The sequence below is a fragment of the uncultured Imperialibacter sp. genome, from assembly GCF_963974565.1.
Classification (GTDB): domain Bacteria; phylum Bacteroidota; class Bacteroidia; order Cytophagales; family Cyclobacteriaceae; genus Imperialibacter; species Imperialibacter roseus.
The window spans coordinates 1-57,671 of sequence record NZ_CAXBCJ010000024.1; the positions used below are offsets into that span (position 1 = coordinate 1).

General features: G+C 47.5%; 35 protein-coding genes and 1 riboswitch (1 of these 36 running past the window's edge). Of the genes, 15 read left to right on the forward strand and 20 right to left on the reverse strand.

The window, feature by feature from the left end; translation table 11 throughout:
* Positions 1-588: 588 nt before the first annotated feature.
* The 6 genes from AAC052_RS24205 to AAC052_RS24230 form a co-directional block, all read right to left on the reverse strand.
* Entirely contained in the window at positions 589-2,946 is a 2,358-nt protein-coding gene (locus AAC052_RS24205) for a polysaccharide biosynthesis tyrosine autokinase (RefSeq protein WP_339815811.1), read from the reverse strand.
* 6 nt (positions 2,947-2,952) lie between these two features.
* Entirely contained in the window at positions 2,953-3,681 is a 729-nt protein-coding gene (locus AAC052_RS24210; protein WP_317488148.1) for a polysaccharide biosynthesis/export family protein, read from the reverse strand.
* Positions 3,682-5,361: 1,680 nt separating this feature from the next.
* The gene (locus AAC052_RS24215; protein ID WP_339815812.1) at positions 5,362-6,291 is read right to left on the reverse strand and encodes an aspartate carbamoyltransferase catalytic subunit; all 930 of its coding nucleotides are present in this window, start codon (positions 6,289-6,291) and stop codon (positions 5,362-5,364) included.
* Positions 6,288-6,839 (reverse strand): bifunctional pyr operon transcriptional regulator/uracil phosphoribosyltransferase PyrR, encoded by a 552-nt coding sequence (pyrR, locus tag AAC052_RS24220; protein WP_317489707.1) that lies wholly within the window; start codon positions 6,837-6,839, stop codon positions 6,288-6,290. Before pyrR ends, AAC052_RS24215 begins: the two co-directional genes overlap by 4 nt.
* A 491-nt stretch (positions 6,840-7,330) precedes the next feature.
* Complete coding sequence (locus AAC052_RS24225) at positions 7,331-8,923, reverse strand: hypothetical protein (protein WP_317489706.1); 1,593 nt, start codon at positions 8,921-8,923, stop codon at positions 7,331-7,333.
* 39 nt (positions 8,924-8,962) lie between these two features.
* Complete coding sequence (locus tag AAC052_RS24230; protein WP_317489705.1) at positions 8,963-9,379, reverse strand: EVE domain-containing protein; 417 nt, start codon at positions 9,377-9,379, stop codon at positions 8,963-8,965.
* Positions 9,380-9,587: 208 nt separating this feature from the next.
* On the opposite strand from AAC052_RS24230, the gene AAC052_RS24235 reads away from it, so the two are divergent.
* The 3 genes from AAC052_RS24235 to AAC052_RS24245 all read left to right on the forward strand — a co-directional run bounded on the left by AAC052_RS24235 (position 9,588) and on the right by AAC052_RS24245 (position 13,171).
* On the forward strand, positions 9,588-11,324 hold the full coding sequence (locus AAC052_RS24235; RefSeq protein ID WP_339815814.1) for a helix-hairpin-helix domain-containing protein: 1,737 nt from the start codon (positions 9,588-9,590) through the stop codon (positions 11,322-11,324).
* A gap of 321 nt (positions 11,325-11,645) precedes the next feature.
* Complete coding sequence (locus tag AAC052_RS24240) at positions 11,646-12,653, forward strand: glycosyltransferase family 9 protein (RefSeq protein WP_339815815.1); 1,008 nt, start codon at positions 11,646-11,648, stop codon at positions 12,651-12,653.
* Between the two features lie 14 nt (positions 12,654-12,667).
* Entirely contained in the window at positions 12,668-13,171 is a 504-nt protein-coding gene (locus AAC052_RS24245) for a histidine phosphatase family protein (RefSeq protein ID WP_317489702.1), read from the forward strand.
* A gap of 35 nt (positions 13,172-13,206) precedes the next feature.
* On the opposite strand, the gene AAC052_RS24250 is transcribed toward AAC052_RS24245, so the two are convergent.
* From AAC052_RS24250 to lon, 4 genes are all read right to left on the reverse strand, one after another.
* A complete protein-coding gene (locus AAC052_RS24250; protein ID WP_339815816.1) occupies positions 13,207-18,396 on the reverse strand; it encodes an MBG domain-containing protein in 5,190 nt (1,729 codons plus the stop codon).
* 339 nt (positions 18,397-18,735) lie between these two features.
* Entirely contained in the window at positions 18,736-20,142 is a 1,407-nt protein-coding gene (gene hslU, locus AAC052_RS24255; protein ID WP_317489700.1) for an ATP-dependent protease ATPase subunit HslU, read from the reverse strand.
* The gene (porQ, locus tag AAC052_RS24260) at positions 20,139-21,182 is read right to left on the reverse strand and encodes a type IX secretion system protein PorQ (protein WP_339815817.1); all 1,044 of its coding nucleotides are present in this window, start codon (positions 21,180-21,182) and stop codon (positions 20,139-20,141) included. Before porQ ends, hslU begins: the two co-directional genes overlap by 4 nt.
* Positions 21,179-23,683 (reverse strand): endopeptidase La, encoded by a 2,505-nt coding sequence (lon, locus tag AAC052_RS24265; protein WP_317489698.1) that lies wholly within the window; start codon positions 23,681-23,683, stop codon positions 21,179-21,181. Before lon ends, porQ begins: the two co-directional genes overlap by 4 nt.
* Before the next feature lie 89 nt (positions 23,684-23,772).
* Between lon and AAC052_RS24270 the strand changes: the two genes are divergently transcribed.
* Complete coding sequence (locus tag AAC052_RS24270; RefSeq protein ID WP_317489697.1) at positions 23,773-25,896, forward strand: OmpA family protein; 2,124 nt, start codon at positions 23,773-23,775, stop codon at positions 25,894-25,896.
* A 41-nt stretch (positions 25,897-25,937) separates the two neighbouring features.
* On the opposite strand, the gene rseP is transcribed toward AAC052_RS24270, so the two are convergent.
* From rseP to AAC052_RS24285, 3 genes are read right to left on the reverse strand one after another with little or no spacing between them, the layout of a single operon-like run.
* On the reverse strand, positions 25,938-27,281 hold the full coding sequence (rseP, locus tag AAC052_RS24275; protein ID WP_339815818.1) for an RIP metalloprotease RseP: 1,344 nt from the start codon (positions 27,279-27,281) through the stop codon (positions 25,938-25,940).
* Complete coding sequence (locus AAC052_RS24280) at positions 27,281-28,447, reverse strand: 1-deoxy-D-xylulose-5-phosphate reductoisomerase (RefSeq protein ID WP_339815819.1); 1,167 nt, start codon at positions 28,445-28,447, stop codon at positions 27,281-27,283. The genes rseP and AAC052_RS24280 overlap by 1 nt, the downstream gene beginning before the upstream one ends.
* 10 nt (positions 28,448-28,457) lie before the next feature.
* Positions 28,458-29,954: a GH3 auxin-responsive promoter family protein gene (locus AAC052_RS24285; RefSeq protein WP_339815820.1), complete on the reverse strand. Its 1,497-nt coding sequence runs from the start codon at positions 29,952-29,954 to the stop codon at positions 28,458-28,460.
* A gap of 158 nt (positions 29,955-30,112) precedes the next feature.
* Here AAC052_RS24285 and AAC052_RS24290 point away from each other — a divergent pair, with 158 nt between their 5' ends.
* The gene (locus tag AAC052_RS24290; RefSeq protein WP_317489693.1) at positions 30,113-31,582 is read left to right on the forward strand and encodes a trypsin-like peptidase domain-containing protein; all 1,470 of its coding nucleotides are present in this window, start codon (positions 30,113-30,115) and stop codon (positions 31,580-31,582) included.
* A gap of 67 nt (positions 31,583-31,649) precedes the next feature.
* Here the strand turns inward: AAC052_RS24290 and dnaA are convergent, their stop codons facing one another.
* On the reverse strand, positions 31,650-33,062 hold the full coding sequence (gene dnaA / locus AAC052_RS24295) for a chromosomal replication initiator protein DnaA (RefSeq protein ID WP_317489692.1): 1,413 nt from the start codon (positions 33,060-33,062) through the stop codon (positions 31,650-31,652).
* Between the two features lie 317 nt (positions 33,063-33,379).
* Here dnaA and AAC052_RS24300 point away from each other — a divergent pair, with 317 nt between their 5' ends.
* The 3 genes from AAC052_RS24300 to AAC052_RS24310 are packed head-to-tail and all read left to right on the forward strand — an operon-like array spanning position 33,380 to position 41,541.
* Positions 33,380-35,161, forward strand: a complete 1,782-nt coding sequence (locus tag AAC052_RS24300; protein ID WP_339815822.1) for a methylmalonyl-CoA mutase family protein — start codon at positions 33,380-33,382, stop codon at positions 35,159-35,161.
* A complete protein-coding gene (gene scpA / locus AAC052_RS24305) occupies positions 35,158-37,290 on the forward strand; it encodes a methylmalonyl-CoA mutase (RefSeq protein WP_339815823.1) in 2,133 nt (710 codons plus the stop codon). Before AAC052_RS24300 ends, scpA begins: the two co-directional genes overlap by 4 nt.
* A gap of 27 nt (positions 37,291-37,317) precedes the next feature.
* On the forward strand, positions 37,318-41,541 hold the full coding sequence (locus tag AAC052_RS24310) for a CHAT domain-containing tetratricopeptide repeat protein (RefSeq protein WP_339815824.1): 4,224 nt from the start codon (positions 37,318-37,320) through the stop codon (positions 41,539-41,541).
* 602 nt (positions 41,542-42,143) lie between these two features.
* On the opposite strand, the gene AAC052_RS24315 is transcribed toward AAC052_RS24310, so the two are convergent.
* On the reverse strand, positions 42,144-43,079 hold the full coding sequence (locus AAC052_RS24315) for a hypothetical protein (protein ID WP_317489688.1): 936 nt from the start codon (positions 43,077-43,079) through the stop codon (positions 42,144-42,146).
* 19 nt (positions 43,080-43,098) lie between these two features.
* Positions 43,099-44,349 carry a CHASE2 domain-containing protein gene (locus AAC052_RS24320; protein WP_151999676.1) on the reverse strand — a complete coding sequence of 417 codons (1,251 nt, stop codon included), beginning with the start codon at positions 44,347-44,349 and terminating at the stop codon, positions 43,099-43,101.
* Between the two features lie 186 nt (positions 44,350-44,535).
* On the opposite strand from AAC052_RS24320, the gene meaB reads away from it, so the two are divergent.
* Entirely contained in the window at positions 44,536-45,534 is a 999-nt protein-coding gene (meaB, locus tag AAC052_RS24325; protein ID WP_339815825.1) for a methylmalonyl Co-A mutase-associated GTPase MeaB, read from the forward strand.
* Positions 45,535-45,550: 16 nt separating this feature from the next.
* On the opposite strand, the gene AAC052_RS24330 is transcribed toward meaB, so the two are convergent.
* The 3 genes from AAC052_RS24330 to AAC052_RS24340 all read right to left on the reverse strand — a co-directional run bounded on the left by AAC052_RS24330 (position 45,551) and on the right by AAC052_RS24340 (position 49,255).
* Positions 45,551-46,231 carry a head GIN domain-containing protein gene (locus tag AAC052_RS24330; protein ID WP_339815826.1) on the reverse strand — a complete coding sequence of 227 codons (681 nt, stop codon included), beginning with the start codon at positions 46,229-46,231 and terminating at the stop codon, positions 45,551-45,553.
* 61 nt (positions 46,232-46,292) lie between these two features.
* Positions 46,293-47,327 carry a DUF5074 domain-containing protein gene (locus tag AAC052_RS24335; RefSeq protein WP_339815827.1) on the reverse strand — a complete coding sequence of 345 codons (1,035 nt, stop codon included), beginning with the start codon at positions 47,325-47,327 and terminating at the stop codon, positions 46,293-46,295.
* On the reverse strand, positions 47,324-49,255 hold the full coding sequence (locus AAC052_RS24340) for a TonB-dependent receptor (protein ID WP_339815828.1): 1,932 nt from the start codon (positions 49,253-49,255) through the stop codon (positions 47,324-47,326). The genes AAC052_RS24335 and AAC052_RS24340 overlap by 4 nt, the downstream gene beginning before the upstream one ends.
* A gap of 132 nt (positions 49,256-49,387) precedes the next feature.
* Positions 49,388-49,595: riboswitch (cobalamin riboswitch) on the reverse strand.
* Positions 49,596-49,790: 195 nt separating this feature from the next.
* Between AAC052_RS24340 and AAC052_RS24345 the strand changes: the two genes are divergently transcribed.
* The 5 genes from AAC052_RS24345 to AAC052_RS24365 all read left to right on the forward strand — a co-directional run bounded on the left by AAC052_RS24345 (position 49,791) and on the right by AAC052_RS24365 (position 55,027).
* Positions 49,791-50,252 carry a hypothetical protein gene (locus AAC052_RS24345; protein ID WP_317489683.1) on the forward strand — a complete coding sequence of 154 codons (462 nt, stop codon included), beginning with the start codon at positions 49,791-49,793 and terminating at the stop codon, positions 50,250-50,252.
* Positions 50,253-50,343: 91 nt separating this feature from the next.
* Positions 50,344-51,483, forward strand: coding sequence for an ABC transporter substrate-binding protein (locus AAC052_RS24350; RefSeq protein ID WP_339815829.1), 1,140 nt, complete (start codon positions 50,344-50,346; stop codon positions 51,481-51,483).
* Positions 51,484-51,491: 8 nt separating this feature from the next.
* Positions 51,492-52,547 (forward strand): iron ABC transporter permease, encoded by a 1,056-nt coding sequence (locus AAC052_RS24355; RefSeq protein ID WP_339815830.1) that lies wholly within the window; start codon positions 51,492-51,494, stop codon positions 52,545-52,547.
* Positions 52,544-53,554 (forward strand): ABC transporter ATP-binding protein, encoded by a 1,011-nt coding sequence (locus AAC052_RS24360; protein ID WP_339815831.1) that lies wholly within the window; start codon positions 52,544-52,546, stop codon positions 53,552-53,554. The genes AAC052_RS24355 and AAC052_RS24360 overlap by 4 nt, the downstream gene beginning before the upstream one ends.
* An 81-nt stretch (positions 53,555-53,635) precedes the next feature.
* Positions 53,636-55,027 (forward strand): hypothetical protein, encoded by a 1,392-nt coding sequence (locus AAC052_RS24365; RefSeq protein WP_339815832.1) that lies wholly within the window; start codon positions 53,636-53,638, stop codon positions 55,025-55,027.
* A 14-nt stretch (positions 55,028-55,041) separates the two neighbouring features.
* On the opposite strand, the gene AAC052_RS24370 is transcribed toward AAC052_RS24365, so the two are convergent.
* Complete coding sequence (locus AAC052_RS24370; protein ID WP_317489678.1) at positions 55,042-56,193, reverse strand: hypothetical protein; 1,152 nt, start codon at positions 56,191-56,193, stop codon at positions 55,042-55,044.
* 199 nt (positions 56,194-56,392) lie between these two features.
* On the opposite strand from AAC052_RS24370, the gene AAC052_RS24375 reads away from it, so the two are divergent.
* A protein-coding gene (locus tag AAC052_RS24375; protein ID WP_339815833.1) for an FAD-dependent oxidoreductase crosses the window boundary here: on the forward strand, positions 56,393-57,671 show its 5' portion. It continues 50 nt past the right edge of the window; only the first 1,279 of its 1,329 coding nucleotides appear in the window; it begins with the start codon at positions 56,393-56,395; its stop codon lies beyond the right edge, outside the window.

A 57,671-nucleotide genomic window follows, 5' to 3' on the forward strand; every position in this document is an offset into this window, starting at 1 on the left:
AGTCGGATATTCGGACAACAGACACGGTACCTTAACGGTCATTTTCGTAGCCACGAAGGCACAAAGACGCAAAGGTTGTGACGATACATAGATGGGAAATCCTTTGGCGCACTTTAGGAGACGGGAGACAGGCCGACATTCGGACGTTCGGATGGTCGGAATCCTTTGGCTCCCTTTAGGGGCGCCTGGCTTGTGGTGCTGGGTGGGGGAAAACAAAGGATTGAAAGCGTTTAGGAGGTGATTGGAGAGAAGGAAAATCAGTAGTAACCCTCCTTTCAGGGTTCTCTGCGAGAGACCCCAAAAGAAAAAGGACACTAGTCGGAAGACAGGAGACCGAAGGTGGGAGACAGTCCGACATTCAGATATTCAGACGTGCGGATGGTCGGACAGTCGGATGATCAGACTGGACACGACAGTTAGCGCTTACTAATATGTAAGCCCTGAGCCGGGCACCCCTGAAGGGGCGACATAAAATTAGGATGGTGGTGAAGCCCCATCCGTAAGGAAGAAGTTGAAAAACAAAACTCCTTTCAGGGTCCTCTGCGAGAGACCCCAAAAGGAGGGGAAGTGTCTGTCTCTCTGACGACTTTATTCCTGGTAATATCCACTGCCAGTGGCCTTTTTTCCACCATAGTAAGTTCCGTAGCCATAGCCGTAGCCATAACCATAGTGGCCATTGGGTTTTTTGAAGTCGACACCATTCAACACGATGCCGATATTCTTCATCAATCCCTTGACATGGATGTCGTTGATATAATCGATGGCATGGCGGGGGGTAACGCCCTGGCGAATAATGAAAAGAGCGATGTCGGAATGTCGGCTGATCTCGATGGGATCAGATACAAGTCCTACGGGTGGTGTATCTACCACCACGTAGTCATATTCTTCTTTGAACCATTTCATTGCATCGTCGAACTCATGCCCCATCAGCAACTCGTTGGGGTTGGGGGGAACGGGGCCGGCTGTGATCATTTCGAGGCCCTTTACCTGGGTCGGTTGTATGACGTCCTTGTAGGTTTTGTCTCCAATAAGCAGCTGACTCATGCCTACGTCGTTGGAGATGCCAAAGGTGTCGAAGATCTTTGGCTTGCGAAGGTCGAGTCCCAGCAAGAGCACCTTGTGGCCCATCTTGGCCAGCATGATAGCTGTATTCATGGTCAGGAAGGACTTTCCCTCGCCCGAAAGGAAGGAAGTTACCATGATCACTTTGTAGTCTTTCTTCTCCAGGAACTTCAGTGCCGCCCTCATCTTTCTAAAGCTTTCCGCTACCTGCGAGCGAGGATATTTCTCCATCACCAGCTCGGTATCATAGCGGCTCAGCGCAATGGAAGCCAGTACTGGCAGTTTGGTACCCTTAGAAATTTCGTGGATCGACTGGATGGTAACTGAGAAGAAATCCTTGATGAGGAGAAAAATAATCGGGATGATCATTCCCATGCTAAAGCCAATTGCATAGTTGCGCATGGGCGTTGGGAAGGTTTGTCCTTTCAGCATTGGTGGGTCGACCACCTTCACATTTGGCACATTGGAAGCTTTGGCGATGCCCGCTTCTGCTTTTTTCTCCTGCAGGTAGATGAACAGGTTTTCACTGAGGGTAAACCTGCGCTGAATATTCACCAGCGTACGCTCTGTCAGCGGAAGTTGGTTCACCAATCTTTCGGCTTCTTTGATCCGCAAACCGAGGTCAGTAATCAAGATTTCGCTGCTCCCTTTCAGGTTCTCCACATTCTCGATGATACTTGAGATGATCTTCTGGATCTGCAAACGCAAGGACATCACCTGTGGGTTGACTTCTGTGGCATTCATTTCCAGTTGAGCGAGTTGAGAGGTAAGGTTCGCCAGGTTTCCGGTCAACGATTCGAGCATGGGCGACTGAATGCCTGCAGTAGAAGGGCTAATAATTCCCTCGGGTGCTCTGTTCTTTTTCAGGTAGTCGACAATGTAGTTGTAATATTCGATACGGAATTTCTCTTCAGCCTTTTTACCTTCCAATTCCTCCAGCTTTTGCAGCGCTGCCAGGCCTTCCTGGCTGATGTCTACCACTTTGTTGTCGGCCCTGAAGGTCTGCAAGCGGCGCTCTATCAGCATCAGCGAATCCTGGATGCTGGCCAGCTGCTGGTCTATGAATTGCACGGTACGGGTGGCTGTTTCGTTCTTTTCTTCCAGCTCCCGCTGGATATAGATGTCGATCAGGTTATTGATAAACTGAATGCCTTTGGTTGGTAATTCTGTTTGCAAGCCGATAGACAGGATACTCGCCTCTTTGTTCACGTCCGATATCTTCACCCTGTTTTTGTAGCTCTTTGCCAGATCCCACGCATTGAACAGTTTGAATTCATACAAGCCTGCTTTGGCCTGATCTGTGGCTTGCTCGTCAACCTGAAACGTCACGCCTCTGGATTCGATAATGGCTGGAAATGTATATGTTTCCTCTGCAAGTCCAAGGCTTTCTGAGGAGAGTACGAAAGACTGGCCTTCCTTCAATTCGAGGGTAAAAGTCATTGTACGCTCGGGTCTCTTCTCACCAACAAATGTGACGTGGAACGGCATGTTCTCCATCTCAATCTCCCGCTCCTTGATCCTGCCAATGCCATAGTATTCGATGTCAAAATTCAAAGATTCGATCGTACGCTTCAGCAATGTGTAGGAGCTCAATATTTCTATCTCATTGGCCTTGGTGGAGCTTCCCTGAAAGAATTGCAACTCCTGCAACAATTCGGGGTTGATTGATTTTTTGTCTTCTTTGATAAGAATCGTCCCACCCACATCAAACCTTGGGGTAGCGTAGCGATGGTAGAGGTATACCAATCCCACACACATCACAATGGAAAGAAGGATATATTGCCAAATCCCAAGTATTTTGAACACCCACTCTTTCACATCCAGGTTTTCCTCTTCCATGTACTGCGGTGCGGAGGCATTGTTGTTCATTCCCTGTGCGTCCATGAATGATTATTTGGTGAAAAAGTTAAGGATCAAAAAAACGGCGGTAATAGTGGCAGCCACAGCACTGATGGTTTGGAAAGTAGTAATGCCTGTGCCCAGCTCCCGAACTTTCAGGGGCGCCACGTACAATTGGTCGCCTGGCTGGATATAATAAAACTCAGAGTTAATCAGGTCACGATTCGTCAAGTCTATTTTGTGAATGCGCTGCCCGTCAGGATATTGGCGGATGAGCAAGGCTTCTTTTCTGTTGGCTTGTATCTGCAGATCACCAGCTGAGGCAATGGCTTCATAAATTGTCAGTCTGTTTTGCAGTACACCATATCGGCCCGGTGCTCTGAACTCACCCAGCGCAGTGAACCGGATGCCACCCAGTTTCACTGAGATATAAGGATCCTTGATGTATACCTGAGCCGATTCTTCCACCACTTTTCTTACCTCCGCCAGTGTTTTACCAGCGACGGCAATCCTTCCGATCACGGGCACCTCAATCATGCCGTTGGCGTCTACATTAAAACCGGTAAGGTAGAAAATATCGGATGCATTGTTGATCAATTGGCCAGCAGCTTGCGTGGCCAATCCACCAACATTGAACATATTGTCGGTAGTACCATCCAGGCTTTTGATTTTGATGTCCAGGTTATCCCCGGGCTGCACCACATAGGTTTTATAAGGGAAGTTCAGCAGACTGTCGTTGGGTACTGTAGGCAATTCTTCATTGGCTTCCTGCAAGTACACTACCTTCTTATTGGAGATACATGCGCTAAGGGCTGCGCCGAGTAAAAAAAATAAGATTATATTGAAAAACTGCCCAGTCGAGGACTTCCTGACACCAAATGTTAGCATTATACCGGAATGAATTACATGTTTTTACCGTCTGCAACCAAAAATGAGCTGTCGTTGATCCTTTTGCACCAGTGGCATATAACAAAGGAAGGCCCGTTTCACTCCCAGGTTCGAAGCTGCAAACTTACAATTAAAATCAAAATTTACCCACTTGACGGCATCATTAGGGGAGTCTACACAAATACTCACAAAGGTATAGTTGGCAATATGCATCAAATTTCGGCTTAGACGCAACAATGAAAGGCAAAAAAGTGCAAGTTGGTTTGAGAAAAATGCAAAAAGAGGGCCTGTCTGTCCGACTTTCGGCGGCCACGAAGGCCCAAAGGTTATGACACCACATCTGTCTAGCATGTAACTATTGTTCGGGGACACCAATTCGAAACTCCGTTTAGGCATGGTAAACCCGGCGTCTGACGGCACTTGTTGGAGTGGCTAGGCCTAGAAGCCCTGAAAGGGCGAAATACAAAGAGGATGGCGGTGAAGCCCCATCCGAAAGGAAAAGTGAAAAACTGCCTACAGTCTTAAGGTGATTAGTTGTTATGAGTAAGCGATCAACGGTCAGCCCTCCTTTCAGGGTCCTCTGCGAGAGACCCCAAAAGGAGTTTTGTTCCATCTGGGAAAGGTGCGTTAAGCCCCGGCACCTGAACCATCATTTCGGCGGCCACGAAGGCACGACGGCGCAAAGGTTGTGACGGTACTTAGATGGGAGATCCTTTGGCTTCCTTTAGGGGCGGAAGACAGTCCGACATTCAGATATTTGGACGTTCGGATGCTCGGACATTCGGATATTCAGACTGGACACGACAGCTAGCGCTTACTAATATGTAAGCCCTGAGCTGGGCACCCCTGAGCCGGGCACCCCTGAGCCGGGCACCCCTGAAGGGGCGATATAAAATTAGGATGGCGGTGAAGTGAAGCCCCATCCGTATGGAAGAAGAAGAAAAACAAAACCCCTTTCAGGGTCCTCTGCGAGAGACCCCAAAAGGGGTTTTGTTCTATCTGGGAAAGGTGCGTTAAGCCCCGACACCTGAACCATCATTTCGGCGGCCACGAAGGCACGAAGGCGCAAAGGTTGTGACGGTACTTAGATGGGAGATTCTTTGGCTCCCTTTAGGGGCGAAAGACAGTCCGACATTCAGATATTTGGACGTTCGGATGCTCGGACATTCGGATATTCAGACTGGACACGACAGCTAGCGCTTACTAATATGTAAGCCCTGAGCTGGGCACCCCTGAGCCGGGCACCCCTGAGCCGGGCACCCCTGAAGGGGCGATATAAAATTAGGATGGCGGTGAAGTGAAGCCCCATCCGTATGGAAGAAGAAGAAAAACAAAACTCCTTTCAGGGTCCTCTGCGAGAGACCCCAAAAGGGGTTTTGTTCTATCCGGAAAAGGTGCGTCAAGATGCGGGACCTTAACAATAAATGGACGGAAGACAAGAAAGGAAACAGCACCTGCTTTCAGGGTCCTCTCCGAGAGACCCCAAAAGGAGTTTGAGGCTAAACCAGTGGCTGACGGCATCCGCCAGCGGTCGGACACGGTTTGCAGGGGTGGGTAAGGCCGTGCTAACACCTACACCTCCTTCACGCCGGCCAGTAGGTACAGCACTGCCATGCGGATGGCTACGCCATTTTCCACCTGCCCGAGTATAATAGAGTGGTCGGAGTCGGCTACGTCGCTGTTGAGTTCCACCCCCCTGTTGATGGGCCCGGGGTGCATGATCACAATCTCTTTGTTCAGAGTGTCGAGCAGCTGCTTGTTGATACCAAAATATATCGAGTACTCCCGCAACGAGGGAAAGTACTTGATTTGCTGCCTCTCCAACTGAATGCGGAGCACGTTGGCGACATCGCACCATTCCAGGGCCTTTTTGACATCATACTCTACCTTCACGCCCAGCTCGCCGATGAATTTGGGTATCAGCGTAATGGGGCCACACACCATCACCTCAGCACCAAGCTTTTTAAGGCAGAAGATATTTGAAAGCGCTACTCTTGAGTGCAGTATGTCGCCCATGATGGCCACCTTTTTCCCAGCCACATCACCCAGCTTTTCTCTGATGGAGAAGGCATCGAGCAGTGCCTGGGTAGGATGCTCGTGGGTGCCATCGCCGGCATTGATGATGTTGGCCTTTACGTGCTTTGATAAGAAGTGAGGAGCACCGGGGCTGCTGTGCCGCATCACTACCATGTCCACTTTCATGGCCAGGATATTGTTGACGGTATCGAGCAGGGTTTCCCCTTTTTTGACGGAGCTGGATGAGGAAGAAAAATTAACAACGTCGGCGGAAAGTCTTTTTTCTGCCAACTCAAAAGAAAGCCTTGTACGGGTGGAGTTTTCAAAGAAAACGTTGGCCACGGTGATGTCACGCAAAGAAGGGACTTTCTTGATGGGCCGGTTAAGTACATCTTTGAAGTTGTCGGCCGTTTGGAAAATGAGCTGAATATCCTCTTCCGTGATATCTTTGATGCCCAACAAATGGCGGGTACTCAGCTTGCTCATGCCTCGTCCTCCTTTTCCATGATCCAGATATTGTCTTCAGGCATGCCCTGTTCTTTTAGTTCTACTAATATTCGCTGGCTTCTTACAGTATTCACCCTTCGGCCTACATAAGTAGCCTCCACCGGAATATCCCGGCTGTACATGCGATCGATCAAAGTCAGCAGCTCCACTTTCTCTGGCCTTCCAAAGCTTACCATAGCATCCAGTGCTGCCCGCACCGACCTGCCAGTGAACAGCACATCGTCGATCAGGATGACATTTTTGCCTTCAATGACAAAGTTGACTTTGGTTTCGTGAGGAGCGATAGGCGCATCCCGGCGACGGAAGTCGTCCCGGTGGAAAGTAGTATCCAGATAACCAAGAAGGATTTTTTTGTTCAGAAGGCTCTCAAGACTGGTGCGGATTCTTTCGGCCAAAAAGATGCCCCTGGGCTGCAAACCCATTAAAACGGAGTTGGCAAAGTCGCCGTGATTTTCAATAAGTTGCTGACAAAGCCTGTTGATGGTGAACTGTAAAAGACGTCCGTCGAAGAGCAACCGTTTTTGCATGGGGCGAAGTTATGAAAAAATGATTTGATTACGGATTACGGATTGCGGATTTATGATTGAGCCTCAACCGAAAAGGAAAAGGTACGTGAAGACACGGCACCTTAACAATCAGACGTTCAGACATTCGGATGTTCAGATGTTCAGACATTCGGACAGGAGACGGAAGACCGGAGTTAGGAGTGCGACAACAACCGGTGACCAGAAGGTTGGAGACGGGTGGCGGGTTTGAGCATTCTACCGGAGAGCCCTGAAAGGGCGATAGATCTATGCGTTGGGTGAAGCCCTGCGCACTTATCCCGCAGTGGACGACACAGCACCTCCTTTCAGGGTCCTCTCCGAGAGACCCCAAAAGGAGGGAAAGGGGTCCTCTGCGAGAGACTCCAAAAGGAGTTTGAGGGTAAACCAGTGGCTGACGGCTCTTGCCAGGGGGCGATTGCCGTACTAAAACCTGAAATGGACGGAAGGTGCGTGAAGACACGGCACCTTAACAATCATTTGTAAACCACCTTATTAATAAAAAACACATTCCGGTTGAGGTTCACCCGGTTGTCCTTCAGGTTTTTGATGTCCTGAATGCCGTAGGTATAGAAGGTTTTTCCGTACCACACCGACAAGCCTCCCACCTCGTTGTCGCTCACTCTGACTTCATCATCTTCAAATGTGAGCTCAATGTCATTGAACGTTTTGCCTTCGATGATCTCATCCGATTTTATGATTTTGGATCGGATCACATTCTCGAACATGTAGAGCAAAGCCACCTCATCGCCGGATGTGCTTACATGCACAAACTGCTGCAGGTCGTAGCTGGTTACGTCGTTGATTTCAAAGGAATTGTCCCAAAGCAGCGTGCCCGACTTATCGAAAGTCATGACCACGGCGTGCGTGTACTTGTATCCCAGGAAGTTGGGGTTGAAATAGGTATTGCTCCGGCCATAGGTGTAGCCGCCAAACCGGTCGTAGCCGCTGTAGTTAGAATACCTGGGGTAATAGGCCTCGCCATACAAAGTGTATTTGTCGCCGTCCTGAATAATGTCGTGCACCAGTAACCGATAGTTGAACTTTACCCGCTTGCCCTGCACCTTCCGCCGGCTGATCTTCTCTTTAATTCTCTGCTCACGCTTAGCTCGCATGTATGAAAAGAAGTTTTCCAGGTCGGCATAGTTGTAATAGTCTATCTTTTGCTGCCCGTCGTTGCCCACGGTGGCGATATAAAGCCCCCTGGAATAGGTGGAGCGCTTGTGCCCGTAGGTGCCTGCAATAAACTGCCGATCCATTTCGAGGTGGGCAGGTGCTCCATTGATCAGGCTCTTCGATTCATCGGGCTGCAGCAAAATATTCCTGATCATGTCCCCACTTTCCGAAAATGACCTTACCGAAATGGTGGTGCGCTTGTCAGTGGTTTTTTCACTCATCGTCACGGTGAAAGTCCTGAGGCGGTCGTCGGTTTCCAGTCGTAGTATCTCAGCATAGTCGGCATAAAACCCAGGAACCACCTGCGGTCGCTGGTCAAAAAGGTTGTATCGGATGATCACTGGCCGGTAGTTGGTGTAGCCACCCATCAAAATGGTGCTTCCCACTACTTCAAATTGTGTCAGGTTAACAGGGAACACCGTATTGATGTTGAACTTGGTAGTGTCACCTTTTTCCAGGTCCATCCTCATCACTAGCAGCTCCTCCTGCTTGTATTGCTTTTCCCGAATGAGGTAATACATAAAGCCCGGTGAATAATCGTAGCCAATGATGCGGGACGCAAAGGGAAGATACAGCTCTCTTCTCCATGTCATATCAAGGGCAGTGTCGAGTTTGATGAACTCCCACAGGTAGCCATCCTTGTTTTTGTGCTCGGTTTGGTGATAAATAGACAATCCCTCCTCCTCGCAGCTATAAACGACGTAGTCCTCGTAATTTGAGTTTTTTATCTCAAATTCCACTCTTTTGGGTTGCTCAATAAGCTCACTGGCCTTCTGGTCTTTTTTCCGCTCCTGACCAAGCACGCCAGTGCCCGTAAGACAGCAAAAAGCAAGCAATACCGTTAATTGTTTGAGTCGCATATTGACAATGGTCACGTCATCAAAACACTTCATAAAAGCTTGTCCCCAAAAAAGATTTATACCCGCCCAACGCTATTCTTCGGATTTTTGAATAATTATATCAAACTCTTCCTTCTTGACAGGCTGCACCGACAGTCTCGAAAGCTTGATAAGTGCCATTTCGGACAATCGCTCATCTTGCTTGATCTCTCCAAGGCTCACTGGCCTTTTGAGTTTTTGCACCGGCACAAAATCCACGACCACCCAGGTGTCTTTTTCTTCTGGCTTGGCTGTCGGATCCGGATAATACTCTTTCGCTACCCTGGCCAGCCCCACACACGACTTTTCTTTGACACTATGATAAAAAAGAGCCAAGTCCCCTACCTTCATGTCTTTCATGAAGTTGCGGGCAGCGTAGTTTCTCACACCATCCCACATGTCGCCACCCATGCTCACGAATTTGTCCCAGGAAAAAGTTTCTGGTTCAGATTTTATCAGCCAATAGTTCATTTCTTTGTTCTTTTTTGGTTTCACTAGTCAAATGTAACAGACAAAAGTCGCTTCGGTAAATAAAGGCGTTTGGTATTGCGTAACAAATTCCCTGCGCACGATGTTTTCCTGCGCACGTAGTTTCTTGTTTTTGTTTAAAGTAATCTAAGGAATTTTGCCTTAGGAAAATTACTTTTACAATGCCAGTTAACCAAAAACACCTCTCATTTTGGACAACAAAGAAATAATCTCACAATTCCGGCTCATGGCTTCGCTTATGGAGCTTCATGAAGAAAACCAGTTTAAAATTCGTGGCTACACCGGTGCGGTTTTCAACCTTGAAAAGGTGGACAAACCCATCGCTACCATGACGGCAGAGGAAATCGGGGCCCTGGAAGGAATCGGGAAATCGATGGCCGCCAACATCCATCAGTTGCTCGAAAAGGGCACCTTTGATGCGCTGGAGGAGCTCAGGGCATCAACGCCTGCCGGGGTGGTAGAAATGCTTTCCATCAAAGGCATTGGCCCGAAGAAGATCAGGTTGATCTGGAAAGAGCTGGAAATTGAAAGTTTGGATGCTTTGCAGAAAGCCTGTGAAGAAGGAAGGGTAGCTGGTGTGAAAGGCTTTGGAGAGAAGACCCAGCAAACTATTCTTGATGGCTTAAAATACAGAAAGGCCAACGTGGGTAAGCTTCATTTTTCGGAAGCAGAGATGGCAGCCAATCAGCTGATTGAAGCCCTAAAAAAAGAGTTGGGAGAAAAAGTGCCCATGAGTTTTGTCGGCCCGCTGAGGCGTTTGCTGGAGGTGATCGACACGCTGGAATTGCTTGTTGGGTCGCTGAATAGTGACGTCATCATAAAGGCAATTGAAAAAAGTGGTTTGGGAGAAGTCAGCCATCAGCAATCGGGGCCCTATTCCATCAGGGGGCATGTGAACGAACCTTATATCACTTTCCATATCAGGCTATGCGAGGAAAAGCAATTCACAGAGAAGCTTTTGTTGTACACAGCCGCACCGCTGCACCTTAACCAAACGCTGGCAGAAGGTGCTGTACTGCGTGATAAGCTAACAGAAAGGGCTTTTGCTACTGAAGAGGAAGCGTATAAGCACGCTGGCCTGGCCTATATAGCGCCGGAGCTAAGAGAAGGGTCGTTCGAAATAGCCCTGGCACAGGAAAATAAGCTCCCCAAGCTGGTAGAAATGAGTGACCTCAAAGGAATTCTTCATAATCACTCTACCTACAGCGACGGAAAAAACACTTTGAAGGAAATGGCAGTCTACTGCAAGGAGCTGGGCTATGAGTACCTGGGCATTAGCGACCACAGCCGTTCCGCCTTTTATGCCAGCGGCCTCGAAGCCAACAGAGTAAAAGACCAGCAGGTGGAGATTGATGCGCTCAACAAAGAGCTGGCGCCGTTCCGTATCTTCAAAGGCATAGAATCTGACATTCTACCCGACGGCTCCCTCGACTATGAAACCGAAGTGCTGGCATCGTTCGACTTTATCGTTGCCTCGGTGCACTCGGTGCTCAACATGGATTTGCAGAGAGCCACCACCCGATTGCTAAAAGCCATCAAAAACCCGTTTACCACTATGCTTGGTCACCCCACTGGCCGGCTGTTGCTGGAACGAAAGGGCTACCCCATCGACCACAAAACAGTGATTGATGCCTGCGCTGAAGAGGGTGTGATCATCGAAATCAACGCCCACCCCTGGCGGCTCGACCTCGACTGGCGCTGGGTGCACTATGCCATCGAGAAAGGCGTGATGCTTAGCATTAACCCCGATGCCCATGAAACCGAAGGCTATCACGACATGCGCTACGGGCTTTTGGTGGGTAGAAAAGGTGGCCTCACCAAAGAGATGACTTTCAATGCGCTGTCGACAGCGGAGGTGGCTGCCCATTTTGAGAAACGAAAGAAGCGGGCGGCTGAGATGGTGAAATACCAACAGGCCGAACGTTAGCATTGAGCCCATCAGGGTCCCTGGCGGAGACCCCAATGGGAAAACGGAGACCCCAATGGGTTAAGCCTAAAGTTTAACATCCCGTACAAATAAAAGAAATAGTGAATGAGCCTTCTGATGTTGAAATTATCGCAAGCCATCTTCGGATCAAGCGGAAAATCTGGGAGATCAACCTTTAACCGCAATGCCCCGAGTGGTCATAAAAAAGCAAAAGGTCCAAGCGGGACGCATTGAACCAGTTTTGCTTTTTTATTTAACCATACACGAAATATCCAACCCTCAGAAATACAGATTGATCCCCATCTTCGCCAAATCAGCTAAATGAAAGTACTCATCCTACGGTTTTCGTCTATCGGAGACATTGTACTCACCAGTCCGGTGCCAAGAGTGTTAAAAACCCAACTCGACGATGTGGAAGTGCACTATGCCACCATGGCCCGGTTCAAATTTCTTCTGGAAGAGAACCCATATATTGATAAAATCCACGTTCTGGAGAAGGGAGACAAGCAGCTGATTGAAACACTTAAGACAGAAAACTTCGACTACGTCATTGACCTCCACCACAACCTAAGGACGCTGAGGATCAAGTGGGCGCTGAAGGCAAAGGCCTATGCTGTGGACAAGCTCAACTGGCAAAAGTACCTGATGGTCAATTTCAAAGTAAATAAATTGCCCAACCGCCATATTGTTGACCGCTACCTCGACACCTTACAGCCATTGGGTGGCAAACCTGACCAGCTGGGCCTCGACTATTTTATTCCGGACAAAGACGAGGTAGATATCACCTGGCTGCCAGAAAGCCACCGCAACGGATTTATTACCTACGCTATTGGTGGCCAGCACGGCACCAAAAAGCTACCGGTAAAGCGCATGATTGAGCTTTGCGACCGAATTAACAAACCTGTCATCCTGTTGGGAGGAAAGGAAGATGCTGAGGCTGGCGAGGAAATAGCACGGTTCTTCGAACGAACAAAAAACTCAAGTGGCTATGAGGAGAGTTTGAAAGAGCTGGGTAAAAAAACAGAAATATTCAATGGCTGTGGTAAATTCAACTTCAACCAGTCGGCGTCGCTTGTGAAGCAGTCGAGCGTTGTTTTTTCGCACGACACTGGTCTTATGCACGTAGCGGCTGCCTTCGGGAAAACAGTCTACAGCATTTGGGGCAACACCATCCCTTCGTTCGGCATGCACCCCTACAGAACAAAATTTATCGTGTTTGAAAATAATAAAATCAAATGCAGGCCCTGCTCCAAGATAGGTTTCGATAAGTGCCCAAAGGGCCATTTTAAGTGTATGAACGACCTCGTTTTTGATTTCTATATTCCTTAGTTTGACTCCAGTTTATGAAGACAATCTATCTTGTACGGCACGCAAAATCGAGCTGGGACTTCCCTGAGCTGGACGACTTCCAAAGGCCACTAAGCAGCCGGGGCAAATCAGATGCTCCGAGGATGGGCAAGTTCCTTAATGATCAACAAATTCACCCTGACCTTGTAGTCAGCAGCCCAGCGGAACGAGCCATCAAGACTGCTAAAAAGGTGGCTGCGGAGCTTGGAATTGACAAAAGAGAAATCGTCACTGACAAATCTGTTTATCATGCCTGGCCAGACAGGTTGCTGAAGGTGGTGGTTGAACTGGACGACCAACACACGTCGGTGATGCTTTTTGGCCACAACCCTGGCCTTACGGAGTTTGCCAACCAACTGGCTGGAGCGTCCATCGAGAATATTCCGACCACCGGAGCCGTTGGCATTTCATTCGAAGTAAACTACTGGCGGGACATTGGCTACGAGGCGGGCAAGCTGCTTTTCTTTCACTACCCGAAGGGCTTACCGGAGGGGTATTGATTATCCTACCCCCCGCAGCCAAAAATCTATTTCGCCTATTCCTTTATAATCTTCAGGATATGGAGGTTTTTTCCTGAAACATCTTTTATCATAACGAGGTAGACTCCAGGTTTATAGTCTCTTACTTCGAGTATTACCAGGTGATTGCTTGTTGAAACTGAGTGTAACAGCCTCCCAAGAAGGTCATAAGTGCTCAACGTGAACGTCCCGGCGTTCGCCACCTCTGGCAACTCAATCTTCAACTCACCTGACACAGGATTTGGGTAAAAACTAACATCGAAAGCCTCTGCTGAGGCTTTTAGTACTTCAGCTATAGTGATGCTTACTCCAGCGCTACCCACGGATGCAGTGACTTCGAGGGTGTGGGTTTCGTCAATTTCAAGTGTATTCTGGTTGGCATCAGCGGCCGCTCCTACTACATCGATGAATAGAAAATAACGCCCCGCCTCTATATTGCGGATTTCAAAATCACCAGAGTCATCAGAAACTGCCTCTGCGTAGACCGTTCCTCCTTCCCCGAATAAATAGACGGATACATCCGGCATCGGTGTTCCATCCAACAGCCTGCCCCTGATAATTTTCGCTCCGTCACCCTCTTCACTCGAGACCACTCTGCCTCTAACATGGCCCTTTCCATGATGACCATCATCGTGGTCCTTGGCAATCAGTTCCCAGTCAATGCCCGACAAACTCTCGCCACTCAATTCTATGGACAATGCATGTTCCCAATGCAACCCATGGAAATAATAAGTAGGATAATAGTCTTTTGAGAGCTCGCCCAAGGATACCATACGAAGGTAGTATTCCCCTGTCGCCAGATGCTCGAAGAGATAGCTTCCATCAGAAGTATCAATCTGTTTTGCCAAGCCGCCTGTTTTATAGAAAAGTTGCACTTTACCAGCAACAGCCTCCCCATCAGGGGTGGTCACTTTACCTGAAATGGTCAGCATGGCTGTCACCTCCATTTCTCTCGTGACGGGAATGGCCGGTTTGTACTCCTCATTCCCAGGTTGGCTTGCAGTAATAATTATTTCTCCTGCCCCGGTAACAGTCAGAAGCCCCTCATTTATCTCTCCTGGTCCTTCAATAGAATATTCTATGGCCAATCCACTACTAGCTGAGGCACTAAGCTCGATCGGCTCATGTCCTACCATCACTGATGAAATAAGCTCGAAAGTGATTTCCTGATCGATCCGAACATCAGCAAGGACTGAAAAAGCATGTGTGACATCAAGTGCAGCCAGGTAGTTGCTATTTCCAGACTGAGAGGCTGTTACTAGCACCTCGCCTGCATCTAACAATGTCAACTTATTGTTGTCATCCAATTCGGCTGACCCGGATACAGTATAGTTTACAGGCAGTCCAGACGTGGCGGTAGCGTTCAAACTCAGCTCCGAAATGCTCAAGCTCACATCGGGAAGGTCGTCGAACTGGATGGTTTGACTTGCCTTTTGAATAAGAAAGACACCGCCGGTGAAGTCAATAGCATAATTGCTTCCCAAGGTAAGGGAACCCTGCTCAATAGCATATTCACCAGCATTCTCGCCCTCAGTCCTTGTCAAAGCACCGGTAAATTCGTCTGATTCAAGGACTTCCCCGGCTGATACCCTATAAGTTAGGTCTGGGTCGGTTTCTCCATAGGTTTTGCTAGCCGAATTGGCTGTAATAGTCATCGGCCTGGGCTCGATTTTGAAGGTAGATGGTTTCAGTGTAACCAAGTAATTGTTGCCAGCAGTCAGTAGTCCAATATCAATAACATACTCACCAGCTGTTTCTCCCTCTTCCCGATGAAGTGATCCGCTAAATTCATCCCCGTCTTTCAAGGCTCCTTCTAATATTTCAAAAGACAGCAAAGGATCAGCACTGCCGTAAATCTTGCTGTTTGCATCAGCGGTTATCAAAATGGGGGCTATTTCAATTGTAAAAGTTGCCCCGATAAATGAGAGTAAGTAATTCTCACCGGCGCTCAATGTACCCTGATTAATTCCATAAGACCCAATGGCCTCGCCAACCTCCCTCTGCAATACCCCGCTCCACAGGTCTTCGCCAACCAGGCTCCCCTCGGTGACCTTAAAAGAAAAATCAGGATCACTTGCTCCGTAAAACTTCTCTTTGTCAATTGCTACTACACTTATTGGTCTTGGAAGAACGGTAAGGTCACCGGCAAAGTAGCTGATCTCATAATTGCTGCTGCTTAAGCCAAAAGGCACAATGGCCCCAGCGTAGTCTCCCACAGAAGTTGGAATTGCTTCATATTGCAGCTCTCCTTCCAGGTCATCTACATCGTCATCATTCACGAAACCTTCTGAGGACACCTCAAGCAAGTCTTGCATATTCTCCTGATAAACGACCTCCTTGTCCAAGGCAGAAATAATCAATGGGGCTTTGTGGACGACCAGTGTCTGTAGTACCGGCGCTGGCGAAAAATAATCATTTGCTGCCCGTTGGCTAGCCGAAATAACAGCCTCACCAGCGCCAACAATTGTGAGCGTAGACCCGTCAACAATTGCTACCTCTTCATTACTACTCTGGAAAACAAAGGGTGTTTCTGGAATTCCTCCTTCAACGATAAGTTCAAATGGAGCGTCTCCGAAGGTTTTGTCCGGCATCGCAGGAAACTCAATAACAGCCTCAAAGCTGCCAATCTCCAACCGCCAAAAGTCATTTCTTTCAGAGCGCACATGGACTGGCTGCCCTAAACCACCAAATATATATAGTGCTCCATCTGGTGCCACACCAGCAGCCATTGATTTCCTCCCTCCTGGGTAGCTGTCAAAAGAGGATTCCCTCATTTTGTCATAACTGCCGAATTTCGCCGATGTAACACCGTTTCCTTTGACCCACCTCCAGACACCTTCTTCCCGCACCCAGAGTTCGTTACTTGCCTGCATGTCATAGCCGGATCCTCCGAAGAACCAAAAACGGCCAGACGAATCGAACCAGGCAAACGCTTCCTGACGATAACCCGGTCTGTTAGAGGGGTCAGGAACATTCAAAAACCCGTAAATTGGATGTTTATATAATTCATCGGAGCCATTAACCCAGGTCCATGCACTTCCATCCCATTTCCATAAATCACTGAAACCTCCTCCCCCAAAAAGCCACAAGTTACCCTCTTGATCTACTGCTGATGATGCCATTGATCTGGCGCCAGGAGAGTTAGCTGGGTCAGCGACATCCTTTGTCCCGTAAATACCTTGGCCATTAGGTGCATCACTTCCGCTCATCCATGTCCATACTTCCCCATCCCACTTCCAAAGGTCGTTCAGAGCAACAGTTTGACCGTTTTCGGTGAAGGAGCTTCCTCCAAACAACCATAAGTTCCCCTGTAAATCAACCCAGGAACTAGCGTTATAGCGGCAAGGAGGCTGGTTTGACGCATCTCCAATGCCTAAAATGCCATACATCCCCTGACTTTTAGACAATTTGCTTCCGGATACCCAAACCCAATTCTCGCCATCCCATTTCCATAAGTCATTAAGCAAGCTATGATAGCCATTACCATCGTTGCCCCAGCCCCCAAAAAGCCAAAGGTTATCTTCTGTGTCTGTCCAAGTAACGGAGCCAAACCTGGCTCCTGGAGTATTACTGGCACTGGCCACTCCTTGCGCTCCATAATTGCCCCTTTGCATCATTGAACTACTACCACTTACCCAAGTCCACACGTCACCGTCCCACTTCCAAAGATCATTTAGACTTCCGGTACTGTAGCTTCCGTCCAGTCCAACACCTCCAAACAGCCAAAAATTATTTTGTGAGTCCAACCAACTAGCGGCATTTCTTCTTGGCCCAGGAATATTTTCACTTGACGGAACTCCTTTTGAACCGAAATTGCCAGGTACAACAATTTGCTGGTATCCCGACTCCCATGTCCAGTCAGTTCCGTCCCACTTCCACCAATCGCACAAGGCATCTCCATATGCCAGATGAGCATCGTGCCCGACTCCCCCATAAATATGGACGTAGCCATCTGGATCATGCCATACGGCAGGATAGAACCTCGATCCAGGAAGATTTGAGCTTGATGGTATGCCTTGCTCTCCAAATAGGCTTATTTGATTTTGCTTTCCACTTCCTTTCACCCAGGTCCAGTTCACTCCGTCCCAACGCCATAAATCACCTGAGTATTGGTCGTCTAACTGACCCCAGCTACCTCCAAAAAGTAAGACATTTCCGTTCTCTTCTCGCCAAATAACTGCTCCGCTCAATGCACGTGGCGTGTTGGATGACTCGGTAACATTTTGTTGTCCGAAATTTCCGTCGCTATAGTTTAAGTTTGATCCCTTGACCCACATCCATTGTTGCCCGTCCCAAACCCACAAATCGTTGAGTGTGCCTAACTGAGAGGTAGCATACCCATATCCTCCAAATAACCAGTAGTTTCCGTTTTGGTCAACCCATGAAGTGGGAGCTATCCTCGCCCCAGGTGTATTGCTACTTGCTGCGACCATTTGGGTTCCATAGTTGCCGTACTCTCCATCGTCTGAAATACCCGCTACCCAGGTCCAATTCTCTCCATCCCATTTCCACAGATCATTGAGAAATCCTTCGCCACTTGCAGAATAGCCCTGCCCGCCGAAAATATAGGCCTCACCATTAACCCCTTTAGAAACTGTCGATAGTTGCCTGGAACCAGGCACATTTGCCGCTGAAGAAACACCCAAAGTGCCGTAAACACCTGTTTGTCTATCTACATCAGATCCACTTACCCATACCCATTTGCTTTCATCCCACTTCCAAAGGTCGTTCAACTGACCGGGTTCAACAGCACTATTATCATAACCAAAGCCTCCAAACAACCACAGGCTGCCATTTTGATCTGTCCATCCAACAGCATTATTTCGTCCCCCTGGGAAGCTGCTTTCTGATGCAACGTTCTTAGCACCGTATGCTCCATTAATATTTACCTCTTTGCTTCCGCTTTTCCACGTCCAAAATTGCCCATCCCACATCCACAAATCATTCAAATACCCAATTTTGCCGTCCTCATTCAGGCCATAACCTCCAAAAATCCAGAGATTTCCCTGACCGTCTTCCCAGCTCACCATATTCTTTCGGGCGCCGGGCTGGGTTTCAGTAGTTGGCACTCCTTTCTCTCCATAATGAGGGATTTGGTGGTTGGTCGTTTTTTCACCAGATAGCCAGGTCGATTTTACCTGGAAATTCTGCGCCCACACCGGTGAATTTAGAGCGACTAGCAGATATGTTGTTACTACTCCTGCCATTCCGAGTCTTCGAAATACCTGTTTGGCGAGGATAAATACTGGTTCTAGCTTGCAGACAGAGGAATTTGGTGTCATTTCAGAAAAAATAGAGACAACTCAACTATGATAAAAGTAAGATAATATATGACTTTCCAATAATAAAAACTCTTACATCATAGGTTATTTTTCAAAAAAATAAGCCGCCAATACAATAACATTGTGAAACTAATAATCAACCAATACCCAAATAGAATTGGAATAGCACGGCAATGGCAGCTGCCTCATTTTCAAAATTGGGCATACGGATAGAAAAAGCCAGACAACGATAATGCCCGGCTTTTGAAAAGTGAGGTTTCTGATTTACAGGATATACCTGCTCAAATCCTTATTCTTCACCAGCCCTGAGAGCTTCTCATTTACCATCTCTTTGGTGATTACGAGCTTGGAATTAGGGCCGATCTTGTCGGGAATATCAAATAGAAATTCATTCAACAGTCGGCTCATCACTGTGTGCAACCTCCTTGCGCCTATGTTCTCCACTTCGGAGTTGATGGTAAAGGCTGTGTCGGCCAACTCCTCCAGTGCCTCATCGCTGAAGGTAAGCTCTACATCTTCCGACTTCAGCAGCGCTTCATATTGCTTGGTGAGGGCATTTTTTGGTTCTCTCAGGATGCGGAGGAAGTCGCCCTTGGTGAGGTTTTCCAGCTCTACTCTAATCGGGAAGCGACCCTGAAGCTCAGGAATAAGGTCTGAGGGCTTTGACACGTGAAAAGCTCCTGCAGCCATGAAAAGGATGTGCTCAGTGTTAATGACACCATACTTTGTATTCACAGCACTTCCTTCCACAATCGGCAGGAGGTCTCGCTGCACGCCTTCCCGGCTTACATCGGCGCCACCGCCTTTGCCCGCACTGCTGGCGATCTTGTCAATCTCGTCGATGAAGATAATACCGGAGTTCTGTGCCTTTTCGATGGCTTCTTCCTTCACCTCGTCCATGTCGATCAGCTTGTGCACCTCTTCCTCCAACAGTAGCTTCTTGGCTTCTGCTATTGTCACTTTCCTCTTCTTATTCTTTTTCGGCAGCATATTACCCAGCATCTCCTGCAGGTTCATCATGCTCACCTCGTCCATCATACCACCGCCAATCATACCCACATTCCCCTGACCAGGCGCCTTCACATTGATTTCTATTTTGCGGTCATCAAGCTCACCATTTCTTATCTTTTCACGGAATCTCTCACGGGTTCTCTCGTTGAGCTCTTCATCGTTCTCCGGTGTAATGTCAATGGCATTGTCTGCGCCGGGAGCGCCAGCCGGCTGCCTCGATGGCGCCGACTTCATCGGAGGTATCAAAGCATCCAGTATAATGCCTTCAACAGCGAGCTCTGCTTTCCCTTTCACCTCTTCCTTTTTGCTTTGCTTCACCATGTTAACGGCTTGCTCTACCAGGTCACGCACCATGCTTTCCACATCACGGCCCACATAACCAACTTCGGTAAACTTGGATGCCTCCACCTTGGTAAAAGGCGCATCAGCAAGCTTGGCCAGGCGGCGGGCAATTTCTGTTTTGCCAACGCCCGTAGCTCCAATCATCAGGATATTGTTGGGCACAATCTCTCCCTTGATGTCTTCATGGCTGTGCATGCGGCGCCATCTGTTTCTGAGCGCAATGGCCACATTTCTCTTGGCGTCGTCCTGACCTATGATGTATTTATCGAGCTCGGCAACAATTTGCCTCGGGGTCAAATATTTGTTCTGATCTATCATGATGCTGATTTTCGTTTATGAAATAACCGGTTCACATTGTGGCTGACAGTAAAATGGGTATTGCCACCCACCACGTGGTAGTGCGAACGGGCTATTGTTAATTCAAATGATTTAATTTTTATCCAAACACCGACTGAAAAGCCTGCACTTCCGCCGGCCTGCTCCAGTCTTAGCTCTCGTCTTATTCGGTGGTTGTATCCAGCCAATACGTGGAAATTAGGCCCAAACAAAAACTCGGTGCCAATGTTCACTCTGCTGAATATTTTGGTAAACGTGCCCGGCACAGCTTCGTTGAAGTTTACCCTGCTGTCGGGTTCAAAGTATACCAGGTTTTGCTTTGGCAGATTGGTGCCCGTGAATGAGAAAATTACCGGCATTTGCTCAGGCTTGAAACTCATGCCAAGCTGAACATCAAATGGAAGCCTGGTTTTCTCCTCAGCATACCTTCCGAGTGCGAAGCCCGCATTTTTTATCACCAACCCAATACTTAACGACTTACGAGGGTGTTGAAATATACCACCAACGTCGGCCATGAGTGCTGAAGAGCGGAAGCCAGCAATGCTCGATACAGCCAGTTGCGGAGCCACTCCCATCAGGAAAGGGCCCATTCTGTGGCTCAGCGATACCCTCACGGCATATTCGCTGGCATTGAAAGTGCCCAGGTAGTTGCCAGCCTCGTCGTAGCTATCGAAGTTTCCATGGCTGAGGTGCGTGAGCCCAACTGCCGCTTTCCCAACCGCCTTCGTGTCAAAAGCGTAGGCTACCTGACTATATTTGCTGCCCCCATAAAAGTTGACGTAGGAAATAGAAATATCACCGGCTGCTACCGAGTCGAGCAGCGCAGGGTTATAAAAAACCCAGTTCAGGTCGCCTCGATTTTGGGATACATTGTAGCCCCCAAGCGCAGCTACTCTCGCATTAGCAGGCGTATTTAGAAATTGAAAGGAGTCTTGACCACCAATTTGCGCATACCCCGCATCCGTCATTACTAGCAAAAGCAACAAAATGATACCCGGGGTATTTTGGTGGTTCCCTCTCATAAATCCTCAACGGTGGCCATTTCTTTGGCCAATCCTTTAATAGGCCAAAGATGCGTAGCCCCTTCCACCTTCGATTTGAGTAGCGCTAGCTTCAACACTTCGTCTACATTGTCGACGTAGTTAATCTTAAGGTTCTCAATATAATTAGGCTCAATTTCTTCAATGTCCTTGCGGTTGCGACTGCTCAGGATGATCTCTTCTATCCCGGCACGCTTGGCTGCAAGTATTTTCTCTTTGATGCCTCCCACGGGAAGCACCTTTCCTCTAAGGGTGATTTCTCCGGTCATAGCCAGCTTGTCTTTCACCCTGCGCTGCGTATAAATCGATGCCAGCGATGTGAGCATGGTAATCCCTGCCGACGGCCCGTCTTTTGGCACTGCACCAGCCGGCACGTGTACATGCAGGTCGTAATGATCAAAGACCTGGTGGTCGATGTCGAGCTTATGGGCGTTCGACTTCAGGTATGATAACGCAGCCACGGCTGACTCCTTCATCACGTCACCTAGTTGGCCAGACAGTGTCAATTTGCCTTTGCCCCTGCTCAGCGACGACTCGATGAACAAGATCTCCCCTCCTACCTGTGTCCAGGCCAGGCCTGTGACTACACCCGGGTGCGTGTTGTCGGAATAGACCTCTTTATCAAAGATTTCAGCACCCAAAATTTTGCGCACTTCCTTGCCTTTGATGGTCTTGGTGTAGGCCTCCTCCATGGCAATGGACTTGGCAGCATTTCTGATTACCGTGGCAATTCTCCGTTCAAGCGTTCTTACGCCAGATTCTCTGGTGTAATCATCTATAATTTTCCCGATAGCCTCGTCGGTAAATTTAATCTGAGATGCCTTTACCCCATGCTCTTTGCGCTGCTTGGGTATCAGGTGCTGCTTGGCAATTTCAATCTTCTCCTCCAGCGTGTAGCCGGTAATCTCTATGATCTCCATCCTGTCACGCAAAGCAGGCTGGATGGTCTCAAGTGTGTTGGCCGTAGCGATAAACAACACCTTCGACAGATCGTAGCCCACTTCCAGGTAGTTGTCAGTGAAGCTATTGTTTTGCTCAGGGTCAAGCACCTCCAAAAGTGCGGAAGATGGATCTCCTCTGAAGTTAGAGCTTACTTTGTCGATTTCATCAAGGATAAAAACGGGGTTTGACGACTTGGCTTTTGATATGTTGCCAACGATCTTGCCCGGCATGGCACCAATATAAGTCTTTCTGTGGCCTCTCACTTCCGCCTCGTCGTGCACACCACCCAGCGACATCCTGACATAATGTCTGTCGAGTGAACGGGCAATCGATCTTCCCAGGGATGTTTTTCCCACACCGGGAGGACCATAAAGACAAAGAATGGGGCTTTTCATGTCGCCCTTGAGCTTTAACACGGCCAGGTATTCAAGAATTCTCTCCTTGACCTTTTTCATGCCATAGTGATCTTCGTCGAGAATCTTCCGGGCTCTTTTCAGGTCAAAATTGTCCTGCGTATACTCATTCCAGGGCAGGTGAACCATAAAATCGACATAGTTCATCGCCACCGGAAACTCAGCGGCGGCAGGGTTCATCCTGGAAATTTTATCGAGCTCTTTGAAGAAGTGCTGCTTCACCTCCTCGTCCCATTTTTTCTCTGCACCCAGCTTTCTCAGCTCCTGAATATCTTTTTCCGGGCCGTCGTACCCCAATTCATTCTGGAGTACTTTGATTTGCTGACGGAGGTAGTAATCCCGCTGCTGCTGATCGATGTCGGAATGCACCTTATTTTGAATCTCCTGCTTGATTTCAAGCATTTGAATGTCTTTCAGCATGTACTCCAGCAGCAACTCAGCCCTCTTTACCCCATCGTGGGTTTCCAGCAGCTTTTGCTTATCAGCCACATCGGCATTCACATTGGATGAAAGAAAATGAGTGAGAAAGCTGCTATTGTCTATGTTACCCAGGGCGGCATGGGCTTCTTTGGGTATCTCCGGATTCAGCTTCATTACCTTGTAAGCTGCGTCCTTTAGCGACTGAATAAGCGCTTTGGTTTCTTTGCTTGACTTGGCAGGAAACTTTTCGGCAAGTAGCTTTACCCTGGCGCTGATAAACGGGTCTTCCTGAATGATGCTTTCTACCTCAAACCGGCTCTTGCCCTGTATAATGATCGTTGTGTTGCCGTCTGGCATCACGAGCATTTTTAATATGCGGGCAATGGTGCCCACAGTATAGAGGTCATCAGATTTCGGCTCCTCAGCTTTTCTGTTCTTCTGAGCCAGCACGCCAATAATTTTACTGCCTTTATAGGCTTTTTTCACCAGCCGGATTGACTTCTGTCGGCTTACCGTAATCGGAATCACTACCCCCGGATACAACACGGTGTTCTTTATCGGCAGAATGGGCACCTCATCAGGCACATCCTCCGGCTTCAAATCCTCCTCCAGGTCAGTTGATACTAGCTGTATAATATCTCCTGATTCGTCTTCTTGTATTTCCGACAAAAAAGCTACTGCTAGTTCTTTCTCTTTATTGTTATTCATAATTATCTAACGCTCTCGATATGCCAATCTGACATTAAATGACCCAGATAGGTGTAAAATTCGCTCGGCCCGTATAAATTGCAAGAGATATGCCAAAAAATAGTAGGCAGCCTCTGGCGACCCTTTCTATTTCTCATCAACCCATGTACTTGACAAAACCATCCAATAGATTCAATAATTTCTACGACTGTTTCCAGCCTTCTGCGAAATGGTGGCTTCCTGCGCTGTTGACCATTTCTCTGCTGGGTTCTGTCGCTTTCCCGGCACTTGCCCAAAGGAACAAGAAGAAGAAAGCCGTCCCTTCAAACGTTGAAACCAGCCTTGATTCACTCGCTGCGCCTTCTGAGATAAATGTTTTTGAGTTTCCGAACATTAACAAGGTGGCTGATTATGTAGACAAAAGCAAGCTGGAACGCATCCAGAAACTTGAAGCCAATAAAGAGTGGGAGGCGCTGTATCCGGCACTGAAATCTTATGTCAGAAACTTTGGTGTACAGAATTTCTACAAAGACACCTACCTGATTTGGCGACTGGCCAAATTGACAGAACTATTTGACGGGCTTGAGGAAGCAAAGCCGCTATACAAAATGGTGTTACGCCACCACCACAAGGATATTAACCTGCGGGAAATTGAGCTTTATTATGACTCACTTAACAAACAGGAGGTCGACTTATATGTTCCGCTCGATTATTACTATGAGTTGGTGGAACACAGAAAGGCCATCGACACGCTCCGGCCTCCAAGGGGGGTTTTGCTCAATATGGGTGGGAACGTCAACAGCCGCAATGCTGATTACGGCCCTACTTTGAACATCAATGGAGACATCCTGCTTTTTACCTCTCAAAGAAATGAAATCAGAAGGAGCCTGAATACGCAAAACAATGAGGATCTCTTTATTGCCAGAAAGGAAGGACAGTACTGGCAGGAGGCCGTTGCCCTTCGGGAAATCAATACAAAATTCAATGAGGGGTCGGCAACCCTGAGTCGAGATGGGAAAACCTTGTATTTTGCCAGGTGTGATGCCCCGGAATGTATCGGAAGTTGCGATATTTTCGTTGCAAAGCTTCAAGCAGACAGCACCTGGGGCAATATTCAAAACCTTGGAGCCAAAGTGAACAGCCTGAGCTGGGACAGTCACCCCGCCCTGTCGCACACCGAAGACACGCTCTTTTTTGCCTCAGACAGGATAGGCGGCTTCGGACTGTCCGATATCTATTTTTCCTACAAGCTTAAGGGCGGTGGCTGGGCTCCTGCGCAAAACCTGGGCCCCATAGTGAATACCCGAAGCAATGAGGTCAGCCCCTTTTTCCATCCCCGGTACAATATTCTCTACTTCAGTTCCAATGGTCAGCTTTACAACTTCGGTGAGTTCGACATCTATAAATCTTATAAGATGGGGCACATCTGGGGCGAGCCGGTCAATATAGGGCCGCTGGTGAATGGCAGGGGAAGCGAGTTCTATTTTACCATCGACGCCGAGTCAAAAGATTTGTTCTACGCACGGTCGGCCAACAGAGACTTGAACATGCAGGATCTCTATTCCTTTCCCCTGCCCATGGAAGCACAGCCCGGCTCAATAACAAAGGTGAAGGGTTCATTGACCGACAGCCTGACAGGAAAACCTTTCAATGGAATTGTTTCTATCATCGACCTCGACGATGGGATTGAGGTGGCACCGAGGTTCCTGAAGCCAGACGGCAGTTTCGAGTTCGACCTCATCAATAACAACAACTACCTGCTGGTGATTCAGGGCGACGACTTTTTCAGGATAGAAGAGATGTTTTACCTCAATGGGCCAATGGAGCTGAACAGAACCACTGAGCCAATTGCAAGCAAGGTCAAATTCGAGTCTATTGAATTCGAAAACGGCAAGTCTGATCTCCGAACGGAAATGTATGGCGACCTTAATAAGATTGTGAACTTTCTGTACGACAATCCAGACTTTAAGCTGCGAATTTCGGGACATACTGATTCGGATGGCTCACCAGCATTTAATCTAGCGCTGTCTAAGTCGAGAGCTCAGAACATCAGAGACTACATGGTGATATTTGGTGGTGTAGACGAGCGAAGAGTGGAGTTTGAAGGTTACGGAAGCAGCCAACCGATTGTGGTGGAGAAAACAGAGCAGGACAAGACCCTGAACAGAAGGGTAGAATTCGAAATATTCAGGCCCGGTGTAAAAAAAGAAGGTGATCAGGGGTCTGGAAACTGAGCCGCCTAATCACCTTCATAACACCTTACTTTCTCTAAGCTTTAGATTTTCAGGATATCGTTGAAGATGGCAAAAACCATTATCGACAGCAACAACACCATACCGACCTTCTGCGCATTTTCCAGAAATTTATCTGATGGCTTGCGGCCAGAAACGATTTCGTAGGTGAGGAACATCACATGCCCACCATCGAGTGCGGGAATAGGCAGAAAGTTCATAAAGGCAAGCACCATTGAAAGGAAGCCCAGCTTTTGCCAGAAATTCGTCCAGTTCCAGGTGCCCCCAAATATCTTGGCAATACCAATAGGTCCGCTCACAGCCTTTGACGCTGACACCTCGCCACTGAATATCTTCCCAAATCCTCTGATGTTTAGCCAAACCCAGCCAAAAGCCTCGTTGGTTCCAGCCACCAAACTCTGACCAAATGTGAAGTCACGGTGAGCAACGTCGACCAAAAGAGTGCGAACAAAGCCAACCGTGCCATCGGTATCGATGGGGATATGAAGCTCAGTTGTCGTAAACATTCCTTCTTTTTCAACGGGCGCTTCTCCTATCGGCCGCTCCACAACAGCCAGCACTGTGTCACCAGCGTTCTCTGTAGCAATCTCCTTGAAGTCAGCAAAGTATCTCGCTGGCCGACCATTGATAGTAACAAACCTGTCACCTTCCTTCAACCCTGCCACATCCCCGCCTGAGCCACTGGCAACTTCACCAACAGCAAACGGAAGTCTGTAGTCAATAAAGCGACTTACGGCATCCTTATCAGATAATTTGTCGAGGAAGCCAGTTGGTATTTTCACAGTTACAATCTGCCCGTCACGGTCAACCGTGTAGGTGCTTCCTGCTTCCATGATCACATCAGGATTCATCACCTCATTGAAGTCTTCAAAATCCTTTCCGTTGATTTTAAGAATTTTGTCTCCAGTTTTAAACCCTATCTCCTGTCCCAACTCGTAGGCCACAATACCATATTTGTTGGCCTCGTCCCTCGAAATGTAGGTATCACCATTGAAAAAGGTCAGCAACACGAAAATGACAATGCCTGTTATCACGTTCACTATGATTCCACCCATCATCACGATCAGCCGCTGCCAGGCTGGCTTTGCTCTGAACTCGTAGGGCTCCGGCTCTTTGTTTAAGTGCTCAGTATCCATCGACTCGTCGATCATTCCTGATATTTTCACAAAACCTCCGAGCGGAATTGCCCCGATGGAGTATTCCGTCCCACGGTAGTCAAACCCAAAAATTTTAGGCGGAAATCCTATGGAATATTTTTCGACCCGCATGCCAAAGAACTTGGCTGTGAGCAAGTGGCCGAATTCATGTAATCCGACTAAAATAGAAAGTCCCAGCAAAAGCTGGGCAGTCATAATAAGTGCCTCCATTAAGCTATTAAATCTAAAGCGATGTTTCTTGTTTCTGTATCTGTATCAACATAGTCCTGATAATCAGGGCTTGAAATATAGGGTATTTTAACCAAACACTTCTCCACTATATCCGACATTTCCATAAAACCAATCTTGTCTTTAAGGAAATACTCCACTGCCACTTCATTGGCGGCATTCAGCACGCATGGCTTATTGCCACCCTCCTTTAAAGCGTCAAAGGACAGCTGAAGGTTCCTGAAGGTTTCTAAATCTGGTTTTTCGAAAGTCAGGGAGGGATATTCTGCAAAGTTAAACCTTGGGAAGTCGGATTTCAACCTTTCCGGGTAAGCCAGCGCAAACTGGATGGGTATACGCATGTCGGGCAACCCGAGTTGTGCTTTTATGGATCCATCTTCAAATTGCACCATCGAATGAACGATAGATTGAGGATGAACCACCACGTCAATTTTGTCGGCGGGAATGCCAAATAACCACCGTGCTTCTATCACCTCAAGCCCCTTGTTCATCAATGAAGCTGAGTCAATGGTGATTTTGGCCCCCATGTCCCAATTGGGGTGCTTCAGCGCCATTTCTTTGGTCACCTTCAGCAGCTCACTTCTTGTTTTTCCACGGAAAGGCCCACCTGAAGCTGTCAGGATGATCTTTTCTATCGGGTTATGGAATTCACCCACAATGCACTGGAAAATTGCTGAATGTTCGGAGTCAATAGGAAAGATATTCACCGCTCTTTCCTGTGCCATTTTAGTGATAAGCTCACCGGCCACCACCATGGTCTCTTTGTTAGCCAGAGCGATTGGCTTTCCTGCCGCAATGGCGTTCATGGTAGGTTTCAACCCAGAATAGCCCACAAGTGCCGTCAACACCATGTCAATGGTGTCCATTTGCACGATCTGAGAAAGCGCATCGAGCCCGGCAAAAACTTTGATATCTTTTGGTAATAATGCATCGGCTACTTGCTGATACAAGGTTTCATTGCCAATTACCACGGCATTGGGAACAAACTCCAAAGCCTGGCGAATCAGCAAGTCAGCATTATTTTGAGCAGTAAGCACTTCTACTTCAAAGGCTTCAGGATGCCTTTTTATCACATCAAGCGACTGAACGCCAATGGAACCGGTGCTACCAAGGATAGCAACCCTTTTTTTCGGTCTTTCTTGTGTCAAGGTGTTGTGTTTATTCTTTGTACTTCAGCAATTCTTCCGCCATCTTTCTGTCGTTCGAAAGCCTTGGTAATTTGTTTTGCCCTCCGAGTTTCCCAATTGAGCGCATATAATCAATAAAGGCATTCTTTTTAACCGGTATGATATGAAGTTGTTCGAGAATATTGCCGGAAATAAGATCGAAGTAATAGCTATTCAGTTTTTGGAGCGAACTGTCGAGTGATGACTTAAAGGCCGTGATGTCGGCAGGCATTTTACTGAACTCGATATACCACTCATGCCTTGGAAGTCCTTTTTCAGGCGTCACGTTTGGCGCTACGGTAAACTCCACGATGTCTGCCTCAGGAAAACTCTCCAAAGTCTTCTTCATCGCATTTTCTACTTCCTCCCCGATGACGTGCTCACCAAACGCTGAGATAAAGTGCTTGATCCTTCCCGTTACCAATAATTTGTAAGGATCTTTCGAAATAAACCTCACTGTGTCGCCTATCGAATAGCCCCATAGGCCTGCGTTACTATTAATGATCAGAGCGTAATTCGTATTGAGTTCTACCTGATCGAGGCTTAACCGGGTGGGCGTTTCGTTGAAATACTCATCAGCCGGAATGAATTCGAAGAAAATACCGCTATTCGCCAACAGTAGCAGCCCGGGATCATCCTGCTTGTCCTGAAAGGCGATGAAGCCCTCAGAGGCGGGATAAGTTTCCACTGAGTCGACCTTTTTCCCAATGGTATCAAAAAGCTTTTGTCTGTAGGGTTCAAAGTTGACCCCACCGTATATAAACAGCGAGAAGTTCTTGAAAACATCCTTCACCGGCATTTGCCTCTTCTCCACAATCCTGTCGAAATACATTTGCACCCACGGCGGAATACCTGAGATCAGCGTCATGTCCTGATCAATGGTCTCTTCTACTATCTTATCTACCTTGGCTTCCCAATCTTCCATGCAATTGGTGGCGTAGGAGGGCAATTGATTGGTGCGCAAATAGCCCGGCACATGGTGGTTTACAATGCCCGACAGGCGACCAGTATTGACACCAGCCTTCTGGTCAAGCACGGGGCTACCAGAAAGAAAAATGAGCTTGCCATCCAGGAACTTAGCATTGCCAGTTTCGTGCACATAATTCAAAATCGCATTGCGGGCACTATTGATATGATTAGGAATCGACTCTTTGGTGATGGGAATATATTTGGTGCCAGAGGTAGTGCCCGAAGTTTTTGCAAAATAGGCAGGCTTTCCCGGCCAAAGTACGTCATTTTGTCCGGTTAGCATTTTCTCCACGTAAGGCTTCAATGCTTCATAATCCCGAACAGGCACCTGCTTTTTGAAGTCATCGTAAGTGCGGATATCCTTGAAACCGTGGTCATTTCCAAAAACCGTGTTGCTGGCTTTGCTGACAAGGTTTTTAAGTGTTTTATGCTGATAATCAGGGGCTTTTTGCTCCCATTCTCTTTGCTCCCGCACAACGAAGGCGGCGAATGGCTTGCTAAGAACTGATCTGATTCCCATAATTAATGATAAAGGCGCAAAATAAGTAAATGAGCTTTCTAAAACCTAAGCAAGCCTCTTTCGTTTTTATTTTGCACAGTTTTTGACGATACCCAATGCACTGACGTTTAGGTAACAACACAACGATGTTGACTTCTTAATTCTTAAAACCTGATGCTATGAAAAAATTTATTGGAATTGCAGTCTTGAGTTTTCTGGGTGGCATTGGTGGAGCCTTTGTATATGAGACGCAACTGTCGACCAAAATTGCTTCTAATGACTTACAGGATTCAGACTTCTATTTCTCAAAAAATGTTAGCCACGGCGAAACCAACAATTTTTCACCGGCGGCCTCTGAGCCCTTCCGAAACGACGCAGCTGCAATAAACGATTTACCAGACCTGGTGAATGCGTCGGCACGCAGCACCAAGAGCGTGGTGTTTGTGAAAACCGTGAGCGAAACCGACTACCGCACCGGCAGCTGGATGGATTGGTTTTTCGGAGGGCCGAGCCAGTCGGTCAGCTCAGGGTCGGGAGTGGTCTATTCAAAGGATGGCTATATCGTGACCAATAATCACGTCATCAACGATGCCGACATTATTCAGGTGATTCTTGACAAAAGAACCTACGACGCCACGCTGGTAGGCACTGACCCGTCTACCGATTTGGCTGTGATTAAAATCGAGGGCAATAACCTCCCGGCCATCGAGGTGTCTACTTCAGCCAACGTTAGGGTGGGCGACTGGGTGCTGGCTGTCGGTAACCCGTTCAATCTTACCTCCACTGTCACCGCTGGTATTGTAAGTGCCAAGGGCCGCAGCATCAATATACTGAAAGACCGATTCCCTATTGAATCTTTCATTCAAACCGATGCTGCCATTAACCCCGGAAACAGCGGAGGGGCTTTGGTCAACACATCAGGACAGCTAATTGGTATTAACACAGCCATTTTGTCTCAAACGGGTACTTACTCAGGCTATGGCTTTGCTGTGCCTGTCGACATTGTAAAAAAAGTAGTGAACGACATTATCAACTATGGGCAGGTGCAAAAGGCCTTTATTGGGGCAGAGTTCATTGACATAGACAGCGACATTGCCGGCAAACTCAGCCTGAGCAATCTGGACGGTGTGATCACCTCGTACGTTCAAAGGGGAAGCGCCGCCGACAAGGCTGGGCTGGAAAAAGGTGATGTAATCATTAGGGTGAACGACAAGTCGCTCAACAACAAAACTGAGCTTGAGGAGTTGATGGGCTACCACTACCCTGGTGATAAGTTCGTTTTGGACATCAAGCGAGGCGATAATGTAGTCAGGAAACAAGTAACACTTCTCAATGGCGAGGGAAACACTGAAGTGCTAAGAAGCAGTGTCTACTTCTCAGAGAAGCTGGGCGTGGAGTTTGAGAAGGTGTCGAAAGTCGAGAGAGATCTTTTAAAAATTGACAATGGCGTTCGGGTGAAAAAAATAAGGAATGGTTTTTTCAGGCAGCTGGATATTCCGGAAGGCTTCATTATCACCAACATCAACAACCGGCCGGTTGAAACGCCGGAGGAGCTGGCCAATATTCTGGAGAAAATCAAGGGAAAGGTTGTCATCGACGGCATTACCTCCAAGGGCCGGAGGGTGTACATACCTTACAGGTTCGATTGAGAAGCACAAAAAAAGGACGGGGTCTCCAAAATGGGGGCACCGTCCTTTTTTTAACCGCCAGTTGAAGCTAGACAGTCCTCATTTTCAGTCTTTTCTTTAGCTCATCAACAGAATACCTGAACTTGGCGTCGGTATCAATCATGTCATTGACTGCCTGCACGGCGTGAATCACAGTGGAGTGGTCACGACCACCAAAATGGTAACCGATAGATTTAAGCGAATGGTTGGTATAGTCTTTTGAGAAATACATGGCCACCTGGCGGGCAATAACGATTTCCTTCTTACGGGTTTTGGCTTTCAAGTCTTCCAAAGCCACATTGAAATAGTCGGACACTGCCTTTTGGATATAGTCAATACCCACCTCAGTATCGTAGTCGTTAACAATATTTTTTATGATCTGCTTGGCCAACTCAAGGTCAATCTCTCTTTTTACCAACGAAGAATGGGCAATAAGTGAAATCATCACGCCTTCCAACTCTCTGATATTGCTGTCGATGGTGTAAGCCAGGTACTCAAGCACATCCTCAGGAATAACAATTCCCTCCGCCTGAGTCTTCTTTTGAATAATGGCCACCCTTGTCTCAAAGTCTGGCGTTTGTATGTCTGCGGTAAGACCCCACTTGAATCTTGACACCAGTCTTTCCTGAAGACCTTTCAGCTCTCTCGGCGGGCAATCGGATGTCATAATGATTTGCTTTCCGCTCTGGTGAAGGTGATTGAAGATATGGAAAAATATCTCCTGCGTTCTCTCCTTGTCACGAAGAAACTGTACATCGTCAATAATCAATACATCTACTTTCTGGTAGAAATTGATGAAGTCCTGAACAGCATTGTTTCTCAAAGACTCTATGAACTGATTGGTAAACTTCTCCGACGCCACATAAAGCACCTTTGCGTCCGGGTTGCTTTCCATTATCTGGTTACCAACCGCCTGAACAAGGTGTGTTTTGCCAAGTCCAACACCGCCGTAAATCATCAACGGATTGAAGGAGGTAACACCGGGTCTTTGGGCCACAGCATAACCAGCTGAGCGGGCCAATCTATTGCAGTCACCTTCTATATAGGAATCGAAAACATAGATAGGATTCAATTTGCCTGTCAATGTTAAGAATTCTGGCGTCACTGCCGGGCTTTGTTGCACATTTTGTCCATTTCCAACATGATTTTGTCCAAAACGGCCAGGAGCCTTGTTTACCGGATAATTAACAGTCAATGGCTTTGCCTGCTCATTTCCTCTATCTATTACCACGGAATATTCCAATCTTCCGTTGGGCCCTAATTCCTGAAGTATCGCCTTCCTTAAAATATGAACATAATTATCCTCCAGCCATTCGTAGAAAAACTGACTGGGGACCTGAATGGTCAAAACACTTTTATCTAATTTTATGGGTGTAATGGGCAGAAACCACGTTTTAAAGCTTTGTTCCTGTATCTCATGCTTAACTAAATTCAGACAGTTTTCCCAGATTTGTTGATGCATGGTGGATTAAAAAAATGTTGTTATTGTTGCAGTGATTCTCCTTTCTGAACAGGAGGTAACATCAAAGGTGTCAAAAAAAAAAGTAATAAAAAAACACTGCGACGCTTGACTTTTTGGTTTGTCGAATTGTCAAATAAAAACAGCGTTTATAGCTGAAAATTCTTTAAAAAATACAATTATTACCTAAATGTTATGAAACAAACTTAAATCTCTTTTTTGGTAATTCAAAGGGCCCGTCTGTCTATATAAATTTAATGTTCGTCCCACCCAAAATACTTTATCTTTGTTAACACTTGACTCAAAAATAAGAATAGCTTATGAGTAAATGGGACATGTCCAATTTCCCTCCATCCAATCATTCTCTTTGGAGAGAAAATGCGTTGAAAGAATTGAAGACAAAGCAACTAGATTCTTTGCAATGGCACTACGATCCCGATGTTATTATTCAGCCTTATTATGAAGAAGCTGACGCTCCCTTCTCCCTTGCCGCAGACGCCAATGCCGAGTTACTGCCTCACCAACAGATCGGAAGGCTTTGGTACTACCTCGATTCCGTAACTGTAGACACTCAAATTACTGATAATAAGGATGCTAACGAAATAGCTCTGGAATCTTTGGGTCAGGGAGCTGATGGCATTTTGTGGAAACTAAAAGAAGTTGATCAGCAGGCCCATGTTACTTTATTTAAAGATATAGGCTTCGAGTATTGTCAGAACGCCTTTCAGGTGACTCAGTGGGGTGTGGCTGAGGAGGCATTTTTCCAGCGTCTTTTTTCGGGTTCCTTCCTGAAAAAAGACATCCTTCCTGGCTTTTTGTTTTATGACCCCACGTCTGATTCAGACAAAGCGCTGCGAATTGAGGCTCTTTTTCCTCAAGGGACAATGTTTCGTCCCCATTGTTTTGACGCCACATCGAAACTAGCCAGCTCACTTTCACCGACTGGTCAAATCGCTTACATGCTGTCGGCATTCGTTGAAAGGTGCAAAAAGCTGACCGACGCAGGTGTCTCTATTAACACCATTGTAGACAGAATGATCGTTTGTGTAAGCATCGGCAGAGACTTCTTTCATGAGATGGCCAAAATCAAAGCCATCAAAGTTGTTCTCTCTCAGGCTGCCAATCATTTCGAGGGTGGCAAAGTGTCTCCCGCCGATATCAAAATATATAGCCAGGCCAATGTCAATACACACTCAGTTGTTGATCCCTATGTCAACCTTATTCGTATGACATCTGCTGCAATGGCTGGCGTAAATGGAGGAGCCAGCTACCTTTCAATGCCGGGCTTCGATAGCAGAAACCCCTTCTCGCCGGGTCAGTTTTCTCAGAGAATTTCAAGGAACATCTCGAACCTTCTCCGGGACGAAAGCTATTTTGACAAAAACTGCGACCCCATGGCCGGGTCTTACTTCCTGGAAAAACTTAGCGCCGACTTGGCCAGTGAAGGCTGGAGAAAAATGCAAAAAGTGGAGTCTTCAGGTGGGTTTTCGAGCTCACTTTCTGGCAGCTACTGGCAGGACGAAGCAAATAACTTTGAAGAGAAAGAGAGAGCTCTTATTTCCAGTCGAAAGCTGAACGTTGTAGGCGTAAATAACTTCTGCGACCTCAGCCTTTTTGAGTCGTTTCCCACCCTCAAAAGCTACAACAACGAGGGCTCGTTGCTCTCATCATTTGAACACCTCCGGATTAAAATGGAGGACTACCTGGCAAAGCAGTCCGGGCAGTCCAGACCTGCTGCTATGGCCATCTTCTTCGGTGACAAGCAGGCGTCACTGGCGAGGTATAATTTTGTAAAAGGAGTATTGCCCGCCGCCGGCATCAACGTGGCCGAATGGGTACCATGGTCACCACAGCATGCGGCGCCTTTTTCTGCCGACACCCAACTCATCATCGTGTGCAGCTCCGATCAAGATTATATTGAATCAGGCCCGGCCGTGTTTCAAGCCTTGAAAGTACAGTGCCCAAAGGCACACCTGGTGCTGGCGGGGAACCCTGGCAGTAATGAAGAGCAACTGACCAAAGCAGGCATAGACAGCTTCATCCATCTTAAATCTGATTTTGTTAAAATGCTCTCCTCTTACCAAAAGCTATTTGGCATATGACTACACCTGATTTCACAAAAATTCCATTTAGCCCGAAGGCAGGTCCAGAGAAACAGCCCTCTGCAGGGGTAGCCACATGGAAAAGTGCAGAAGGTATTGATGTGCCTTCCATGTTCAATAAAGAGCATCAGGAAAAAATCACCCAGGGTGCTTTTGCGGCCGGGCTCCCTCCTTTCCTGAGAGGCCCGTACAGCACGATGTACACCAGCAGACCCTGGACGATCAGGCAATATGCCGGTTTCTCAACGGCGGAAGACTCCAATGCCTTTTACAGGAAGAACCTTACCATGGGACAAAAAGGGCTTTCAGTAGCTTTTGACCTGGCCACCCACCGAGGCTACGACTCCGATCACCCCCGGGTAGAGGGCGATGTGGGTAAAGCTGGCGTAGCCATTGACTCTGTAGAAGACATGAAGATCCTCTTCGACCAAATTCCCCTGGATAAGATTTCAGTGTCGATGACGATGAACGGAGCTGTTCTCCCAATTATGGCTTTTTATATAGTAGCGGCAGAAGAACAGGGAGTGAGCCCCAACCTACTAAGTGGCACCATTCAGAATGACATCCTCAAGGAGTTTATGGTGAGAAATACCTACATCTATCCTCCTGTGCCGTCCATGCGAATTGTCGGAGACATTTTTGAATACACTGCCAGACGCATGCCTCGTTTCAACAGCATTTCGATCAGTGGCTACCATATGCACGAGGCGGGCGCTCCTGCTGATCTGGAGCTGGCATACACCCTGGCCGATGGGCTGGAATACATAAGAACGGGGCTGGCCGCCGGTCTCAAAATTGATGAGTTCGCCCCACGGCTCTCTTTTTTTTGGGGCATAGGCATGAACCACTTCATGGAAATCGCCAAACTAAGAGCAGCCAGGGTGCTGTGGGCACAGCTTGTAAGTCAATTCAGTCCTGAGAACAGCAAATCGCTTTCGCTGCGAACGCACTGCCAAACGTCCGGGTGGAGCCTTACCGAACAAGATCCGTTCAATAACGTCGCCCGGACAACCATTGAGGCCATGGCAGCGGTGTTTGGTGGCACACAGTCGCTGCATACCAACGCCCTCGACGAAGCTATTGCTCTGCCGACAGACTTCTCAGCCCGAATAGCGAGAAACACCCAGCTGTATTTGCAGGAAGAAACCAACGTCACCAAAGTAGTTGATCCGTGGGGAGGCTCTCACTATGTAGAATACTTAACCAACGAGTTAATAGAAAAAAGCTGGGCGCTGATAGAAGAGGTGGAGGCACTTGGCGGCATGACCAAAGCTATCGAAAGTGGTCTGCCTAAAATGAGAATAGAAGAAGCTTCTGCAAAAAAACAAGCAAGGATTGACTCGCAGCAAGATATAATTGTAGGAATTAATAGGTATATTACGAAAGAAAAAACTGATATAGAGCTACTTGAGGTTGACAATGCGGCGGTAAGAGCGAAGCAAATCCAAAGACTTGCCAGGCTCAAATCGAGCAGAAATGAGTCCGGGGTTGTTGCAGGTTTAGAAGATTTGACCAAATGTGCTCAGACTGGCAAAGGCAATCTTTTGGAAAAAGCAGTAAACGCTGCCCGGTTGAGAGCTACACTCGGTGAAATCTCCTTTGCTATGGAAGAAGCTTTTGGCAGACATAAGGCGGTCATCAAATCGATAGCTGGCGTTTATGCCAGCGAATCGGGTTCCAGCGATGATATAATCACGGCAAGGAAGCTAACTGATCAGTTTGAAGAACTGGATGGCAGAAGACCTCGGATTCTGGTGGCAAAAATGGGACAAGATGGCCATGACCGGGGTGCCAAGGTGATTGCCACAAGCTTTGCTGATCTAGGGTTCGATGTAGATATTGGCCCACTGTTCCAAACACCCGAGGAAGTAGCCATGCAGGCGGCAGAAAACGACGTCCATGTCATTGGCGTTTCGACCCTGGCAGGTGGACACAAAACGCTCGTTCCGAAGTTGATTCACCAACTAAAGGCAATCGGAAGGAGCGATATCAAAGTAGTAGCCGGGGGTGTAATCCCGGAGAAAGATTTTGATTTTTTATATCGTGAAGGCGTTATCGACATATTTGGCCCCGGGACAGTGGTCCCCAAAGCGGCCATCTCAATTCTCAGAAAATTAATGAGCATTTGACTTTACACATCATCAACTTTTTGAAGCATGAAAAATTCATTCAAGCATTTACTTTCCCTTATTGTCTTTTTGATTTTGGCCGGGCCAAATGGTGACGTTTTTGCCCAGAACTGGCCCAAACTATTTAAGAAAGCCAATGACTCTTACGCCGTTGGCGACTACCCCAAGGCCAAAAAGTCGGCCGGTAAAATTGTCAAGAAAACTACCAAAAAATTGGGAGCAGAGAACAAGTACCTGGCAAGTGCCCTGGTGCTTGAGGCTCAAATAGACTGGGCTGCCGGGCTGCACAAAGACATGGCGGACAAAATAAGCCGGGGTGTGGCCATGAGCGCCAAGGTAAATGGTGAAACGTCGGTGGATCATGGTCTTCTTCTCTATGAAGCTGCCCATGTTTGGGCAGACTATGGGCACTTCGTCAACGCCCAGGATCTTCTTACTAAAGCGAGGGCTGTATTGGAGGCAAGTGGTGCTTCCAATGACGAAATGAAAATAAAGCTGGCCTTGCTCCAAACTAGAATACTGAAGGGAAAGGGGTTTTATGCCGATGTAGTCAAATATATCAACGGCAACCTTGCAAGTACGCAAACTGCTTACCAGTCAGCTGCTGGCAAAGAGCTTATTGCCAGCCTAAAAGGTGCCTATGGTGAATTGTTAATGCACAAGGCTGATGCATTCCGACTCATGGGAGACTATATCAGATCAGACTCTGCCTTTATTTTCACCCAGCAATGGATTGGAAAAGAGCTTGGCAAAAACCCGCTTATTTACAGTCAAACGCTTTACCTCAATGCAAAGCTGCTGGAGGAAAATGGAATCGATCCCTCTGCCCTGCCCGCCCTGTATGAGGACGCCCTTAAAAATACAATGCGGATTCATTCAGCATCGCACATTGCCAGGCTGGACATGATGGAAAGCCTTATTCGCTCTTATTGGAGAATAGACAACTATTCAAAAACCAGCAATAACACCAACCAGTTCAGGGCTATCCTTAACAAAAGCTTTGACAAAGAGAGCTTGAACAGAGCTCGGCTTGAAACCCTACCGATGGACATTAACGCACCAAGCACGAAGGTATTCGGCCAGGAAAAAGATGCTGCCTCTAAGGCGTACGGTAACCTTTACCCGGAAATTCACCCTGAGAGACGAAGGATACTTGAATTTGCCTACCGTGCTGCCCAACTGAATAATAATGCGGAAAATGCGGAAAAGTACCTTCTCGATATCCTAAAAATCGAAAAAGACATGCTCGGTGCCGATGCACCTGAGTACCACCTTTCCAGGGTAATGCAAGCCAACTACCTCGTTGAATACTCCGACAAGTTTGCCGAAGCAAAGAAAATATATGATGAGAGCTTCCATGGAGTGATCGAAAAGGAATTCTCCCAAGGCCATGTTGAGTACGTGAATATCCTCAACCACCTGGCGCAGTTTTACGAGGAAAATGACGATTTCAGCAACGCATCAAAAACACTTGACAAAGCACTGAATGTGTCTCGTGTGAAATACGATAACAAGGATGTGAATTATGGTGTCGAGTTAGACAAGATTGCCTCCCTCCAAATGAACATTGGAGAATATGAGAAAGCAGAAAAAAACATTCAGGAAGCAACCAATATCCTCGCCAAACCTTCCTCCCTTGAGGAAACACTTCACTATACCAACCTATTGACTACCAAAGCGAGATTAATGGTTATTCAAGGCCTCTACGACGAGGCAGAAGGCCTCCTTTTCGAGTCAGAACGAATCAAAATTAAGAGTGGATTGAACCGATTGGGCTCTGCCGGGCAAAACACGGAAGACCTTGCTGAACTGTACTATCATTTGGGTAGATATAGTGACGCAACCGATTTGGTAGATAAATACCTGAAGAATACAGAAAAACAGTTTGGCGCCACAAGCAGGCACCTTTTGCGCCCATTGGTTTTGAAGGCACAATTGAAGTTGGCTGCCGGTGAGTATACCGATGCGGAGTCGTTCGCAAGAAGATCTCTTAATATAGCAACGGCTGTGTTTCCGGCCTCTTCCTCCAAGCTGGCCAGCAGCCTGATAACCTTATCCCGGCTCTACACAACAATTGGAGACTACGAAAAAGCGGAGCAATTTATCTCCCAAGCCATCGCTAACCAGGAAAAGCAGTTCGGAAGGGGACATGTAGATGTTGGCCGGTCGCTGGCACAGTTGGGAATGATTAAATTTTACGACGGCGCCAGTTTCAAGCAGCAACAAGACTTGCTAGTTGAGGCAGAAAAAATCGTTGGAACCAAGCTGGGAAGTAAAAACCCGCTCTATGCTGAAGTATTGAAAGATTTGGCCACTGTGAGTATTTACGCTGGCGAATATGACATTTCCCTGCAGTATCTTGAGGAGGCATGGACAATCTGGAAAGACCGAATAGGAAAGCGGAATAACGTTAATGCTGCTGTGGTCAACACGCTGAAAGGTGACATCCAGTACCAGAAAAGGCAATACGACAGGGCAGACAATTTTTACCAGGATGCCCTAAAGACGTACGCCAAATTTTTCTCCACCTCTCACCCCGAATATGTGAAAGTTTTGTCGAAGCTGGCAAAAACTTACTACATGAATGGAGATATCAGAAAGGCTCAGAACACGATTGAGGAGACACTGGGCAACTATCAGGAGTTCATAAAGACCTACTTCCCTGCATTGAGCGAAAGAGAAAAGGCCAAGTTTTGGAACACCATTAAGTCCGACTATGAGTTCTACAACACACTGGCACTGACCAGGATAGACAAGAAAGAAGACCTGATCGGCGATATTTATAACAACGCCCTGCTTACAAAAGCACTCCTGCTGAATACATCAATAAAAATCAGAACCCGTATCCTTTCCAGCGGCGACAGCACGTTGATAAATATGTACAGCAGCTGGATAGCCAAAAAAGCCCAGCTGACCAATGCCCTGTCTATGTCAAACGATCAGCTACTGGAAAACAATGTGAACCCGGCTCAACTGGTACAAGAGATGGAAGCATTGGAGAAACAGCTCAGCTTAAAGTCAGAAGTATTCGATGAAGGCGTTGACAACAAGGTTATTACCTGGCAAGATGTAAAAGCTGTCTTAGGCGAGAATGAAAAGGGGGTCGAAATTGTGAGATTCCGTTATTTCGACCATGATTTTACTGACTCCGTCATGTACGCTGTCATCTATGTCGACAATGAAAAGCGCAGCAAGCCGAAACTGGTGCTACTAAGGAATGGCGCTGCCCTCGAAGGCAGGTACATGAAACTGTATCGAAACAGTATTAAGTTTAAAATCGAAGATGAGTATTCGTATGATCAGTTCTGGAAACCTATCGTTGAAGCTGTAGGGCAAACATCTACAATCTACCTCTCCGCCGACGGTGTTTATAACCAAATCAATTTGGAGGCGATACCGACTGGTGATGGTAAGTATGTCCTCGACAATTCAAACATCATCCTTGTGAGTAATACGAGGGATCTTGTAAACAGGAATAAGAAAAAGAAAGCGCAAGCACCCGCTGAAAACCTGGCATTGATGTTTGGAGACCCGATTTATTATGTAAAGTCAGAGGGCGCAACTGCCGGAAACGAGAACTTAGCAAAAAGCATTGGCATGAGTGAAGTACAGCGACTTCCCGGCACCCATGAAGAAGTGGTTGAACTCAAAAAACTGCTTAACGATAATGGCTGGAAAACGCAGGACTACCTCGAACTCAAGGCGGGTGAAGACCAGGTGAAATCAATGAAAAGCCCAAAAGTATTCCACATTGCCACACACGGGTTCTTCCAGCCGGCGATTGAAGAAAACAATATATTTGCCGGACTCAACGAGTCGAAAGCTTACGACAACCCGTTGCTTCGATCTGGGCTGCTGATGGCCGGAGCTGGCGACATATTGAACGAAAGCGCCTACAACTACAACAGCCAAAGCGGCATCCTAACTGCCTATGAGGCCATGAACCTCAATCTGGATCAAACGGATTTGGTAGTACTGAGTGCCTGCGAAACAGGGCTTGGTGAAATGGAAGCTGGAGAAGGAGTGTATGGACTGCAGAGAGCCTTCCTGGTTGCCGGAGCCAAAACAATCATCATGAGCTTGTTCAAAGTATCTGATGAGGCCACACAGCAGCTGATGGTTAAGTTTTACCAGAAGTGGATCACCACCGGAGATAAACGCAGGGCTTTCATTGATGCTAAAAAAGAGATAAGGAATGAGTACCGTGACCCGATTTACTGGGGACCTTTTGTAATGATAGGGTTAGATTAATTCTAGTACACGCACCTGACTTGAAGGAGACTGTCGAAAGGCAGTCTCTTTTTTATTGTTAACCTGTTGCCTGTCAGGAGCTTAGCAAAGCTATAGCATTAGAGTGAAGCCAGCAGCGGTCAGATGAACGGATGCCGGGAGATTTCTTGAAGGCGTTCTGCTAGCCGGAAGCAGCCGTCGCAAAGATGGCGCTGCTTTGCTATTGGGTCAATCAGTTGGAATCAGTTCAGAATTTCAAGGCCTGATCTCATGACGTAACCGGGATCAATCTGTATTTCTGGGGGATTAACTTTTGGCATGGGTATTTTATGCTTGCATAAAAATGCAAAAGATTCAAGCCTGTCCGACTGGAGACGCCCCGCCGGGCGAGACGCATTGAACCAGTTTTGCTTTTTTATTGCCGCCTATTTGCTGAATCGAATAACGTTCCTTTCGAGTTTTATACCCCAGGTTTTCCGCTTGATCCCGTAACCGCTGCCCTAAGAATCTCCGTTCTAGCCTTCACCTCTCTCACCTGAACCCAACCGCTTTTCTTTTGTCAGCATATATGGCCATAAAAAAAGGGGCTTCCGCCCCTTTTTTTATTTATTTTTTGCCTTGTCTTAGTTAGCTGTCGCAGCAGCAAGACCGTTCTTTACAAGGAAGCTCTGGTACATGTCCTGGAAGTCCTGTACTTCAGGAGACATTTCGATAGCCTCTTCGTACTTGGTCAGTGCATCAAGCACAAGATTGTTTTCTTCGAAGAAAGAGGCATAAATGATCTTATTCAGCGGTGTTTCTTCGTTTACTTCACTCTTAAGTCCTTTGATGTTTTCATTCACCTTAGCAGACTCAGTGTTTGAAAGACGCTTGATGCCATAGTCAGATGACTTCAAATCCTCGTCACCTTTAACCTTAACATTAAGAATCACTAGTCTCTCCTGAGCCAGCTTCGGGTTAGTGAAGTCAAGCTCATAAGCTGTCTGATCAGTTTCGATTTTAGCCACCTCCTCATCAAAAATGTTCTTTACAGTTACTATGTAAGTTGCGTCGCCCTCACCGATTGCCTTCCAACGAACAATAGCATTGTCACCATAAAAGTCAACAGAGTTTGGAAGCATCACATTGATAGCAGACGTATTAGTAGCTCTTTCAACAGCACCAGTTGCCTTCATGTTTGACCGGTAATTTCCACCACCATCGCTTTCATTCATTTTAGCAGCGATGTAGCTAGTATAACGGCTGGCAGTAGTAGAGGTCGTTGCTGCAATTTTTGCAGACAAATCGTCAATCTTTACCGTGCCTGGAGTTCTTATCTCAGTCGTTTTACCGCTGCTGTGCACCAGTCCGATATAAGCGCCATTTGCAGCGATGATTTGATCACCTTTCGCAAGCGTTGCGCCAGTTTTCAAGGTCTCTGCCTGACTTGCACCAGCCTTTTTTACTTGGTTTTCACCTTTATTAGCCAATACACGAAACTCATAACCCTGAGCCAATACATTGCTGCTCAAAAAAGTCAGCAACACCAAGAACGTCAAAAGAATTGTTCTCATTTTCATAGGTCTAATTTTTAATGTTTTACAATTTAATTTTTCTTTTTCTACTTTTAAAAAGCCCGGTGACTGAATTCTTCACCACGCTGTAATATACCTCCAGAGAATCGCCGGCAAGTGCTATTGCTACCATGCCAATGGTTAACTCCGGTTTATAATTGAACTTGTCCAATACATAAACATTCATAAAGCTGATGCCCAAAACTTCCACCAGCTGTATCAATTTAGTGGCACCATCGTACCACTTGGAATACACTCTGTATATGTAAGAAAAAGCCGCTACATTGATCAAACACAACAGCACACCAATTATAGCGCCGGTTGCATCATCCATGGCATCAATGTAATCCTCATTGAGAATCATGGCCACAATGTTGGCATGCACAACTCCCCCAAACATATCCGGATAGGATCTTCCTGCAAACTGCGAGTTAATCGGCGAATAGTACTTGTCTTCTATTGTCAGTCTATCACCAAGATACTCACCTAAAAAGCAGAAGATCACAATTTTATCCTTGATCAGAGATGGATCGAAGTTCTGATCAAAAACTTGATTAACGTCCAGTGCGAAAAACATCGTACCATACACCGACGCACCGAAGTCCATCACATTGCCTCGGTAATTAATCGTTTCCCGCTCGTTGCCTCTTTTCAACAACCTGTCTACCTTTTCAGGTTCCAAATACTGAGCCAGCTTTACAGCAAATGCCAGTTCTTGTTGCCCTGCCACCATCTCCTTGGGAGTGAACTCCCGGGTCATTTTCAACTCTTCCTGAGTTTGGGCATCTGTTATAAAATTAACAAAACCCGTCTCAGCATGCTGAGTGAATCTTGGAAGAGATTTCCCCAGAGAATCAAATTCCAGCTTCTCTTCATTAAAGTTCTGAAGAATGCTACCAATTACCAGGTTATCAACCCTCGAAAAAGCATCCTCCATAATGGCATCGACAGCAGAATCTTTGGGCGTTCTGAAATAGGTATCGAGGCCAATTACCTTTGGTTCATATTGATTGACAATATCAATCATATACCCAATATCTGCCCTGTTTACCCTGCCCAGGTTCACCAGCACAATCCTGTCGTCAGGAACTGCCGGCTCCCTTAGCTGGGAGAATACCACATCAGTGAGCTCTACATCTCCAAGAGCGTCTCCAATCGGATCAAATAAGTCAAAGACCTTAAATGCGGTAACGGAATAAAACGTCCACATCAGTAAGAATATGAAGGCTGTTCCAAAAATCGAGTCCAGCCAAAATTCTCTTCTGTTTGCTTTCATAGTAGATTAGTTGCTTTGCCAACTGGTAAGTAACTAAATATTCACGAACCGACGATACAAACATAAGTAAAAGACAAATTAAACTTAAAATAGAACAATTTTTTTTTCGGTTCTTTCGACGAAGCTTATTATTTGAGGGACGAATGTATATTGTAGTCGGTTTAAGCCAGTATGACTTTTTCTTGGATGTCAACGAATATACCAAAAAGACCAACATTAGAGGAGTTGATTAGCGGAATAATCAGGGGCGACAGGGTGGCTCTGGCCAGGGGTATTACCCTGGTGGAAAGTAAACTACCGTCTGACAGAGCGCTTGCTGAGCAACTGATTGACAGATTGTTAAGCAAAACAGGCAAGGCGACGAGAATTGGTGTTTCGGGTATACCAGGCGTTGGGAAGAGCACCTTCATAGAAGCCTTTGGCGTACACCTTACCAGACTAGGTAAAAAGGTGGCAGTATTGGCGGTTGACCCGTCGAGCAAGCAAACCAAGGGCAGTATTTTGGGCGACAAAACCAGGATGAATAAGCTCGCCGTCAACCCAAATGCCTATATAAGACCCACTCCTACGGGTTCTACCCTCGGGGGCGTTGCAGATCAGTCACGTGAGGCCATGTTACTGTGCGAAGCGGCCGGGTTCGACGTCATTTTGATAGAGACTGTGGGAGTAGGTCAATCGGAGACCCTGGTAAGAGACATGTGTGACTTCTTTCTGCTGCTGACCATAGCAGGAGCAGGCGATGACCTGCAGGGTATAAAAAAGGGCATTATGGAGATGGCCGACGCCATTGTGATCAACAAGGCAGACGGTGACAATATTCCGGTAGTTAAGAAGACCCTCCAGGAGCTTAAACAAGTGGTTCACTACTTCTCGCTGCCTCCTTCCGGCTGGGTTACTCAGGTGACAACATGCTCCGCTCTTCTCGGCGAGGGAATAGGTGAGTTATGGATTTTGATTGAGTCGTTCAACGAAAAGATGACTGCCAATGGCTATTTAGCACATCAGCGATCCCAGCAAAACCTGCAATGGATGCATCAGAAGCTTGATGGGCTTTTGAAACAGGAATTCAATCGTCTGGTAAAAGAGGAAGTCAAAGACCTCGCTGCAAAAGTGGAAAATAGAGAGCTAAACCCCGTAACTGCAGCCCACCAGCTGTTTGACCTCTACAAAAAAAAGAAGGGGTGAAAACACCCCTCCCCTATTAATTCATTCTTTTGACTGAGCCTGCGCCGTTTGAGTCAGCATAAACCTTCTGCGGATTGCCTTTGTAACGAACTGAACCTGCGCCGCTACATTCTGCCCTAAGCTCTTTGTTGGCCACTACCCTGGCCGTCCCAGCCCCTGAAGACTCGACCTCGGTGTAGTCACATTCAAACTCCTCGGCATTGTAGCTTCCCGCACCGGTTATATCAATGACTTGTTCCCTGGCCTTTCCTCTCAGCGTAAGTGTGCCTGCACCTGTCATGTCAGCCCTTAGCCTGTCTGTCTCAATGATCAGCTTTGTAGAACCGGCTCCACTTACATCCAGATCGAACGTCGAAGCTGTGATGACATCGTCGCATACAACTGTGGAAGCCCCGCTTAAATCCATGCCGTTGATGTTAGAAAACTCAATAGTCAGATTCATGGGCCCGCTCGACCTGAAATTATTGTCTTTGATATAGACTTTCAAAGTGCTGCCAACAACCTCGGTTCGAATTCTGTCTATCACATTGTCATCTGCATCAATGAATACCCTGTGCCTGCCGGTTTTCTTCAATGTCACTTTAAAAGCGCCACCGATATCGAGGCTGCTGAACGAAGACAACTCTCTTGTTTCTTCTCCAGCCCAAACCTGGCTGGCAATTAGTAATCCAAGTATAAGTACTCCTATCTTTCTCATAATCGTTAGTTCATTTTGAGTAAAAGACGGTAGCTATCTTCAAGGGTTGCAACACGACTCTTTATTTGAAAACAAAGCCATTTGGCGCTACCCCTGCTTCAAATGTTGATAGTGCTTCTCCATCGGCAGAATATCTGTACACAGTGCCTTTGCCCTGAAAACCTTTGGCGTCTGCTATGTAGATGATATCCTCGGCTTCATTATAACCTAGTCCATAAAAGCCTACTGCCTCATCAATTGTAATAAACGCCTTTTCAAGCACCTTTTGTGTAGTTTCATAGCTTCCAACTGAGGTGCCTGCTATGTAATACAATACGCCCTGCTCTTTATCAATGGATAGTCGGGTAGAAGGATTAACCTCCAGGTCGACCTCTTTGGTAGCTGCGGATGCGCCAAGCTTATAGATGGCTCCGTCGTTGCCCTGATAGCTTCCACCGCAGATCAGCCAAACGGAGCCTGCTTCATCCACCACCATTTCTCCCGGCGAATAACCGACTTCGAGGGTTGTCTCCAGTTCTCCGGTACTGGTCTTAATTACAGATACTGTATTCCCAAAACTATTGGAAGCATAGACGAAGCCATCAGCATAGGCCAGATTTTCAGTGCCGTCCTCTGTATTAATTACCCCCTCCTTTTCAAAAGTGGTAGCGTCAAGAATGAGCACAGACGACTGGTCAAGTGCGTAGCTCTCATCGAAAGTGCCCCAGTTGCTGACAAAGAGCTGATCGTTGGCCCGCAACAAATACCTTGGATTGGCCAGGTTGTCCTCAATAGTGGCTGTTGAAACAAAGTCAGCATTCACCCTTTCAATCTTTTTGCTGTTGTTCACTACCACGTAGCCTACCTCGTCGGCATCGATAAACAAGGATTGTACTACGTCGCCCAGCGGCCGACTGTTGGCCGTTTGGAAAACGAAGGCAGAAACCTCCCCGCTTTCCGGGTCATAGGAAGTAATACTTCCATTCGTTTGGTTAAAATTCCCTTCATTGACTACATACACGGATCCCTCACCGTTATTGGGTTCACCTTCGTCGTCACCTCCACAGCTGGTTAGGAAAACTGCGGCTACTAAACTCCATAATGCTAGCTTTTTCATTTTTTATCTTGGTTTAAAGTGTAATTCAATTGAAAAGAGAAAGAGCGACCCGGCATGGGTCTGTATTGCAGGTTCTCATACCTTTTGCCCAGCACGTTGTCGACTTTGACTGAAAGCGAAAAAAGCGACTTTCCAGCCCGGATTTGCCTGCCAGCCTCCAGGTTCCACAGGGTATAGGCATCGAGATTGATATCGTTATCAACGAGCGTATACCTGCTGCCATAGAATGAAACCTGGGAATCAAAATGCCATGGCCATGTTTGTGCACCCACGTTCCAGCTCCCCTGATGCAGCGGCACATAAGGCAGCTGATTACCGATGTTGCTGTCGTCGCCAGAGTAACCTGCCCGGATCTGCGATACGGTCAGCTTGTAGTTCACATCGTTGGTTAACACCCATTCGCCAGCGCTCCACTCATGACCAGCCGATAGCTCACCGCCACGGGAAAACACATTCCTCACATTCACTGGCGACCAATAACCCGCCGCCTGCGGTAGCCAAAGAATCCAGTCTTGAAGCCAGTGAGCGAAGCCAGTGGCAGATGCTTTCAGTACATGTTTTCCCTGTTTGATGGAATAATCGAATCCAGACTCTGCATTCCAACCTTGCTCTGGCTTCAGGTTTAAGTTGCCACCAGGGCTCCAGTAGCGGTCGTTAAGCGTGGGCACCCGATAGCTTCTGGAAATCTGCGAGCGCCAATTGAGGGAAACTTCGTCTGATTTTAAAATCAAAACGTCAGCTCCCAGCGAAGGTGAAACGGGGTTCCATTTACCAGCAACAATTTCCTGACGAACTTTCGCATTCAGTGTCCATCGGGCTGAAGGAAACCAGTTGACCATTAAAAAGGCATTGGATCGGTTTTCGGTCAAGTCGCCACCGTACTCTGGCACATCGGCAGCTATGTGGTTGATCAATCCTCCGGCCCGGAGTTGAACTTTGGAGATTGGCATCCATTCAATGCTATTATTCCACATATACTGGGTAGTAGCTGAAGCCAGTCCGTTGAATCTGATGAAGTCATAGATTCTACCAGCCCTCGATTCCCATTTCAATAGCGGGCTAATGCTATGCACATAACCCAGCGAAAGCCGCAGCGACTGATCAACCTGAGTGTCGCCGACCGAAGCGACAGTGTAGGGCGGGATAATTTCTCTGTCATACTGAGTCAACCAACCTTCGAGGTCAAAAACACCCTTTGACCATGGATTCCAGAATGCAGCCGCCTTCAGGCCTTTGCCCATGTAAGCGCCATGAGATTGTCTTTCAATTGGCTGCCCGACTTTTGCCAGGTTCCGGTAGGTGTAGTCATTGTCGGATTTCTTATAAAAGCCAGCGAGCGAAATGCCAGCTCTCTCACCCGAAGCCTTGACCTTAAGCCCTGAAAAGCTAGTGCCAAAGCTCCCAACTTCCTGGGTTAACCCTATGCTTCGGAGGTCTTTATCGACCCTATCACTGACAGCCACAGCGCCACCAATAGCGCCAGACCCGGCCAGAGAACTTACTCCTCCATAAAAAACCTCTGCCTGGTCGATAAAGAAATTAGGGATTAGCGAGAAATCGGCCTGGCCTAGTGATGGAAAATTGATGAGAAGGCCATTCCAAAGCAGGGAGGTTTGGCTGGCCGATGTGCCCCTGAGGCTAATAGAGCTGAGCATGCCGGGGCCGTACTCCTTCAGGTAAATGCCTTGCTGCGCCTGAAGTAACTTGCCTAACGATGTAGCTGCTTGCCTTTGAATAGCCATCGGGTCGAGTGGCTCCGAATGGCCTCCCACTGCATAGCTGTGAAGCCATGTGTCGCTGACCTCCACTGGGGCCAGGACTTTACCCATACGGACAGAATCAGCAGCAACCTCCTGACCCTTTGCACCAAACAAAAAAAGGATGACACAGGCTACCAGCCCGACCACCCTTATACCAACTGCATACATCTCTTTGAATTAAATTAACGGGCAAGCCCAGTTTGTTAACTTAACTCAAAGCTGTAGAGGGAATAAGGTGGAATGAAATGTGAAGCCGGAACACGGCCTTTTCAGATCATCCGCCGCTTTTCACCCGAAAGCTTTGAATTGCTTGACTATGGCAGGTCTCCTGGCTCGCCCGGCTTTTCTATCGTCTTCCCACCCCGATGTATCGGAACAGTGACTTTTTGATAGAGGCCTTTGTAGGCTTACAGTTGCGGGGACAGCCCCCGATTTTAACGGGGTTCCCTTTTAATTCTGCTACAACTGCTGATGAGTTGAGGCAGAAACCAACGGTCGATGCGAAATACGCAATAATTGCAATGATGTTAAAACGATTCTGTAAAAATTCTCCGATTTAACACTTTTTAATACCGTCTCAAGTAACCTTTAGGCCAGTTGAGGGTATATTTGGAAGAAATTTGAGTGGTGCACGCAACCTCAACCCCTGTTAAAGCGTCATTACATTGGTTTAGGTCGAAAACTAGAATTATAAAATACTACGATGTCGTTTATTGGAAAGCTATTTGGTAAAAAGGAAAAAACTCCTGTTTCACAGTGCAAAATTTGCAAAACCCTTTTGGAGTACAACGAAGGATATGCACTTACTACCTCTGAGGTAGTTAGCTCAAAGGAATATTGGGATCACAAGATGGTCGAGCCCGAAACGCTTGGGTACACCACTGCTCACTTTAAGCAGAAAGATGCTAATGCCACAAAAATGAGGGGGATCATTTTTGAAAAAACGGCTGAAAAAGACCAGACCTGGCTCGTATGCGACACTTGCATAAAGCAGTTCGAGGTGGATACCAACGAAGCCAAGAAACATGCGCTACAGTGGTGGGAATCCAAGGGCAATTATAACCCCCCAAAATCAGGTGACGCAAAGGCGGTACTTGAGAAGGATACTTACGAAGAAATAAAAGAATACGCCACCATGCTCGCCGGAGCCAATAAGATCAGATAAAAGCTCAGCTGCCCGACGGGCAAAGCAAATATTCGAAATGAAAATGCAATCCGTTCCCAAAAGGGGCGGATTGTTTTATTTTTGCCGCACTATGTTCAACAAAATACTTCTTGTCATCTCCTTTTTTGCCGTGCTCACTTTCTCATGCCAGCAAAAGAAGGCAGAAACGGTAGCCGATAACCCAACCCAACCCTCTTACATAAAGTATGCAAGTGGGCTAGCCATTACCCAGCACGCAGATTGGACAGAGGTTGTGGTGGAACAACCATGGAAGGGTGCCGGAAAGGCTATAAAGTATGCATTGGTTGACAAGAAAAAGGACACAGACGCCGCCTTTGATGGTTATAAAGTTGTGAAAGTGCCGCTTAGCAAGGTGGCTGCTACCAGCACCACCCACCTTCCTCATTTTTCAGCCCTCGGTGAAACATCAAGCCTGAAGGGCTTCGCCAATGCCGACTATGTGTACTCACAGGTCTTCAGGGAAAGGATCGCAAGTGACGAGCTGGTCGAAATTGGGGACGGTGCCGGCGTCAACTTTGAATCGTGCCTCAACTTGAAGCCCGAAGCCCTTTTTACCTTTTCCATGGGGAACGACCGATCTACTGACGAAAGGCTGGAGCTGGCTGGCATCCAAATGCTGTACAATGCCGATTACCTCGAAACGACACCCCTTGGCAGGGCTGAATGGATCAAGTTCACCGCCGCTTTCTTCAATAAGCTTGACGATGCCGATTCTATTTTCAACGTGATAGAACAAAACTATCTGGAACTACGAGCCAAAGCCCTGAAGGCCGAAGCAAAACCAACCGTGCTGACCGGCGTGGTGTATGGCGATACCTGGTTTCTGCCGGGCGGCAAGAATTACGGAGCTGCCTTCTTTGAAGATGCGGGCGGCAGCTACCTCTGGAAAGAAACCGAGGAGAACGGATGGCTGGAACTAAGTTTTGAGTCTGTGTTTGAAAAGGGGTTGAAAGCCGACTATTGGATTGGGGTGGCGTCTTTTAGCACACTACAGGAAATGAAAGCGCAGGAAAGCAGGTATGGTTTGTTTAGCGCCTGGAAAAATAGCGCCGTTTACAACTACGACAATCAGTTGAACGAAAAGGGTGGGAACAATTATCTGGAAGAAGGCTACAGCAGGCCCGATATTGTTCTGGCAGACCTGATCCATATTATGCATCCTGACCTCCTCCCGGGTCACAAACTTTATTTTTACAGAAAATTACCCTAATCTGTGCCATGCTTAGGGATTTCATCCAACAGTCATGGAAGCAATGGTGGAAGTACTTCGTGCTTCTCACGCTCCTGATTTTCGTGCTTTTCCTTCTCAGTCTGGCCCTGGGGTCCGTGGTGATCCCGGCATTTGAAGCGCTGAAAATTGTGTCGGGCTTTACCAGCCAAAACGAAGCCTGGCAGGAAATCATTCTCAACTTCCGGCTGCCAAAAGCATTAACGGCCATACTGGTAGGCGCCGCTTTGGGCATCAGCGGGCTCCAAATGCAAACTTTCTTCAGGAATCCTTTGGCCGGGCCATTTGTGTTGGGCATTAGCTCCGGCGCAAGCCTTGGTGCCGCCTTGCTGATTCTTGGCGGAGCTTCGTTGGGGCTTCATCAGCTGGGCGGGCAGCTTTTCGCCAGTGCTCAGGTAATTGCCGCAGCGCTCGGTGCCATTCTTGTCATGATCGCCGTTATCTCCGTGGCCCGCTCACTGCGTGACGCTATGAGCCTCCTCATCGTAGGGTTGATGTTTAGTAGCACCACAGGAGCCCTGGTCAGCATTATGCAGTACTTCAGCCAGGCCGAAGACATCCAGGCTTATATGCTTTGGTCATTCGGAAGTTTAGGCGGGCTTAGCTGGGAGGAAATGCAAATCTTTGCGCCTATAATAGTAATTGGTCTGCTGCTGTCCTTTGCTTCGGCCAAACAGCTAAACATGCTCTTGCTTGGTGAGCAGTATGCCCGAAGCATGGGGCTCAACATCAAGCGAGCCAGGCTTACCATCATCATCAGCACCTGCCTGCTGGCTGGCAGTGTCACCGCTTTCTGCGGGCCTATCGCCTTCATTGGCATTGCCGTGCCACACATGGTTCGCATGCTTTTCCCTACTTCAAATCATTTGTTGCTTATTCCGTTGGTTTGCCTGATGGGTGCCGGCACCATGCTATTTTGCGACCTGATTGCTCAGCTACCAGGCACATCGCAGTTGCTACCCATCAATGCCGTGACTTCTCTGATCGGCGGCCCCGTCGTTATTTGGATCATTGTGAGTAAACGAAACCTGAGGTACTCGTTATGATCGTTAACAACAGGTCGGTGATGAAACTACAGCATTTGAGTGTTGGCTACCTCGTAAAAAGTCATCCTACTCCGCTTTTGAAAGACATCAACCTGGATATCAATCCCGGGGAGGTAGTTTGTCTGCTGGGACAAAATGGCGTGGGCAAATCAACGCTACTACGAACAATCGCCGGGCTGCAGCCTCCCCTTGCTGGCGAGGTGCTTCTTGCCCATCGGCCAGTTCAAGCATACAGCATCCAGGAGCTAGCCACAAAGATTAGCCTTGTGCTCACTGAAAAAGTAGGTGGTGGCAACCTCACTGTGGAAGAACTGGTAGCACTTGGCCGCCATCCTTACACCAACTGGCTTGGATTGCTTTCCAAAGAAGACAAGTCGGCCGTAGAAGAAGCTGTGGCACTTACAAAGATCAACTACCTGTTGAATAAAAAAGTAGGCGAGCTGAGCGACGGACAGTACCAGAAAGCTATGATAGCCAGAGCGGTGGCGCAAGACGGCGACTTGATGATCCTGGATGAGCCCACGGCGTTTCTGGATCTGAACAATAGCGTCGAAATATTTATGCTGCTCAGACAACTCGCTCTTGAAAAAGAAAAGGCTGTGGTAGTATCTACGCATGACTTCCATTTAGCCATGGAGTTTGCCGACAGACTTTGGCTGACCAATTTCAACAGCCCCCTGGTTCAGGGACTGCCTGAGGATTTGGCGCTAAATGGTCAGCTCGAAGAAAGCCTCTACCACGAAGGCTTTGGGTTTGACTTGTTAAACGGCAGAGTGCTGCTGCCAACAAAAGAAGGCACGACATTTTCATTGGCAGGAGATTCACCAGCCCACAACTGGACAAAACGTGCACTGGAAAGGCACGGCTATCTGCCGGGTGATACGAATGCGGCAATTAAGCTTACTATTGAAATGGAGGGAGATGCTACCAGTTGGGTGGCGACAAACCAAAGATTCCATTCCCTGGAAAGTCTCCTCAACTATTTAGCCGGGCCCAAGAGCAAATAAGCTGCTTTTTCGTTATTTCTGTAATTCTCACCGCCGCTGGTCGTCCTTTATCTGAAGGTTAAACAGGTAAAGGATACAGATTTGAACAGGGTATTTTTTTTGCTGCTCATCATTTGCGCATGCTACGGCAATTTGCTTAGTCAACCAGCCAAAAGCAGGTACAAGGAAAGAACATTTCAGCTGTCCTTTTTTCCAGGCATAGGCACTAACGGACTGGAAAGTGGCTTTTATTTCAACAGGTTCTCCCTTAATATTTTCGGAGGCATGTCGGCCGGCAGCCACCACTTTGAGCTGGGTGGCATTTCAAACATCAACACCAACTCAAGCACTGGCATCCAGATAGCAGGGCTCGCCAACGTGATTGGAAGCCAGACCTACTTTAACCTGACCGATGGCGAAGAGCTCTCTATTGTCAACGAAGGTTTTTCCTGTAATTTAAAGGGCATCCAGTTTTCCGGGCTCTTGAATTTTGTCAGAAACAACGTCGAAGGCATCCAGCTAACCGGTGGGTTCAACTTCAACAATGGCTACGTGCACGGCTTTCAGCTGGCTGGCCTGGGCAATATGGGTGGCAAGCAGGTCTTTGGTGTGCAGATGGCCGGGCTCTACAACATCGCCATTCGTGGCATGACAGGCAGCCAGGCTTCGCTTTTGTTCAACTACACCTACGGGGAACTCAGCGGCTTGCAGCTAGGCCTCATCAACCGGGCAGTGCAAATGGAAGGCAAAAACTCGTCACCACCAGGCCCCGACCGGGGCTTTCAACTCGGCCTGGTGAATGTTTCAAGCGAAATGGACGGAACGCAGTTTGGCCTCATCAACATAGCCAGAAAAGTGCACGGCACGCAAATAGGTCTGATCAACATCTTCAAACCAGGTCCTTACCAGGGCTCTTCCGTGCCCACCTACGGCACGCAGGTAGGCCCTCTTAACTTTGGTTCCAGCGGCGTACACACCCGGCTGTTTACCGACGAGCTGTTTACCGCTGTACTGGAACGAACCACGGGCAACTGTCAAAACTGCACCTACACACCATCACAGATGCCCTTTACAGGACGGTTCAAAGTCGTCAATCAAAATGCGCTCATTTTTGCATACAATCCTTTCGAAAGCTTCAGAAACCAGGTAAAGTGGGGCTTGGGCTATGGCTTCATGAAGGTGTTCTACAACAAACACTCGATGATAGGGGCCGACACATTGAACGCCCGCTGGTTTTTAAGTGCGGGTATCAGGACAATGTACCTCAACCGAACCAAAAATTTTGATCCCAGGCTTAGTCTGCTACACAAAATACATGCAGAAATAGGCCTGCGCAGAAAGAAAAAAGGACCGCATTTGTTTGTCGGTCTTTCATTCAATGCCTATTTCCACGAAGGGCAGGACCTGAACATTGGCCAGGAGGTGTTCAAAACAAGCGAAGAAAGCCTGAACGTACAGTACTGGCCAGGTTATAGCTTTGGGTTGCATTTTTGAAACTGGGCGCTCCTCTAGTTGAAGATATAAAATGCATTATTTTTGCCAGCTACTACTGCGGGGAAACTCCACACTGCAATCGCATTGTCTTTCTTTCCACTTTCCAGGAGCTTTCCGGCTTCATCTCTCAGTTCCCATGCCAGGTCACCACCTTTGTTCCATCCGGTTCCTTCCGTCCATGCAATGAGGTAGTGGTCGTTGTCAGAAATAGCGATTTTGCTATGCTTGGCACCATTTGCTTGCTTTTCAGGAGATCGTACCGGCGATTGGGCTTTGGCGAATTGGTAAAACACCTCCCCGGCTGTTTGCCATGTAAAGGCCAGCATATTACCAGACCTTCCCGAAGAAATGCTGCTCATGGGGCAGGCCTCAAGTTCCCATTTGTCAATCACACTTTCGGAAAGTGTATTGTCGTCATCAAAGTCAATCAGATGAATATCGCGGTGTTTTCTCTCGCCAGCCGACCTATACAAGGCTAAGACGTGTCCATTATTGTCCGATGTCAAATGCATACCACAGCAGCCGCATGCTCCAACCAGTGGATCGTTGATGGCCAGCTCATCAGAAAATGTCCGTCCATCATCCTCCGACTTTCGCAAATAAACCCTCCTGTTCTCTTCGCCTGGCTCGTTTCCGGTGGCATGCCAGGAAACGTAAATATTCCCTTTCTCGTCCGTAGCAATTGCACTGCCTCCGTCCAGCCCCCAGTGAGTCTGTATGAGATTGGCTTCCGGTTCAAAGTGCTTTTTGTCATCAGCCATTCTGGCATAGAGCAGGGGAGTAACCATAGCCGAGTCGTGCACGGCAAGGGTCGCCGCTGAAGAAGCATTCCATATCACATGCACCAAATCGCCTCTGCCAATAGCCATTTGCGCCCCACGTATTGTGCCCACCGCAATGGCACTACTATCCTTCCCGTTTACCCTGATCGGATCGCTCAACTTGCGACTCGACTCGTCAAAACGACAGTAAAAAAGATTTCCAGAGGCTGGGTCACCCTGATAGTAGATGAGGTGGATAAACCCCTCTGTATCGCTCATCGACAACGGCTGAATGGCCCCTTCCGGAAGCTCAATATGATAAATAACCTGCTCGTGGTTTTCAGGTAAGCCGCATTGCTGAAGCACTAAAAACAATAAGCATATTCCATAGTAACGACACCTCATCCTGTACTGAATTTTATTGGACGTCAAGATACTCATTTGAAGCCAAACCAACGACCATCATAGCCTTCAGTATCTGGCAAGAAATAAGACTTCAAAGAACCTTTAAGCTTTCTGAAATCCATTTGTATCTTAAGCGCTCCATTCGGTCGCAGGACTGACAATGTGTTACTCTGCGCCGGTGTAAGTTTGAAGCATACTTATGGCACACATCGTCATCATCGGAAACGGCATAGCTGGCATCACTTGCGCCAGGCATGTGAGAAAGCAGGGGAATGATCAGATCACTGTCATCTCAGGTGAAACCGAGCATTTTTTCAGCAGAACAGCCCTCATGTATATCTACATGGGGCATATGAAATATGAACATACCAAGCCCTATGAAGATTGGTTTTGGGGAAAGAACAAGATTGACCTGGTGTTTGATTTTGTTACTGGTATAGAGGCAAAGGCTAAATCGATACGACTTAAATCCGGCAAAAACATTAACTATGATAAGCTGGTGCTGGCCACCGGCTCACAACCCAACAAGTTTGGCTGGCCCGGCCAGGATCTCCCAGGGGTGCAGGGGCTCTACTCCTATCAGGATTTGGAGATACTGGAGAGCAACAGCAAGAACTGCAAAAGAGCAGTCATTGTGGGAGGTGGCTTAATTGGTATTGAACTGGCGGAAATGCTGGCGTCGAGAAAGATTTCTGTGACCTTTCTGGTACGGGAAAAAAGCTTTTGGGATTTGGTTTTGCCAGTGGAAGAGTCTGCCATGATCAACAGGCACATTGTTGAACATCATATTGACCTCCGGCTGAACACTGAGTTGAGGGAAATAAAAGCCGGGCCTGATGGAAAGGCTTCTGCGGTCGTTACCAGTACTGGTGAGGAAATACCATGCCAGGTAGTAGGATTGACTGCCGGAGTGCACGCCAATGTTGGCTTGGCTAAGTCTTTCGGTGTCGAAACCAACCGGGGCATTCTGGTCGATGACCTTTTGCAGACCAATTTGCCCGATGTTTATGCCATTGGCGACTGTGCCGAACTGCGAAACCCACTACCTCACAGGAAAGCCATAGAGCAGGTGTGGTACACCGGCCGCATGATGGGCGAAACGCTGGCTTTGACGCTAACTGGTACGCCAACCAGGTATGTGCCCGGGATTTGGTTTAATTCTGCCAAGTTCCTTGACATCGAGTATCAGACCTATGGTTCAGTGCCCGCCATTGCTTCTGAAGGAGTGGATTCGTTCTGGTGGGAGCATCCTGACGGAAAAAAGGGCATCAGAATTAATTTTGATCAAGCTGCCGGCACCGTGCTCGGCATGAATGCCATGGGCATCCGGCAGCGACACCAAGTTTGGGACAGCTGGATAAGGCAGAAAACAAAAGTGGATAGGGTGATAAACGAACTGGAGAAGGCCAATTTTGATCCGGAGTTTTTTGATACCTGCGAGCAGGAGATCAGAGCGGCATTTTCGACGCAGTTCCCTT

Excerpts from the sequence above, each read along its gene's own strand:
- AAC052_RS24205 (WP_339815811.1), bottom strand. The coding sequence starts at position 2,946 with ATGGACGCACAGGGAATGAACAACAATGCCTCCGCACCGCAGTACATG.
- AAC052_RS24215 (WP_339815812.1), bottom strand. The coding sequence starts at position 6,291 with ATGAGCAAGCTGAGTACCCGCCATTTGTTGGGCATCAAAGATATCACG.
- pyrR (WP_317489707.1), bottom strand. The coding sequence starts at position 6,839 with ATGCAAAAACGGTTGCTCTTCGACGGACGTCTTTTACAGTTCACCATC.
- AAC052_RS24225 (WP_317489706.1), bottom strand. The coding sequence starts at position 8,923 with ATGAAGTGTTTTGATGACGTGACCATTGTCAATATGCGACTCAAACAA.
- AAC052_RS24230 (WP_317489705.1), bottom strand. The coding sequence starts at position 9,379 with ATGAACTATTGGCTGATAAAATCTGAACCAGAAACTTTTTCCTGGGAC.
- AAC052_RS24240 (WP_339815815.1), top strand. The coding sequence starts at position 11,646 with ATGAAAGTACTCATCCTACGGTTTTCGTCTATCGGAGACATTGTACTC.
- AAC052_RS24245 (WP_317489702.1), top strand. The coding sequence starts at position 12,668 with ATGAAGACAATCTATCTTGTACGGCACGCAAAATCGAGCTGGGACTTC.
- AAC052_RS24250 (WP_339815816.1), bottom strand. The coding sequence starts at position 18,396 with ATGGCAGGAGTAGTAACAACATATCTGCTAGTCGCTCTAAATTCACCG.
- hslU (WP_317489700.1), bottom strand. The coding sequence starts at position 20,142 with ATGATAGATCAGAACAAATATTTGACCCCGAGGCAAATTGTTGCCGAG.
- porQ (WP_339815817.1), bottom strand. The coding sequence starts at position 21,182 with ATGAGAGGGAACCACCAAAATACCCCGGGTATCATTTTGTTGCTTTTG.
- lon (WP_317489698.1), bottom strand. The coding sequence starts at position 23,683 with ATGAATAACAATAAAGAGAAAGAACTAGCAGTAGCTTTTTTGTCGGAA.
- AAC052_RS24270 (WP_317489697.1), top strand. The coding sequence starts at position 23,773 with ATGCCAAAAAATAGTAGGCAGCCTCTGGCGACCCTTTCTATTTCTCAT.
- rseP (WP_339815818.1), bottom strand. The coding sequence starts at position 27,281 with ATGGAGGCACTTATTATGACTGCCCAGCTTTTGCTGGGACTTTCTATT.
- AAC052_RS24285 (WP_339815820.1), bottom strand. The coding sequence starts at position 29,954 with ATGGGAATCAGATCAGTTCTTAGCAAGCCATTCGCCGCCTTCGTTGTG.
- AAC052_RS24290 (WP_317489693.1), top strand. The coding sequence starts at position 30,113 with ATGAAAAAATTTATTGGAATTGCAGTCTTGAGTTTTCTGGGTGGCATT.
- dnaA (WP_317489692.1), bottom strand. The coding sequence starts at position 33,062 with ATGCATCAACAAATCTGGGAAAACTGTCTGAATTTAGTTAAGCATGAG.
- AAC052_RS24300 (WP_339815822.1), top strand. The coding sequence starts at position 33,380 with ATGAGTAAATGGGACATGTCCAATTTCCCTCCATCCAATCATTCTCTT.
- scpA (WP_339815823.1), top strand. The coding sequence starts at position 35,158 with ATGACTACACCTGATTTCACAAAAATTCCATTTAGCCCGAAGGCAGGT.
- AAC052_RS24310 (WP_339815824.1), top strand. The coding sequence starts at position 37,318 with ATGAAAAATTCATTCAAGCATTTACTTTCCCTTATTGTCTTTTTGATT.
- AAC052_RS24315 (WP_317489688.1), bottom strand. The coding sequence starts at position 43,079 with ATGAAAATGAGAACAATTCTTTTGACGTTCTTGGTGTTGCTGACTTTT.
- AAC052_RS24320 (WP_151999676.1), bottom strand. The coding sequence starts at position 44,349 with ATGAAAGCAAACAGAAGAGAATTTTGGCTGGACTCGATTTTTGGAACA.
- meaB (WP_339815825.1), top strand. The coding sequence starts at position 44,536 with ATGTCAACGAATATACCAAAAAGACCAACATTAGAGGAGTTGATTAGC.
- AAC052_RS24330 (WP_339815826.1), bottom strand. The coding sequence starts at position 46,231 with ATGAGAAAGATAGGAGTACTTATACTTGGATTACTAATTGCCAGCCAG.
- AAC052_RS24335 (WP_339815827.1), bottom strand. The coding sequence starts at position 47,327 with ATGAAAAAGCTAGCATTATGGAGTTTAGTAGCCGCAGTTTTCCTAACC.
- AAC052_RS24340 (WP_339815828.1), bottom strand. The coding sequence starts at position 49,255 with ATGTATGCAGTTGGTATAAGGGTGGTCGGGCTGGTAGCCTGTGTCATC.
- AAC052_RS24345 (WP_317489683.1), top strand. The coding sequence starts at position 49,791 with ATGTCGTTTATTGGAAAGCTATTTGGTAAAAAGGAAAAAACTCCTGTT.
- AAC052_RS24350 (WP_339815829.1), top strand. The coding sequence starts at position 50,344 with ATGTTCAACAAAATACTTCTTGTCATCTCCTTTTTTGCCGTGCTCACT.
- AAC052_RS24355 (WP_339815830.1), top strand. The coding sequence starts at position 51,492 with ATGCTTAGGGATTTCATCCAACAGTCATGGAAGCAATGGTGGAAGTAC.
- AAC052_RS24360 (WP_339815831.1), top strand. The coding sequence starts at position 52,544 with ATGATCGTTAACAACAGGTCGGTGATGAAACTACAGCATTTGAGTGTT.
- AAC052_RS24370 (WP_317489678.1), bottom strand. The coding sequence starts at position 56,193 with ATGAGGTGTCGTTACTATGGAATATGCTTATTGTTTTTAGTGCTTCAG.